This is a genomic window from Stenotrophomonas sp. HMSC10F07 (assembly GCF_001807895.1).
GTDB lineage: Bacteria > Pseudomonadota > Gammaproteobacteria > Xanthomonadales > Xanthomonadaceae > Stenotrophomonas > Stenotrophomonas sepilia.
Genome location: NZ_KV791370.1, coordinates 1 through 51,950, shown reverse-complemented (window position 1 = coordinate 51,950; position 51,950 = coordinate 1). Strand labels below are relative to the sequence as shown.

Here is a 51,950-nt window from a genome sequence, read left to right as displayed (position 1 = left end):
GCAGGTTGGCCAGGTAAGCGCCTGGCTCGGGGCGTAGCACCGGTTCCGGATTGACCGGATCCACGGGATCTACAGGGTCGACCGGCGGGCATTGCGGCAAGCCAGGGTTGGCCTCGCAGGGATCAGGCAGGGTCGGCAGCTGCGAACGCAGGTACCAGTTGCCGTCGGCGCCCGTGCCCTTGTGCAGGAAGTACTCGTACTGACCGCCCACCGCGCGGCCGGAGAGGTTGAACTGGCCGTTGGAGGCGCCACCCACATGGATCAGCTCGATGCCCTTGTCGGTCTGCGCACCGGCGCCGCCGACGTTGTTGACACGCACGTTGGCGCTGCCGCTGGTGTCACCGCCGATGATCAGCTTGTCGGTGGCGGCGTCGTCGCCGGCCAAGACGGTGTTGAAGATGATCATGCCATCGGCGCCGCTGAAGTTGCCAGCCACGTTGAGGGTATGGAAGGCGGAGCCGTCGCCGAGGGCGACCGTGCCGTTGCCGAGGCTGAGCGTGCCGACCGAGGAGTTGCCGGTCAGGTTCCAGGTAGAGGAATCCAGCGCCACGCGGGTGACGTTGCTCATGGTGCCGATGATGCTGGCGCCGTTGGACAGCGCCACATTCACCGTGCTGCCGGCGGCGTTGACAATGTTGCCGTTCATCCGCGAGTTCTCGACATTCAAGTCGATGTCCGCATCGGTTGCGTCAACGCGCAACAGGTTGCCGTCACCGCCGACCAGTTCGGCACCATTACGGAAGTTGAAACGGGCAACGACTGCAGCGTCAGCAGGATCGAATTTTTCCTCGATGTAGATACCAGACCCCGTGCGGCCCTCCACCCGGGAAGCGTCGATGTCTACAGTGACTGCATCACCTGTAACCGGGGTGAAATCATATTGGGCCCAGATGCCGTTGCCATCGCCGATGATCGTGCTTCCGTTACGGGCGACGATCTGCCCGGTGCCCACCAGGAACAGGCCGGTGCCGCTGTACACGCCGGTGGCTGCCTGCGCATGCCCCTCCAGATGCGTTGCATCCAGAACCAGGTCTCCACCCAACTGTACGCTGGCTCCGATTCCGCTGCCCGAAAGCGTGCTGCGCGTGAGGGTAGCGGAGGAACCCGGGAGCGCACTGCCGATCAGTCCCGTCAATGCCAGCGCTCGGCCCGTCGTATTGACCACAGTGGAATCGTTCATCGTTATCGCGCTGTTGCCAAGGCGGATACCAATGGCGCTCGACGCATTGATCGCCGCGCTGTCAAAGGTCACTGTGGAGCCGTCGGAGGCATCAACAGCCTGCGTAGCGCCGCCGGCCGCGACCACAAGGGAGGCATTGTCGAGTGACCAGGACTCAACGGGGTCTCCGGCGTTGACGGTTGCGCTTTCACCCGGGTTGAGGACGCCGGCCTGGCTGGGACCGGCAACGGCAAGGCCGGCGGCAATGGCCAGCGCAAGGGAACGGCGGACAGCGATCTTCATGATGTACTCCTGCTGGAATCAGAACCTCAGGAAAGGGGACCCCGTTCACTTCGTCGGCGTTAATGAAGCGCCGAGATGTTGTGAAGTCCAGGTGACACCCGTGCCTTTTTCCGGCCCGCCCGATGCAAACTGCGCGAGAGATCACACAACGGCAGGAGATGTCGTCACTCGCTTTGCCGCGCCGTTTTGGGCACGGGGACAGTCTGGTGAGGGGGGAAGGATCAATCCATGCAACTAATTGCAGTCTTCACTCGCCATAGGCTGAGTGATTGGAACCGTTCAGCCGCACCGCAACATGCGATGCCAGAACACGGATGCTAGGATCTGACAATCATCTGAATCGATCCAAATGCCGATGCCCATGCTGGACCGTCGCCTCCTGATCGCCTTCGCCGCTACCGCCGTGCTTGCCTCCGGTGCCGCCTTGGCGGCCTCGCCGAAAACCGCTGCCGAGCGCGCCTACGCCGCCGTCGATCCCTTCATCGGCACCGGCGGCGAGGGCCACACCTACCCGGGCGCGACGGTGCCGTTCGGCATGGTCCAGCTCAGCCCGGACACGCGTATCCAGCCGCGTGAAAAGGCCTATGGCTGGGCGGCGGGCTACCGCTACGACGACAGCAGCATCGTCGGCTTCTCGCATACGCATTTTTCCGGCACCGGTCATTCGGACCTGGGTGACGTCCTGCTGATGCCGTTCACTGGCAATCCCGGCCTGGAGCGCGGTGATCCGGAAAAACCGCGCAGCGGCTATGCCTCACGCTTCCGCCACGCTGACGAGAGGGCCGAGCCGGGCTACTACGCGGTCACCCTGGACGACTACAAGTTGCGCGCCGAACTGACCACCAGTGCGCGCGTGGGCGTGCACCGCTATGCCTTCCCCAAGGGCACCGACGCCAAGGTGCTGCTGGACATGCGTACCAGCATGTACGACTACCCGGGCAAGGTGCTGTGGTCGCGGGTGCGGGTGCGCGCCGACGGTACGGTGACCGGCTTCCGCGAGACGCGCGGCTGGGCGCCGGGCCGCCAGCTGTACTTCGCGATGCGTTTCTCGCGCCCGCTGGCCGGACATGAGCTGCACAACACCGAGCAGGACATCGTCTACAAGGGCTTCCCGCCGCCGGGTGAGAAGGATCCCGCGCAGCGTGCGCAGATCGAAGGCCGGCAGCTGGTCGGCACGTTTGCATTCGGCAAGCTGGATGCACCGCTGGTGGTGAAGGTGGCGATCTCGCCGGTCAGTGAAGCCGGCGCCATCGCCAACCTCGACGCGGAAGTGGCCGACTTCGATTTCGACCGCGTGCGTGCACAGGCGAAGCAGGAGTGGGCGCAGGCACTGTCCGTGCTGGACATTGACGCGCCGGAACATGCGCGGCGCAGTGCCTATACCGCGCTGTACCACACGATGCTGGGGCCGACGCTGTTCATGGATGCCGATGGCCAGTACCGCGGTTCGGACAACGCGGTGCACAAGGCCGACGGTTTCACGAACTATTCCACGTTCTCGCTGTGGGACACCTACCGTGCGCTGCACCCGTTGCTGACGCTGGTGCAGCCGGAGAAGCGCAACAGCGACTTCGTCAATTCGATGCTGGCCCACCATGAGCACAGCCCGTACGGCATGCTGCCGGTATGGTCGTTCCACGGCCTGGAGGACTGGTGCATGATCGGCTACCACGCCGTGCCGGTGATCGCCGATGCCTACGTGAAGGGCATCCGTGGCTTCGACGCCGACAAGGCATTGAAGGCGATGGTCGAGACCGCCAATTACGGCCCTTACGACGGCATCGCGCAGTACCGTGAGCTGGGCTATGTGCCGATCGACGAGGAAGGTGAAGCGGCCAGCAAGACGCTGGAGTACGCCTTCGACGACTGGGCCATCGCACGCATGGCGCAGGCCATGGGCAAGGCCGATATCGCGGCGACCTTCGACAAGCGCGCTGGCAACTGGCGCAACGCGTTCGACAAGGACACCGGCTTCATGCGCGCGCGCAAGCGCAATGGCAGCTTCCGCACGCCGTTCGACCCCAGCGCCAGCGGCTACGGCACCGACTATACCGAAGGCAACGCATGGCAGTACTCGTGGTACGTGCCGCAGGACGTCGCCGGCCTGGCGGCAGCGCACGGTGGCAGCGACAAGCTGCTCGCGCGCCTGGACGAGGTATTCAACGCCAAGGTGGATCCATCGATCTTCGAGCACATGGAAGACATCACCGGCCTGATCGGCTGGTACGCGCATGGCAACGAGCCCAGCCACCACGTGGCCTACCTGTATTCGTACGCCGGCCAGCCGTGGCGCACCCAGGCGCGGCTGAAGCAGATCATGGATACCCAGTATGCCGACCGTCCCGATGGCCTGGCTGGCAATGATGACGTCGGCCAGATGTCGGCGTGGTATGTGTTCACTGCGTTGGGGTTCTATCCGGTCGCGCCGGGCTCGGGCGAGTACATTCTTGGCCGTCCATTCCTGCCCAGGACCGCGATGCGTCTGCCGAACGGCAAGACGTTCACCATCGTGGCTGATGGGCTGGATGACAAGCACACGTATGTTGGCAACGTGAGCCTCAACGGCAAGCCGCTGCAGCGCACCTTCCTGCGCCATGACGAGATCCTGGCAGGTGGCGAGCTGCGTTTCACCATGCAGGCCGAGCCGAACAAGGACTGGCCGGGGCAGGGCGCGCAGGCGCCCTATTCGATGAGCCGGTGACGCGCACTCGGTAGGTGCCGACCTTGGTCGGCACGCTTCACGGGTGACCAGGAACCTGTGGAGCCGAGCCCATGCTCGGCTCAGGCATCGTGCCAGGAGCAGCCGAGCATGGGCTCGGCTCTACAAGGGCGGTTCAACAGCGCTCATCGGAACCGCAACCCCACCCGCGCACCGCCGATCGGGGCGGTATCAATCATCAAGGTCGCGCCATGCCGTTGCGCGATCTCGGCCACGATCGCCAGTCCGAGCCCGCAGCCGTCGCCCTCGCTGCTGGCCCGGTAGAAGCGTTCTGTGACGCGCGCGCGTTCGGCTTCGGCGATGCCGGCGCCGTCATCGTCCACCCATACCTGCACGCCGTCGGTTCCCTGCCGAACGCCGAGGGTGATGACTCCGGGCGTGGCGCCGTAGCGCAGCGCGTTGTCCAGCAGGTTGCCCAGCGCCTCGCGCAGCAACTGCGGATCGCCCTGTAGCTGCACGCCGTCGTCGGGTCCGTCGTAACCCAGGTCCACGCCGGCCGCCAACGCACGGTCGGCGTAGCGCTCGACCACGCCCCGCGCCAGCGCGGCCAGGTCCAGCGGCTGCAGCGGCAGTACGCTGCCATGGAGATCTTCCGAACGGCTGAGCATCAGCAGTTGGTTGACCAGGTGCTGCAGCCGCGCCAGCCCGGCCAGCGTGCCGGACAGCGCCAGCTGCTGGGTCTGCGGATCCTGTTGCCGCAATGAACTCTCCAGCTCCACCTGCATCGCCGCCAGCGGCGTGCGCAGCTGGTGCGCGGCGTTGCTGACGAAGCGCCGTTGCGCGACCTGCATGGCGTCCAGTCGCTGAAGCAGGGCGTTGTAGGCCTCCACCGCCGGCCACAGCTCGCGTGGCGCCTCCTGTGCGGGTTCCAGGGGCGCCAGCGGGTCCGGGCGGGGGCTGGCCAAGCGCCGCGCCACCTGGTTGGCATGGCGTGCGGCCGCGCCGGTCCCGGACCAGGCCAGCCACGCGGCCAGCGTGAGGATCGCAGCCTGGAACGGGATGCTGGTCAGCAGCAGCTTGCGCTCCAGCCGGTGGCGCTTGCGCAGCGTCTCGGCTACGCGCAGCCGGATATCGTGGCCCGGTCCGGCACTGACGAGGACTTCGACCATGCGCACCGGCTGCCCGCGCAGGCGCGCATCGTAATAAACCGCGTCGTCGCTTGAGGCGGCGGTGGCCGGGCGCGGCAGCGCTTCGGCCAAGTCGCCATACAAGCGTCCACCCGCAGCATCGACCACTTCGCCATGCACTTCGTCGGCGGTGTCCCAGCTGAACATACGTGACACCGCGGGCGTGATCTCGATCGAGGCATGACCCTCCTGCACCGTCACCAGCTCGGACAGGGACATCGCCGAGTCCAGCAGCCAGCGGTCATAGACCTGACCGGCGTAGAAGCGCGCCAGCGCGAAGGAACCCACAGCGCTACACATCAGCAGCACCAGCAGCGGCAGCCACAGGCGGCGCAGCAGCAGGCTCCGCAGGCTGTGCACGCGCTCAGTCACCGCTGGCCTCCAGGCGATACCCCAGGCCACGCAGCATGCGGATGCCGACGCCGGCACGCGCCTGTTCCAGCTTGCGGCGCAGGCGACTGACATGCACTTCGATCACCGACAGGTTGGCGTCGTGGTCCCAGCTGTACAAAGCGTCGAACAGGCGCTGCTTGGTGACGGTGCGGCCGGGATGCTGCATCAGTGCTTCGACCAGCGACAGCTCGCGGGCGGTCAGTTCGATGCGCTGGCCGTCCACCTGCGCCTCATTGCGGATGCTGTCGAAGCACAGGCGGCCCAATCGCTTCTGCGCCGGTGCGTCACTGCGGCGGCGCGACAGCGCACGCAGGCGCGCTTCCAGCTCGCCCAGTGCGAACGGTTTGGCGAGATAGTCGTCGCCACCCCGGTCGAGGCCGAGGATGCGGTCCTCCACGCCGTCGCGCGCCGTCAGGATCAGCACCGGCAGGATCACACCGTCGTTGCGCAGGCGCGAGAGCAGGTCGAGGCCATCGACGTCGGGCAATGAAAGGTCGAGCACCATCACGTCATATGGCGCGCTGGCCAGTGCAGCGGGTGCATGCAGCCCGCGCGAGAGGTGGTCGCACAGATGACCCGCGCCCTGCAGGGCACGGATCAGTCCATCGGCCAGGGCGGCGTCGTCTTCGATCAACAGGATTCGCATTGCAAGCTTCGTGCAAGGTTGGGGCAAGATTGGCGCAAGTGCGTCACCTTACCGTGACGCGCATGAATTTCTCCCCTTGCCTTGCGGCTGTGTTGGCCGCCCTCCTGTGCGCACCTGCGGCGTCGGCACTTTCCCTGCAGGAGGCGCAGCGCGCCATGGAAGCACACAACCCGGACCTGCGTGTGGCGGCACTGGCGCTGCGTGGCGTGCAGGGCGACGCGCAGACGGCGGCGCTGCGTCCAGCGACCGAGCTGTCGATCGGCACCAGCAAGCTCAGCCCCAGGCACGGCGTCGGCCCCGGACGCTGGCAGGACAAGCGGATGGACAGCACCGTGGGCCTGGGCTGGACCTGGGAACGCGGTGGCAAGCGCGCGTTGCGTATCCGCCAGGCCGATGCGCTGCTGGAGGTGGCCGGACTGGACATGCTCGACACCCGGCGGCGCCAGCAGGTGGCGCTGCACGAAGCCTACTTCGGCCTGAAGCGCGCGCAGGAGCGGGCGCAGATTGCCGAGGCCAACCGCCAGAGCTCGACCGAGCAGATGGCGGCGGCGGCCAAGCAGGTTGCTACCGGGGCGATGGCGCCGGTGGATCGCGCGCGGCTTGCGGTGGACGACCTGGCCGTCGCCGACGCGGCGCGCGAGGCGGCCCTGGATCTGCGCGATGCGCGGCATGCGCTGGGCCTGCTGCTCGGCAGCGACGACAACCACGACCTCACTGCCGATGACCCCTGGCCGGATGCCAACAGCGTGGCCGATGTGCGCGCGTTCGACCCGCAGCAGCGTGCCGATCTGCGCGCAGCGCGTTCGCGCCTGGCCGCGGCCGATGCCGGTGTAGCACTGGCGCGCAGCGAGCGCCATCGCGATGTCCAGCTGGGTGTGGAAGCCGAACGCGAGCCGACCGACATCAGCGGTGTGACCTGGGGCGTGTCGTTGACCATCCCACTCGGTGGCCCATCGCGTGCACGCGGCGCGATGCAGCGTGCCGAGGCCGACCGTGATAGTGCGGCGCTGGAACTGCAGGTGCTGCAGCGCGAAGCGCGCGCCGAACTTGACCTGCTGCAGGCCAGTGCGCAGTCCGCCGCGCAGCGCCGCAGCGACTACGAAGGACTGCAGTCCGACGCCGCGCGCAAGGCGGTGCAGGGCATCGAACTGGCCTACCGGCGCGGCGCCGCCAGCCTGACCGATCTGCTGGATGCGCGCCGCAGCTGGCGCGAATTCGAGGCCGCGTTGATCGAAGCGCGTGCCGACCATGCCATTGCCCTGGCGCGCTGGGAAGCGGCCACATCCGTTGTTGAAGGAGCGTCCCGATGAAGTCCACCGTCGCCCGTCGCCTGCGTGCACAACATACCGTGCTGCCGGCCCTGCTGGCGCTGGCCCTGCTGGGCGGCTGCGGCCGCGAACCGGCGTCATATACCGAGGACGCGCCGCAGGTCAGTGCCGGCCAGATCCAGTTTCCAGCCGGCAGCCGCCAGCTGGACGTGCTGCGCAGCGAGGCGGTGACCGCCGGCGCCAGCGCCAGCCTGCAGCTGCCGGGCCGGGTGGCCTGGGACGAGACACGCTCCAGTGCACTGCGCACGCCGTTGCCGGGTCAGGTGGCGCGCATCGAGGCGCAGCCGGGGCAGAGAGTGAAGGCAGGGCAGGTCATCGCCTGGATCACCTCGCCGGAGTTCGGCCAGGCCCAGGCCGAGGGCGCGCGTGGCCGTGCCGAACTGCAGCAGGCACGCAAGGAGCTGGAGCGCACCCGCGAGCTGCACGCCGCGGGAGTGGCGTCGGGCCGTGAACTGGATGAAGCCGAAGCGAGCTTTGCCGGCAGCCAGGCCGATCATGCGCGCGCGACTGCATTCGCCCGGGCCTATGGCAATGGCCAGCGCGTGGACCAGCGCCTGCCGCTGCGCGCCCCCATCGATGGCGTGCTGGTGGAGCGGCGGATGAACCCGGGCATGTCGGTCAGTCCCGACAGCGAGCAGCCATTGGCAGTGATCGGCGATCCGGACCGCCTGTGGCTGCTGCTGGATGTTCCTGAAAGCCTGGCAGGGCGGTTGAAGGCCGGCATGCAGGTGAGCGTGCCCGGCGCCGATGGACAGCCGCTGCAGGCGACCCTGCAGCACGTGGATGACTTCATCGACAGTGAGCGCCGCGTGGTGCAGGCGCGTGCCGAGCTGGACAACCGCGCACGTGGCTTCAAGGCCGGGCAGTACGTGCGCGCCCAGGTGGCGTTGCCGTCCGAGGGTGGTGTCTCGCTGCCCGACGCCGCGGTGTTGCTGATCGACGGCAAGCAGGTGGTGTTCGTGGAGGAAGGCAAGGGCCGCTTCGTGCGCCACGCGGTGCACGCCGAGGAGCTGGGTGACGGCCGCCTGTGGGTGCGTGAAGGCCTGGCGCCGGGCAGCAGAGTGGTCGTCGAGGGCGGCCTGCTGCTGCAACAGCTGGTGGACAGCGCGCCGGCAGCCGTCAGCACCGGCACCGGGCGCGCCGCCCCATGATCGATCGCCTGATTGCCTATTGCCTGCGCCAACCGCTGATGGTGATGCTGGCGCTGCTGCTGTTCATCGGCGCTGGCATCGCCGCGTTCCGCGTGCTGCCGGTGGAAGCCTTCCCGGATGTGTCCGACACCCAGGTGACGGTGGTGTCGCTGCACCCGGGCCGTGCCGCCGAAGAGGTGGAGCGTGAGGTGACGACGCCGCTGGAAGTGGCGCTGTCCGGCATTCCGCATTCGGTGCGGGTGTTCTCGCATACGCAGTTCGGCCTGTCGATGATCATCCTGACCTTCGACGACAAGGCCGATGACTACTTCGCACGCCAGCAGGTGCTGGAGCGCCTGCAGGGCGTGGAGCTGCCGGAAGGGGTGACCCCGGAGCTGGAGGCGATGAGCTCGGCGGTGGGCGAGATCTACCGCTATGTGCTGAAAGGCCCGCACCTGACCCCGACCCAGCTGCGCACCGTGCAGGAATGGACGATGGAGCGCAGCCTGCGCACCGTTCCTGGAGTGGCCGATGTGATCAGCTTCGGTGGCTTTGCGCGCACCTTCCAGGTCAAACCGGATTTGGACAAGCTGCGTGACCGCGGCATCAGCCTGGGTGAATTCGCCGAGGCGCTGGAGAAGGGCAGCGCGAATGCCGGCGGAGGCTACGTGGAACGCGGCCAGCAGCAGTTCCTGATCCGCGGCGTGGGCCTGATGCGTTCGCCGGCCGACATTGGCAACGTGGTGGTGACGCAGCGCGGTGGCACGCCAATCCTGGTGCGCGACCTTGCCGGTATCGCCGATACCGGCCTGCCCCGGCAGGGCCTGGTCGGCCAGGATGACAATGACGATGCGGTGTTCGGCATGGTGCTGATGCGCAAGGGCGAGAACCCGTCCGACGTGCTCGACGCCCTGCATGCGCGCATCACCGAGATCGAAGCGAAACAGCTACCGGCCGGGGTCAGCATCGAGCCGTTCTACGACCGCTCGTGGCTGGTGTCGACCACGTTGAAGACCGTGTTCCGCAACCTGCTTGAAGGCGCGGTGCTGGTGTTCCTGGTGCTGTGGTTGTTCCTGTACAACGCCCGCGCCGCGCTGATCGTGGCGGCGATGATGCCGCTGGCCCTGCTGTCGACCTTCCTTGGCCTGCATCTGTGGGGCGTACCGGCCAACCTGTTGTCGCTGGGTGCGATGGACTTCGGCATCATCATCGATGGCGCGGTGATCGTGACCGAACACATCGTGTCGCGGCTGTCGAAGCTGCCGCCGAACGCTGACAGGAAGACGCGCTTCTCTACCGTACTCTCGGCAGCCTCCGAAGTGGGGCGCCCGACGTTCTTCTCGATGCTGATCATCATCGCCGCGCACATCCCGATCTTCACCCTGCAGCGCCAGGAGGGCCGAATGTTCGCGCCGATGGCGTACTCGGTGACCTCGGCGTTGATCGGTGCGTTGATCCTCGCACTGACCGTGGTGCCACTGTTCTGCTACTGGTGGCTGCGCCGCGACCGCATGCGCGATGGCAATCCGCTGATGGACCGCCTGACCGGCTGGTACAAGCCGATCCTGGAACGCGCACTTGCCCGTCCGCGCGCGGTGGTGCTGACGGCGGTTGTGCTGCTGGTCGGTACGCTGGCACTGGGCACGCGGCTGGGATCGGAGTTCCTGCCCGAGCTGGACGAAGGCTCGATCTGGCTGACCGCCACGCTCGACCCGAGCACCAGCCTGGCCGAGGCGCAGCAGCAGTCGCGGCGCATCCGCGAGCTGGTCGGCACTTTCCCGCAGGTGTCGACGGTGGTGGCCAAGCTGGGGCGGCCAGAAGACGGCTCCGATGCCAAGGGCGCCAACCAGATCGAGGCGCTGGTGGCGTTGAAGCCTGAGAAGCAATGGCCGAAGGGCGTGGGCAAGCGGCAGCTGGTGAGCGACCTGCAGCGCACGCTGGAGCAGCGCATTCCGGGGCCGGAGTTCTCGATCTCGCAGCCGGTGCGCGACAACATCCTGGAGAGCATCTCGCAGATCAAGGGCCAGGTGGTGATCAAAGTCAGCGGCTCGGATCTGGACGTGCTCAACCAGCAGGCGCAGGCGATCCTGGGGCAGGTGCGTGGCGTGGAGGGCGTAGAGAGTGCCTTCATTGATCGTGACGGCTCATTGCCGCAGCTGCAGATCGAGATCGACCGCGATCGTGCGGCACGCTATGGACTGAATGTGCGCGACATCGACGAGGTGATCGAGACCGCACTGGGCGGGCGCCAGGTTGGTGAACTGTGGGAAGGTGACCGCAGGTTCCCGATCACGCTGCGCCTGGACGACGCCGACCGTGACCTGCAACGGTTGCGCACGGTCCCGGTGGGCATTGGCGATGGCCACACCGTGACGCTGTCCGACGTCGCCGATTTCCGCATGGCCAGTGGCGCGATCAACATCTCGCGTGAGAACGCACAGCGGGTGAAGGCGGTGAGCATCTTCATCGCCGGCCGCGACATGGGCAGCGTGGTGGCCGACATGCGCAAGCGCGTGCACGCCAGCGTGCAGCTGCCGGACGGCTACCGGCTGGAGTGGTCTGGCGAGTTCGAGAACCAGCAGCGTGCGATGAAGCGGCTGGGCTGGGTGATTCCGCTGTCGGTGCTGATCATCTTCGTGCTGCTGTTCGATGCCTTCAAGGACATCAGCAGCGCTGCGCTGATCCTGGCCAACGTGCCACTGGCGATGATCGGCGGCATCCTCGCCCTGTGGCTCACTGGCATCCCGCTGTCAGTGTCGGCGGCGATCGGTTTCATCGCGTTGTTCGGGCAGGCAGTGCTGAACGGGGTGGTGATGCTCAGTCGCTTCGCGCAGCTGCGCGAGCAGGGCATGGACCTGCTGCAGTCGGTGGTACAGGGCTCGCTGCAGCGCCTGCGCACGGTGCTGATGACTGCACTGCTGGCGATGTTCGGCCTGCTGCCGATGGCGACCTCGCATGCGATTGGTGCCGAGACCCAGAAGCCGCTGGCGGTGGTGGTGATCGGCGGCCTGCTGTCGGCGATGCTGTTGACCCTGCTGGTACTGCCCACGCTGTACTACTGGGTACACCGGCGTCGCGAGGCCCATGGCGCCTGACCTGACTGTAGAGCCGAGCCCACGCTCGGCTGCTTCTGGCCTTCGCGCGAAGAGCAGCCGAGCATGGGCTCGGCTCTACCGACTCCCTGCGACACGCGCAGATGCAGCAGGCCAGCAGATGCGGGGCCGGGCAACCGTTGCCCGGCCCCGCCGAACCGATCAGAGGTAGTGAAGGTCGATGCCTATCATGCTGCGCAGACCTTTGGCGTTCTCAAGTTCGTCACCCTCAAGATCAACACCCAGCATCGTCACCCGCATGTTGGCAGAGACCTTTGCGAATCCTGGGTCGCGAGGATCGCCAATGCGCATGTAGTTGCCCGGATCGTCCACCCGGACCACATGGCTGCCGCTTCCTGATGAATGGAGCATTGCGAAATCGACCTGCTTTCCATCAGCGACGCCGTGAGGGATACGGAGTTCGACCATTGCCAGGTGGTCGTCATTCTCGGTGGCGAGGATGAAGCCATCCTTGGGAATTGGATTGTCGATGAGCAGGAGGTCGCGGAACTTCAAACCCACATGGGTCCTGGCAGTGCAGTCGATCGACAGCTGTGCGTTGCGGTGCTCCACAAAGGCCCATTTGCCTTCCGTGGTCGGTTGCGGGGCCAGCTCACCGAAGTCCAGCGCGCCGCCATCCGGTAGGGACAGCGTGCAGGATTCCGGCTGGATCGTCCCCGATACCGACAGCTCGCTTGCCTGTACAAGCGAAGCGGGGACACACGCACTGAGCAGTAGTGCTGCAACTGCCTTGTTCTTCATGAAGGTACTCATTTCGCCTCTTCCTTAAAGGTAGAGCAGTTCCATTACCATCTGACCAACGATATCCACCTCGTTCACTGCATCAAATTCACCTCGTGGCTTCAGGCTTGGCGTGATATTGATGTCGAACGTGGCATGACGGGCGCCAGATAGAGTGGAGCCGCCGGCCAGAACCATGACGTGATCGTGATCCTTGGAGCGGACTTTGTTGTCCAAGGTCATCGCGTTGTTGTCCAGCTTTCTGCGCGCAAATGGATAGGACTTGGCGTCAGCCTGGCCGTTTGTCAGATGCACTTCGTACCATCCGAGACTCTTCGAGCTGTCATTGCTGGGATAGATATGGAAGATGTCATCAAATCCACCATCGACCGTTGCGGTATCTGCAAACTGCAGGCCGAAGCGCGCGGGGAACGCGCAGGTGACAGTGCCCGGCAGCGTGATCGTGGAAAGCTCGGTAGACCGATCGGGTGGGAGCTTGTCCAGATCCTGCTGCGGAATGGTGAACTCATTGCCGTTGACGGACAGCTCGCAGGCACTGGGGTGGATGCTTCCGCTGACTTTCAGCTCGCTGGCATTGACATGCATGGCCGAGCAGCCGGCAAACGCCAATGCCAGCAGCGAGTGCGGGATGAATCGATTTTTCATGGGGAATTTCCCTTGCTGGAGAAGAAGCCCGCCATAGAGTAAGGCGGGCACCTTCGATTACAGGTACTTCAGCTCGATGGTGGCCTTGCCGTCCAGCGACACCTCATTGGTCAGGTCCAGGTGCTCCGTACCCACCACAGCGGCGTCGATCGTCAGGGTCGCGCGGGCGTTGGTAGCCGATGCAGCAGCGAGCGAACCGTCCTGGGCCTGCCAGGCGGTGAGCTGGTTGGGTGCGACCACGGTCGCGGCAGTCCACGTCGCCCCCAGGTCAGCGGACGTCACGAAGCTGGCGTCGCCGGCGTCAGCCGTGCCTCCGTTCAGCGAAATCACGTAGGCGCCGATGTTGCTGCTACCGCTGACACCCAAACCATAGGCTTGCTCTGCATTGGCCCCCATCTTTGCCACGGCAACGGCATCATCCGCGACGGTTCCCGACTGGTCATCCGTCACCAGCAGTGCGAACTGCGACTTCGAGGCGCAGGAAACCAGGACATCGGTGCTCTGGCGGCCGATGTGGGTCGGCTGATTCTCACTGAGCTTGCTGGCATGGAAGTTGCCCAGGTCGAGTTCGGTCTTGGTCAGGCTCAGCTGGCAGGACGGCGGGGTCACCTTGCCGGTCACGTTCAGGGTCACGCTGGCATTGGCGGTTGCGCTTGCGGCCAGGGCCGCAGCGGCCAGTGCAATCATCTTCAACTTCATGGTGATCTGTTCTCTTTGAAATCGATAGGCCGATGCGGGCACTATCGGGGGATGGAATGCCGGCAGAACCGGCAGGCGCCGCATCGCGCCGGGGAGGTGGGTTTGCGGCCGTACTACGGCCGGCATATCGCGGTTCCCTGTTCGAAGAACGCGTCATTCGACGCCGGTGTTTCCAAGGCCAATTCGAGCGTGCAGCGCTGGCCTTCGCCCAGTTGCACCTCAATCGGTACGCCGGGTTCCACGTTCGGGATGAAGATGCGACCGCGCTCGGCGACCGCACTGACGATCTGGCCCGCAGCCAGAACAAGCTTTCCCTTTTCAAGCGGTTGGCCGTGCTCCAGCGTGGCCAGCACGTACACGCGGCGGGTTTCCTGGGTGCGGAACTGCACCTTGGGCACCGCACCCCGCGCGACGTGCAGGGAATACACCGCGTTGTGCACATCCACCTTGGACGGCAGCGTGGTGCCATCCACCTGCACGCGCGTGGCGACATAGGGACGGATGCGCGGAATGGCGGCAAATCCGCGGCGATTGGTCCAGACGCTGCCGGCGTCGGTTTCCAGGCGCACGCCCGGCCGGCGATCCACCTGGGCAATGCCGAAGGTGTCCTGCAGCGGCTGCGGCGAGAAGATCAGGCCGTAGCGGTGCAGCGCCAGGCCGCCACTGGCGGCCAGATTGATATGGGTGTTGCCCTGGCTGTGCGAGGCGCTGCCCGACAGGTGCGCGCGGCGTGTCATCCGCCCGGCACCGACGGAAAAACGGGGGCTGGACTCGCTCTGGCGGATATGTTCGACCGAGGTGCGCCAGGCCAGTTGCGAGTCCAGGCGACCGGACGCGTCCACGGTGAAGGTCTCGGTGCCGCGGCTTTTCCGGGCGCTGCTGCGCACCGAGGTGTTGCCCAGCGGCAACGCCCACGACAGCTGTGCGCTGCGATCGGTGCCCCTTGCTCCACCCTGCGTCGATTGCACCGAGGCGGTGAGCAGGCTGCGGCCAACGCGGTGCGACCAGCCTGCGGACAGGTGGCTGCTGCTCTGGCCATCGAAGCGGCGGCGCGGCGACCAGGATACGTTGAAGCTGCCAAGCCGTGACGTACTGAAAGCCAGGCCGGCGGAGGCCTGCCAGCGCGTGCGCGTGGGCAACCATTCGTCGTCGCGTGGTTGCAATGCCGTGTACAGGTCGGCGTAGTTCGCGCTCTGCCGTAGCATGCCAAAGTAGGCGCTGATGCCGTTCATGCGCGTGTTGGCGCGCATATCCAGCGCATAGCCCACGCCCACGCGGGAGGAGGCGGCAGTGAGCCGGGCACTCAATGCCATCTCCGCATTGCCGCGCGTGATCTGGTCGAGGCCGATGGCCACCGCACGGTACTGCCCGGTCAGCAGGAATCCGGAACTGGCGACAGCATCGGCCTTGGGGAGGCGCCAGGCGGTGCTGGCAGTGACCACGGCCTGTGGACCACCGGGAGCGTGGGCCACCGTATCGCGCAGCTGGCCGGCAGCAAAGGTCTTTCCGGGGCGCGCAAGCGTGGCACGGCTGAAGCTGGAGGCAGGCACCACGAAGGTACGTTCACCATCGTGCTCGTGCACGGTGACGTCCAGGTCGGTGGTGCTGTTGCGCAGCGAGAAACCAGACAGGCTGAAAGGCCCGGGCGGTACCAGCGTGGTATGCAGCAGCACACCCGCCTGGTGGATCTCGATGCGCGCTTCACTGCTGGCGATGCCTTCCACCAGAGCGCCTGCCGACGCCTCGGCCACGGCCAGTGCGGACTCGGGCACCAGCAGCACGCCATTGATCGGAATGCCGGTGAACAGCGGATTGGCCGAGGAGACATGGCCGAGCCGCAACAGCGCGCGTCGGCGCGGCAGGCTGCGTTCGATATAGCTGTCCTGGAACTGCAGCCGCTTGCCGCCTGGGTCGGCGCTCATTGACTGGCGGCTGCGGAACATCCAGCCCGCCGCATTGAAGCCCGTCTCGGTATAGGCCGAGTAGGAGGTGCGCGTGTTCCCGCCCGCGGCGATGGTGCTGGAACTGAGGGTGTAGTTCAGAAGTCCACCGATGCCGCCGCGTTCCACATCGACGGCGTCGACCGGGGAGTCGTCCAGCGCATCTTCGGGCACCACCAGGTGCAGCTGCTGCGTGCCGGGCTCCGGGCGGATCACCGCCTGCGGCCAGGCATCGCGCAGGTCGAACGTGGCCTCGTCGTCCATATGGTCGAAGCTGGCTGGCCAGCGCAGGCGTGCCCTGCGCAGCAACGCCATGTCGGCCAGCAGCTGGCCCTCCTCGCCGAAGCGCGCATGAAGCTGGGCGCCGGTCCTGCCGTTGACCGTCACCGTGACCCGATGCGTGCCTGGCGCAAAGCGCGGCTCATGCCGGAACAGTTCGGCCAGGGCGGGGTCCAGGCCACGCGCAGCCAGCGCCCTGCGATCAAACTCCATCGCCTGGGTACCGGGGTCCGCGCTGGCTACAGGCGCATGCACGAGGCTGGCCAGCGCCGCCACCAGTGTTGTGCGCGGCAGCCGGATCAGGCCAGTCTGGTGTGTGTCCTGCGTTCCCCGCCTGGCACGTGCCAGGGGGCGTGCGGTCATTGCAGGGGCAGGTCGTAGGTGTCGACGGAGAAGCCGTAGACGCTTGCCGGACTGATCCGCAGCGTGGTGTCGGCGGCCGAGGCTTCGGGCAGCGGCAACGACACGGCTTCGTTGGCGAGCAGGTAGGCGCGCTTCAGCTCCGCGGTCTTGCCCGAGGGCAGCAAGGTGACCGAGGGGGCCAGTCGCACCACATAGGGGCTGTCATTGGTGAGCGTCAGCGTGCGGCTGTCGCGCGACCAGGTCAGCAGTTTCCACGGGGCATCATTGCGTGGCAGGCCTTTGGGGTGCAGCAGCAGCGGCAGGTTCTGGCGCACGCCGATACCCACCGTGGCCTTGCCGGTCTCCTGGTTGGGCTGGCCGATACCCTCGAAGGTCACGCGCTTCAGGCGCTGGGTCTTCAGCGGTTCACCCTGCAGGATGAAGCGCACCAGCTGTTGCTGGCCTGCATCCACGCGCGCAATGGGCGGGGTGGCGATCACTACGGTGTCCGGGTCTTCGGGAATGTCCAACACCACGGTGTGCAGCAGCGCGGGGGCCTTGTCGGTATTGGTGACAGTGGTGGTCGTTTCGCCATCGGCCTCATCGAGGATGACGATGGTGGATTTGGGCTGCATGCCATCGGCCAACGCCGGGGCCGCGGCCAACGCACAGGCGGCCACAAGGACAGAGCGGTACAGGTTGGAGCGGACGAGATGCATGACGGACCACCACAGAGTGCTTCCAGCAGGCGGCGGCAACTGTGCCGCCTGCAGAGGGTTCGAAGGATGCCCCCTGACTCGGAGTTGAGGTTGGGGGCAGACTGGATTCTGTGGTGGATGCAGCGGGTGAAACATCGGACGATGACGATAGTTCGCACGCTTGACGCATGTGTCGTCCGCTTGATGATCGGTGCAGACGCGGTGCGGTGCGGACTGTGCTGTCGCTAGACCATCCCTCCGTTGGCGCGCAGCGCCTGGCCGTTGATCCATCCGCCATCCGTGCCAGCCAGGAACCCCACCGCGCCGGCTATGTCTTCCGGCGTACCCAGCCGCTCCAGCGGGTTCATCCTCGCCAGCCGCTCGATCAGTTCCGGCGATTTTCCCTCGAGGAACAAGTCGGTGGCGGTCGGGCCTGGGGCCACTGCATTCACGGTGATGTTGCGCCCGCGAAGCTCCTTGCTGAGGATCGCGCCCATCGTCTCCACCGCTGCCTTGCTGGCCGCGTACACGCTGTAGTTCTCCAGCTTGATGCCAACCACGCTGGTGGACAGGGTGATCAGGCGGCCACCGTCGCGCACCCGTCGCGCGCTCTCGCGCAGCACGTTGAAGGCGCCTTTCAGGTTGATCCCGATCACCCTCTCGAACAGGGCATCGTCGCTGTCGGCCAGCGGCGCCAACTGCAGCACGCCGGCACTGTTCACCACTACGTCGATACCGCCGAAGCGCGCCTCGATGGCATCGAACAGCTGCCGCACCGCCTGAGGATCGGCGACATCCGCCTGCAGCGCGATGGCCTGCGCGCCGGCTGCGCTGAGCTCGGCCGCCAAAGCTTCGGCGTCGTCGCGGCGCCCCGCATAGTTGATCGCGAGCGCGTGGCCATCGGCGGCCAGGCGGCGGGAGATGGCGGCGCCGATGCCACGGGAGCCGCCGGTGACCAGGGCGACAGAGCGGGCGGGGGAGAGGGTCATGGTCGGTTCCAGCGGGCGCGCCGGAGTGGCGCAGGGCCATCTTCGCGATATTGCCTTTTCGGATAATCCTGCATAATCCGTCAACATCATTCGGACAACCGAACAATGGACCGCTTCACGGCCATGCGCGCCTTCGTCCGTATCGTCGAGCGCCGCAGCTTCACCCGGGCCTCCGAGGACTTGGGCCTGCCACGGGCCACGGTGACCGACGCGATCAAGGCACTGGAACAGCGGCTGGGCGTGCGTCTGCTGCACCGGACCACGCGGCGGGTGGTGCCAACGCAGGAAGGCGAAGCCTTCTATGGGCGGTGCCTGCGCCTGATCGCCGACATGGACGATGCCGAGGCCGCGTTCCGTGACGCGCCGCCGCGCGGCCCGTTGCGCATTGAAGTGCATGGCACGCTGGGCCGGCACCTGCTGTTCCCGCACCTGCCGCAATTCCTGCAGCGCTACCCGGAGATCGAACTGGAGGTCAGCGAAGGCGACCGCTATGTCGACCTGCTGCGCGAAGGCGTGGATGCGGCGTTGCGGGTGGGGACGCTGGCCGACAGTGATCTGGCGGCGCGCCGGTTGGCGATGCTGCGCGAGGTGACGGTGGCCGCGCCGGGCTACCTGCAGGCCAAGGGCGTGCCGGCCAGCATCGATGCCCTGCAGGACGGCCACCAGATGGTCGGCTACCGCTCCAGCGCCAGCGGCCAGCTGATTCCGCTGGAGTTCCAGCAGGGCGGGCAGGTGCACTACGTGCCGCTGCCGGCGCGGGTGCGTGTGTCCGGTGCAGACGCCTTCCTTGGTGCCGCGCTGGCAGGCCTGGGCATCATCCAGGCGCCGCGCTACCGGATGGACCCGTACATTGCGCGCCGGCAGCTGGTGGAGCTGCTGCCGGAGGCGCCGCCGACGCCTAGCCCGTTGAGCCTGGTCTACCCGCGCAACCGCACGCCGTCGCCGCGCTTGCGGGTGTTCATCGACTGGGTGGCCGGGGTGTTCGAGCAGACCGGTGTTGCCGGCCAGCGGCCGGCACTACCGAAGCGGCGCTCCTGAAACGCCACGACGGGATAGCTGTGTCGGGGTAGTGCTGGCCGCTGGCCGGCAGCTGCAATGCGGCAGCTGCAATGCGCTTGATGCACCGGTAGTGCCGGCCAGCGGCCGGCACTACCGGGCTGCGGCGCTCGGCAACACCAGCTCGAACACGGTGCCGGTGTCATCGGACGCAACACTCACGCTGCCGCCATGCGCCTGTGCAATCGCGCGGGTGATCGCCAGGCCCAGCCCCGCACCTTCGTGGCGGCCACGCTCGCCGCGGTAGAAACGATCGAACAGGCGCGGCAGCGCTTCGGCGGAAATCGGCGTGCCGACGTTGTGCACGCTGACCCTGCACACGCCATCGGCCTCGGCCAGCCGTACCCGCACTTCGCTACCGGCAGCGGCATGCTTCAACGCGTTGGACAGCAGGTTGGCAATCGCCCGGTGCAGCATCAAGCGGTTGCCTTCCACGCTCGCCACACCTTCGCGGCGCAGGGTCAACTGCCGGTCCTCGGCCAGCAGGTCGTAGAACTCGAGCAGCGAATCCACCACCCCATCCAGCGCCACCGGCTCGCGCGAAGGCAGCGCGCCCGGTGCTTCGGCCTGCGCCAGGTACAGCAGGTCGCCCACGGTCTGTGCCAGCTGCTGCAGTTCCTCGGCACACGACGCCAGCGTCTCGCGGTAGGCCTCGTTGCTGCGCGGGTGCGCCAGCACCACCTGCACCTGGGTGAGCATATTGGTGATGGGCGTACGCAGCTCGTGGGCGAGATCACCGGAGAACTCGGTCAGCCGCGCGAAGTCCTGCTGCAGGCGTGCCAGCATGCCGTTGAGGGTCTGCGCCAGCTGCTCCAGTTCGGCCGGTGCACTGCGCGCGCTCAGGCGGCGCTGCAGCCGGCCAGCGGTGATCTGCCTTGCCTCATCGGCCAGCGTGCGCAGCGGCCGCAGCGTGCGCCGCACCACGTAGCCGCCGAGCAGGCTGCTGGCCACTGCGGCGCCGATGATGGCGATCGCCAGCAGGTGGCGGAAGCGCTCCAGGAAGTCGGCATGGCGGTTGTCATCGATGGCCAGCAGGGTGACCAGCTGGCTGCTGTCGGCCAGCGTCTGGCGCAGGTGCAGGGCGTGCATGCAGCGACCATCGGCGAGGATCCAGTCGTGCCGCCGTGGCGTGGCATCGATGGGCTGGCTGCGTGCATGCTCGCGCAGCAGCGCCGGCGCAGTGGAGAACAGCACGGCTCCGCTCCCATCAACAATGTGGAAGGCGATATCGGGATGGTGGCCGAGCGCCTCTGCTAACCGCGGCCCGCGTGCGGTGGCGGGCCCATTGTCAGCGAGGTCGCGGATCAACGCGATCTTGTTTTCCAGTTCGATGAAGTCCTGGGCAACAAGATCATGGCGGGCGCTGACATAGATCGCCACGCCCAATGCGGCCAGCACCAGCGTGGCCACGATGGCGAGCAGCAGTGTCAGCCGTACCGCAATGGAACGACGCAGGCTCATCCGCTGTGCACTGCACCGTCGTCCGGCGCCTCCAGCACATAGCCCATGCCGCGCACGGTGACGATCAGCTTGGCATCGAAGTCATCGTCGATCTTCGCGCGCAGGCGGCGGATCGCCACGTCGATCACATTGGTGTCGCTGTCGAAGTTCATGTCCCACACCTGTGATGCGATCAGTGAGCGCGGCAGAACTTCGCCCTGGCGACGCGCCAGCAGCTCCAGCAGGATGTATTCCTTCTGGCTGAGGGCGATGCGATGGCCGCCGCGTTCGACCCGGCGGCGCAGGGTATCCACCACCAGGTCGGCGATGACGATGCGCTCGGCCTGCGGCTGTGCCTGGCCGCGACGCAGCAGGGTGCGTACCCGCGCCAGCAGCTCGGCGAAGGCGAACGGCTTGGCCAGGTAGTCGTCGGCACCCAGTTCCAGGCCCTGCACGCGGTCGGCGATGCTGCTGCGCGCAGTCAGGAACAGCACCGGCACCTGCCATCCGGCGGCGCGCAGCCGCGACAGCACGTTCCATCCATCCAGGCCAGGCAGCATCACATCGAGAATGATCAGCTGGTACTCGCCACTGCCGGCCAGATGCAGCCCGTCGATGCCGTTGCAGGCGAGATCGACCACGTAGCCGGCCTCGATCAGGCCCTGGCGCAGGTAGTTGCCGGTCTTGGGTTCGTCTTCGACGATCAGCAGTTTCATGGTGTGCCCATCATCGCAGCTTGGGCACGGGTCGGTGGTGCCGGTTCACGCCAACGGATCCAGCGTGCCGAGGATCGCGACGCAGGCCAGCACCAGTATCGCCAGCAGCGATTCGCAGGCCAGGCTGTAGCGCAGGGAACGCAGCGGCGGCGGTTGCCAGCCGCCATGGATGGAAACCGCCAGTGCCGGCACCAGCCGCCAGCGGTGCAGTGCCGCCAGCCCCAGCATGCCGCCCACCAGGGCCAGCTTGAGCAGCAGCCAGCGCCCGTGTGCGGTACCGGTCAGGGTCTGTACGGAACCGCCGAGATTGATATAGGTATAGGTGCCGGTCATCGCCAGGGTGGCGACGATGACCGTGCCGGGCAGGGCGAAGCTGTGGGCGGCCTGCCACAGTGCATGGGTGCGTTCGCGCAGGGGCAGGCCTTGTGGACGCAGCGCCAGTTGCAGAATGGCGGCGATCGCGCCGACCCAGGCGCCGGCGGCCAGCAGGTGCACGATGCCGGCCAGCAGCCGCAGCGTGCCACCGATCCCATCGCCCGCAGCGGCGTGGCCGTTCCAGGACAGGCTGGCCAACGCCGTGGCAGACAATGCGAGCAGGGCCACGCGGCGCAGGCCCTGCAGCGGCGTGGCGAATGCCAGCAGGGGCAGCATCGCCAGCACCGCCACGGTACGCAGCAGGCCGGCTTTACCCACCGGCGTACCGGTGAGGAACCAGTGCGCCGTTGCAGGGTCGATGTCGGCCGGCGCGATGCCGAGGACAACGGACAACCGGGTGATGGCATCGGTGACCACCAAGGCCAACGCGATCAGGGCGAGCGCCAGCGAGACGCCGCGCGGCAGCCCCGGACGGACGAACAGCATCGGCCCGAACAGCAGCATCAGCACCAGGTACAGCGCCAGCCGCAACGCATACGGCGAGAGCTCGGCCACGTCGGCAGCCTTACTTCACGGTGAAACGGTACGTGCCAGTGATCGGGTGGCTGTCCTGGCCGACCGCGCGCCACTGCAGTGCGTAGCTGCCTGCCGGCAAGGGCTTGGCGAAGCGTGCGCGCAGCGTGTGGCCATCTTCGGAGAGCTCCTGCGCAGTGGTGGGCATGGCCATCTTCATGCGGCCATGGTCCATGCTCAGCTCGATGCGGGTGGCACGCGGCATCACCTTTTCACTGAACTGCAGCTCGATCTGGCTGGCCGGGGCCACGATCGCGTCGGCGGCCGGCGTCGAGCGCACCAGGCTGGGATGGGCCAGCGCCAGCGGCGCAAGCGCGAGGCCGGACAGGAGAAGAACAAGGGCAGTGGAGCGGAGCAGGGGGTGGGTCATGCGTGGGACACCTGTGGAAGACGTGGCCCACAGGGTGGAGGGCAGCGCCTTTCGCCGCCCTGACCCTTGCATTACCGATCTGTAATGTTCCTTCCGGCCGCTGGCCGGCATCACAGCGCTGCCAGCGGCCCCTGCATGCGATGGAAGCTGCCATCGGTGGCGGTGAACCAGGCCAGCGAACGCCCGCCCACGAAATCGTCGACATGCACGACCGTAGCGCCATCGGCTTCCTGCCACGAAATGGCATAGATCCCTTTGCTGATCCGCTGCCACTCGCAGGCGGCTTCGCCCTGCGCACCGGCATAGGCGCCGGAGACGATGGCGTACTGCACGTGGCGGCCATCGGCGCTGTAGACATTGTCGGCGGCCAGGCCGTCATAGCTGACGCGGAAGCGGCGGCCAGCGAACAGGGGAAGGTCAGCCGCGGTGTTCATCGGATCGCCACCGGGTTGATGTTGACCTGGGTCGAGCCGACGTACAGCGGCTGGCCGAGCACGAACAGGAATTCCCAGGCGCTGTCGCGCACCAGCGCACGGCTGTCGATCAACTCCAGGTTGTAGATGCCGCGCTTGGCCAGCATGTACTGGTTGATCGGGAACTCCTCGGCACCGTTCGGGTTCGGGTAGACCTCCGAGGCCCAGGTGTCGCCACCGAAGGCGACGATGCCCTGGTCGGCCAGCCACTTCGCGGCCTCCATGCCGATACCCGGTTCCACTTCCAGGAACTGCTTGTCGTCCTTGCCGATCAGTTCCAGCCAGCCGGTGTTGAACAGCACCACGTCGCCCTTGCGCAGGCTCAGTCCCTGCTTCTTCAGCACGGCCTGGATGTCGGCCACCGTGAACTCGGTGCCGCCGGGCACGATCGCCTTGCCGTAGTACGCGGTCATGTCCAGCACGACGCCGCGGGTGACCATCGGCGGTACCTTCTCGACGCCGAGCTTGCGCACACCGTCCACGGTGACGAAGTCGGCAGCCTTGTTGCCGTTGTAGTAGACGTTGTCGATGCCGATATGGCCGATGCCGTTGAGCTGGGTGCCAACGCCGGTCCAGGCGTTCACCAGTTCATCGTTGAAGGTGAACTTGTTGGGGCCCAGCGACGTGCCGGCCTGCTGGCCGACCTGCACGTTGTACAGGCGGAAGCTGCGGTGGCGGAACGCAGGCAGGTTCTTGTCCACCGGCACCGCCAGCGGATAGGTCTTGCCGGTCCTGACCAGCGATACCGCGTGCTTGACCACGTCGGCGGTCAGCAGGTTGGCCGCGCCGATCTCGTCGTTGGCGCCGTAGGCAGAGGGATACCAGTCCTCGGCGGCAGCCTGGAAGGACAGCGGCAGGGTGGCCAGCGCAAGCGCGGCCAGGGTCTTCATCGTCATGGCAAAGCTCCGGTAACTGTCAGGCCGTCGCGGGGGGGGGCAAGCGGGGCATGCGGCGCGGCGGCACCGGCATGGGCCGGGAAGTGCGGCAGCACGTACTCGGCGATTTCGTGGAAGGTATCGGCCAACGGTCGTTCGTTGCGGCGGAACTGCAGGCCGATGTGGTCGACACCGGCCGCCTGCATGGCGTGCAGTTCGGCCAGCAGGGCGTCGCGGCCGCCGCGCAGGCCGAAGCGCCAGCGCTGCAGGGGGGCATCGGCGTCGGCCACCAGGTCCAGGTGGATGAAGCTGGCATACGGCTTGTTGCCGGCCACGGCGCGCCACGCTGCCACGCGTTGCCCATGGTCCTGTGGCGTGCCCGGATAGGCCAGGCAACCATCCATGTGCCGGCCGATCCAGGCCGGTTGCTGCTGGGCCAAGCCGGCCACGAACAACGGCAGGGCCGGGCCATCCGCGGGCAGCACGTCCAAACCCTGCGGGAGGTGCGCGGCGGCGCCTTCGCGCAGCAGTGCGATCTGCTCGCGGAAGCGGCTGCCCCGCGTGTCGAAGTCGCGGCCGAACAGCGGGTACTCCACCGGGCGGTCGCCACTGGCTACGCCCAGCAGCAGGCGGTCACCGCTGAGCCGCTGCACGCTGCGCGCCGACTTCAGGGTCAGCAATGGCTCACGGATCGGCAGCACCACCGCACCGGTGCCCAACAGGATGTCATTGGTGATGCCGGCCAGGTAGCCGAGGTAACTGAATACCTCGAACACCTGCGCCGCATCGCCGAAGGCCGGGTCGTACACCGGCACGTCGCGTACCCACAGCGCACGGAAGCCGAGGCGGTCGGCCAACCGTGCCAGTTCCGCATGGCGCTGCAGGTCCGGTTCGCCGGGCAGGCGTCGCGCGGCGCGTCGTGCCTGTTCGCCCAGCGGCGTCCAGTCATTGTCCAGCGGTGCCTCGATGCCGATGCTGAAGCCACCGGCCTGCAGACGCGTCAACGCACTGCCCATGGCGAGGCTCCTCAGTCCCAGTCCGGGGCCAGGCCCGGCGGATCGACTTCGCGGCCGTTGTGGTCAAGCGCGGCGATCGCGGCCATGTCATCAGCATCCAGGTGCAGGTCCTGGGCGAGCAGGTTGCTGGCCAGGTTCTCGCGCTTGGTCGAGGACGGGATGACCGAGTAACCCAGTTGCAGTGCCCACGCCAGCGCGACCTGGGCCACGGTGGCCTGGTGCTTGTCGGCGATGGCGGCCAGCACCGGGTCCTTCAGCACCTTGCCGTAGGCCAGGGTCATGTAGGAAGTGACGGTGATGCCCTGGTCCTGCAGGAAGGCGGTCAGTGCCGGGTTCTGCAGGTAGGGGCTCAGTTCGATCTGGTTGGTGGCGATCTCGCCGGCGCCGACCACCTCGATGGCCTGCCGGGTCAGCTCGATGTTGAAGTTGGACACACCGATCTGGCGGGTCAGGCCCAGCGTCTTGGCTTCAGCCAGTGCGGTCATGTATTCGCGCAGCTCAACGCCATTGCCCGGCGCCGGCCAGTGGATCAGCAGCAGGTCGACGTAGTCGGTGCGCAGCTTGGCCAGGCTGTCGCGCAGGCTCGGGATCAGTCTGTCGGCAGCGTAGTTGTCCACCCAGATCTTGGTGGTCAGGAACAACTGGTCGCGTGCTACGCCGGACTCGGCGATGGCCTGGCCGACCTCGGCTTCGTTGCCGTAGATCTGCGCGGTATCGACCGCACGGTAGCCGACTTCCAGGGCATCGCGCACCGAGTCGATGACGGTCTGGCCGGTCAGGCGGAAGGTGCCGACGCCAAAGGAAGGAACGCTCATGATGGACTCCAGGGACTTCGTTGCGAGCCGGCGGCTCGGGACAGGGCGAAGTGTGGGCGCTTTACATTTGTTGATTAAGCCGTGTATACGGGAAACGCTTTTGCGCCGAGGTAAAAAATGAAAACCACCCTGGATGAGCTGAAGGCCTTCGTGGCCGTGGTTGACAGTGGTTCGATCACGGCGGCGGCCGAGGAGCTGGAGCTGACCATCTCGGCCACCAGCCGCACGCTGGCGCGGCTGGAGGACAAGCTGCAGACCACGCTGCTGCGGCGGACCACGCGGCGGCTGGAACTGACCGAGGAAGGCACGGCGTTCCTGGAGTACGCGCGCACGATCCTGGCCACGGTGGACGAGGCCGAGGAACAGATGGCCGCGCGGCGGCTGCAGCCGGTCGGGCGCCTGCGCGTGGATGCGGCCACGCCATTCATGCTGCACGTGATCGTGCCGTTGCTGGAGGGCTTTCGCGAGCGCTACCCGCAGGTGGAGCTGGAGCTGAATTCCAACGAGGGCATCACCGACCTGATCGAAAAGCGCACCGATGTGGCGTTCCGCATCGGCGTGCTGCGCGATTCCACCCTGCATGCGCGACCGATCGGCCACAGCCGCATCCGCGTGGTGGCCAGCCCCGAGTACCTGCGACGGCACGGCACGCCGACGCGCGTGGAGCAGTTGCGCGAGCACGACCTGCTGGGCTTTACCCAGCCCAGTTCGTTGAACGAATGGCCACTACACGATGCCGATGGCGGGCCTTTCGTGATCGAGCCGGCCATCGCTTCATCCAGTGGCGAGACACTGCGGCAGATGGCGGTGGCCGGGTTGGGCATCGCCTGCCTGTCCGACTTCCTGACCCGGCAGGATCGGCGTGATGGCCGCCTGGTGCAGCTGTTCGCCAAGCAGACGCAGGACGTTCGGCAGCCGATCAACGCGGTGTACTACCGCAACACCGCGCTGGCCGCGCGCATCACCTGTTTCGTCGACCACGTGACGCAGACGCTGGGGCAGCGTCCGTTTGACGAATAAGGAGGGGTAGAGCCGGCCGCTGGCCGGCTGCCGGGAGTGCATCAGTAGATCCACGCCATGCGTGGATGGTGTTTTCCGTCCGGCCAGCGGCCGGCACTACCGTTGGCTGTGCTGCATGTTTCAGTAGATCCACGCCATGCGTGGATGGCGTGTTCCAACCGACCCGCAGCCGGTGTTAGCGGTTGTGCAGCGCCCGCCGATTGCCGATGTGTGCTGCCGCCAGCATCATGCCGCCGCACGCGGTGGTGACGCCATGCCAGAGCAGTGATTCCTTCAGCGGCAGGTACAGCGAGGCTGACAGTAGAAGGATTGCGCCGACGCACGCCAGCCGCAGGGGCCGCCCGCGCCCGTGCCGGTGCAGCCCGGCCGAGGTGCTCGCCAAGGCCAGCGACGAGGCCAGCAGCGCGAACAGCCATTCCCAGCGCGACATCACCAGCAGCACGGTCATCGCGCCATGGCCGGGGTGCTGGAACGAACGCAGCGCCATCATCGCTGCCGGCACGAAGGCCAGCAGCAGGGGCAGGGCGATGCAATGGGCGGCGCAGGCCAGGGACAGCCAGGCACCGGCAAGATCGAAGCGGGGGTGCCAGCGTGCCGAAGTTGGCGGCTGGGCCAGGGCCCTTGCGGGCGTCGTGGGGATGTGGTCCATAATGTTACATAGTAACAATTGGAACGTCCCCCATGAAGCTTTCTGCTGCTCTTTTCCTGCTGCTGGCCGCCAGCGCCGCGCAGGCCCACGATATCCGCCAGCACGCACCGCACGTGCACGGCCAGGCCACCGTCGATGTTGCGCTTGACCAGCAGACGCTGGAATTCGCCCTGCAGGCCCCTGGCATCGGTATCCTCGATTTCGAGCGGCCGCCGGCCAATGCGGCCGAGCAGTCCGCGCTGACACGGGCTACGACAGTGCTGAAGGGCGGCAGCTGGGTCGCCCTGCCCACCGCCGCGGGCTGCCGCCTTTCAGGCAACGATGCCAAGGCCGAGGGATTCGATGCGACGGCTGCAGCACCGCCATCAGGTCAGCATCGGCACGCGGGGTTCAGCGCAACGCTGCGGTACCAGTGCGCCAAGCCGGCCGAGTTGCGCGCCATCGTCGTGCGCTTGCCCGTGCTATTCCCGGGCCTGCATGAAGTGATCGTCAACAGCGCCACCGCGCACGGCCAGAACCGCAGCGTGTTGACCGCGGACAATCTGCGCGTGGTGCTGGCGCCGTGAGCATGCGACCGGTGATCGCGCTGGAGGGCGTGCAGTTCGGCTACGGCCCGCGCCTGGTGCTGGATGTGCCGCGGCTGTGGATCGAGCAGGGCAGCAGCGTGCTGCTGCGCGGGATCAGTGGCGGTGGCAAGAGCACGCTGCTGGGCCTGCTGGCGGGCGTGCTGCTGCCCGGCAAGGGCCGCATCGAAGTTGTGGGCCACGGGCTGCAGGCGATGCGTGGTGCTGCGCGGGACCGCTTCCGCGCCGATCACCTTGGCGTGATCTTCCAGCAGTTCAACCTGCTGCCGTTTCTCAGCGTGCGCGACAACATCGCGCTGGGCCTGCGCTTCTCGCGCCTGCGCAGCGCGCGCATCAGCGGCCCGCTGGATGCCGAGATCGCGCGCCTGCTGCAGGCTCTGCAGCTGGACCCGGCGCTGATGCAGCGGCGCGCGGGTACGCTGAGTGTCGGCCAGCAGCAGCGCGTGGCGGCGGCACGCGCCCTGATCGGCCGCCCGGCGTTGCTGCTGGCCGATGAGCCGACTTCGGCGCTCGACCGCGACGCGGCCACCGCGTTCCTGAAGCTGATGTCGGCGCAGTGCCAGGCGGCCGGCACTACGGTGCTGGTGGTCAGCCACGACGACAGCCTGCAGCCGTTGTTCGACCGCACGATTGCCCTGTCCCAGATCAACCAGGCAGGTGCCGGCCATGCTTGAGCTTGCCTGGACCAGCCTGCGCAGCCGCGCGTTGAGCGTGGGCCTGACCGTGCTGGTCATCACCCTCAGCGTGGTGCTGCTGCTGGGCGTCGAACGCGTGCGCACGCAGGCGCACGAAGGCTTCGCCAGCACGGTGTCGGGCACCGATCTGATCGTCGGTGCGCGTTCGGGGCCGGTGAACCTGCTGCTGTACTCGGTGTTCCATATCGGCGACCCGACCAACAACGTGTCCTGGCAGTCCTACCAGGCGCTGTCCGCGTTGCCGCAGGTGAAGTGGGCGGTGCCGCTTTCGCTGGGCGATTCCTGGCGCGGCTACCGCGTGGTCGGTACCAGCGATGGCTATTTCGAGCACTACCGCTACGGCGCCGGGCACGCGCTTGCGTTTGCGAGCGGACGGCCGTTCGATGACCTGTATGACGTGGTGATCGGTGCCGAGGTGGCACAGGCACAGAAGGTTGGTCTCGGTGACCAGATCGTGCTGGCGCATGGCACCGGCGCGGTCACCCTGGCCACGCATGCCGACAAGCCATTCCGTGTCGCCGGCATCCTGCAGCAAACCGGCACGCCGGTCGACTCGTCGCTGCTGGTCTCGTTGGCAGCGATCGAGGCGATCCATGCCGACTGGCGTTCGGGCGTGCAGCTGCGCAGCCAGAGCGTCAGCGCCGAGCAGGCGCGTCATCTGGATCTGACCCCGACCAGCATCACCGCCTTCATGCTCGGCCTGAACTCGCGCATCGCCACGTTTTCGGTGCAGCGCAGGATCAACGAGTATCCGGACGAGGCGATGCTGGCGATCCTGCCCGGCGTCACGCTGCAGCAGTTGTGGCAGTCGCTGGGGATGGCCGAACGGGCGCTGCAGCTGATCAGCGCGATGGTGGTGGCACTCGGCATGGTCTCGCTGGTGGCGCTGCTGGTCTCGACCCTGCAGGAGCGGCGGCGCGAGATGGCGATCCTGCGTGCCACCGGGGCACGGCCGGGTTACATCGCTGCCCTGCTGGTGGTGGAGGCGGTGGCGACCAGCGCGGTGGCCTGCGCGCTGGCGCTGGTGCTTCTGGTGGCCGCCAGCATTGCCGGGCGCGGCTGGGCGCTGGCCAACTTTGGCCTGTCGATCACCCATGTCTGGCCGGACGGCCGCGAGCTGGCCTGGGTGGCAGGCGTGCTGGCGATCAGCGCTGTGGCCGGGCTGGTACCGGCGTTGCTGGCCTACCGGCGCACGCTGGCCGATGGCCTGTCGCCGGGAGGCTGAGCATGCGCTGGATGCTCTCGCTGCCGATGGTGTTGGCCCTGGCCGCCTGCGAGCGGCCGGCGGATACCGGTGTGCAGGCCTTGCCACCCTCGCCGGTTGTCGACCGCGCTGACGCTGCGGATGCGGCAGAGCAGGAACTGGACTGGTTGCAGATGATGCCGAAGGACGAGCTGGCCGCGCTGGAGCGGGGCGAGGGCCCGGAGGTCGAGCACAACGGCAACCGGCGCATGCCGCAGTTCGGTACGTTCCGTACGGTGGATACGGTGCTGCAGCGACCGGTTCGCCTGCCGGGTTACGTGGTACCGCTGGCCAACGCGCAGGACGGGCGGCTGACTGAATTCCTGTTCGTGCCGTACTACGGCGCCTGCATCCACGTGCCACCCCCGCCGCCGAACCAGATCGTGCACGTGGTGCTGCCACGCCCCATCGCGATGCCGGACATGTACTCACCATTCTTCCTGGCCGGCACCCTGCGTGCCGAACGGCTGGATGACGATCTGGCCGGCTCCGCCTACACCATGCGCGATGCACAGCTGAGGCCTTATGAACCGTAGCCCCTTGTTGCTGGTGCTGGGATGCCTGTGGCTGGCGGGCTGCACGTCGCCGGGCGGCGATGCCGTGGTGGTCACGCCGAAGGACACACCGGCTGCAGTCGCTACGGACGCTGCCGCGATCAACCGTTGGGATGCGTTGCGGCCCGATGAAGTCACCTACCAGCGCCCGCCGCCGCAGATCGGCCTGTCACGCGGTGGCATGGATGGCGTGGGCGGACTGATCGACGACACCGGCTCCGGCACGCCGCCGGGGCAGGAGATCGACCATTCCAGCCCGGACCGCGCCAAGCAGTTCGGCTCCTCGCGCGTGGTCGACGCCGTCGACGGTCGCGCGGTCGATCTGGATGGCTACGTGGTGCCGCTCGGCACCAACGATGCAGGATTGGTGGATGAACTGCTGTTCGTACCGTTCTATGGCGCGTGCATCCACGTGCCGCCACCACCACCGAACCAGATCATCCACGTGACCCTGGCCACGCCGATCGCGCTGGGCGATCTGTGGGATCCGTACCGGCTTGCCGGCCGCCTGCAGGTGAAGCGTTTCGACGCGGATATCGCCAGCGCGTCCTACGATGCTGCGGCGGCCACGCTGACGGCGATCCACAACTGATGCCGCGGCGCTGGATCATGGCTGCCGGGGTGCTGCTGGGCGCAGTCGTGCTGCGGGTGTGGTGGCAGCGGCAGCGCGCCCCCATCGCGCCACCGGCGGTCGCGTTTCCGGCGCCTTCTTCCGACGCCAGCCAACGCATCGAACAGCGCCTGGGTGATGACCCCGCGTTTCGCAACGACGTGCTTTTCCTGCTCGCAGCAACATTGCGCGACCGCTGCCAGCCGGCGCAGGCGGGGCTGCTGGCGCGCATGGCCAATCGTGCATCGCTGCCGGTGCTGGCGGCAGTCAGCGCGGTGACCCAGCAGGACCCATCGCTGGACCGGCCGATCTACCAGTACATCCAGCACCGCGCCGATGCGACGCCGTGCGGGCAGCCGCTGCAGATGCCGTTGGCCGGTGGGCGCAGCATGGCCGTGCACATCGAACAGTATGCGCGCACGTTTCCGGACAGCTACTTCGACCCGCAACGCAGCAGCGAACCGCGGGATTTTGGTGGACTGTCGCTGCAGCAGCGCGCCGGCAATGCCTGTAACAGCGTGGTGTATTCGGTGCTGCCGCTCGGTGGCACCGACTGGCGGTGCAGCAGCCTGCGCGCGAATGCCCGTGCGCGCGTGCGCGGCCTGTGCGAGGACGAGCTGCGGCGCCAGCATGGGGGAACTGGCAGGGAACTGGACATGGCCGTGGGGAAGGGCATGCAGGCGGCGGTGGTATCGGCGATTGCCGCGCTGCCGGAAGACTGCCGGTGAGCGTCTACCCGCATTGCCAGGCCACCCCTGGCCCGTTTCAGTAGAGCCAGGCCATGCCTGGCTGGCGGCGCAGTCGAGCAAGCCCGCCTCTACAAAAGCTGAATCGGTGGACTTCGAAGATCATAACTATACAGGACATCCTGTATAGTTATGGCCGTATTCCACCCCCGATCAGGTTCTCCCATGGCTTTGTCCCAGCCCTTGGCCGGTGCGCCGGCCCTGTCGCGTGCCCGTCGCTGGGCACTGTTGTTCACCGTCGCCGCCGGCCTGCTGCTGGTCACGCTCGACAACTCGGTGCTGTACACGGCACTGCCGACGCTGACCGAGGAACTCTCTGCCAGTGCCGGCCAGGCGCTGTGGATCATCAATGCCTATCCACTGGTGATGGCCGGCTTGCTGCTGGGCGCGGGCACGCTGGGCGACCGCATCGGCCACCGCCGCATGTTCCTGATCGGCCTGGTGGTGTTCGGCGTCGCCTCGCTGGCAGCGGCATTCGCCGACTCCGCAGCGCAGCTGATTGCCGCACGTGCGTTCCTGGCGGTCGGCGCGGCCGCAATGATGCCGGCCACGTTGGCGCTGATCGGCCTGAGCTTCCACGAAGAGCGCGAACGCAACATTGCCATCGCCATTTGGGGTTCGGTGGCCATCGTCGGTGCGGCGCTCGGGCCGATCATCGGCGGCTGGCTGCTGCAGCACTTGTGGTGGGGCTCGGTATTCCTGATCAACGTGCCGGTGGTGGTGCTGGCGCTGGTGGCCACGCTGCTGCTGGCGCCGGAAGGCCAGCGCGATACCTCGCGGCCGTGGGACATGGTTTCGTCGCTGCTGGCATTGGCAGCACTGTCCGGCTTGGTGCTGGCGATCAAGTCGCTGATCGCGACGCCGCCGTCGTACGCCCTGGGCGCGGGCGCGCTGCTGTTGGCCGTCATCAGCGGCGCAGCGTTCGCACGCCGCCAGCAGCAGTTGCCGTACCCGCTGCTGGACTTCGCGATCTTCCGCAACCCGGCGTTCCTGGCCGGCACGCTGTCGGCAGTGTTCACCCTGTTCGCCATGGCCGGCCTGCAGCTGGTCACCACCCAGCGCTTCCAGCTGGTGGCAGGTTTCACGCCGCTGCAGGCGGGCCTGCTGGTGTCAGTGGCAGCGCTGGGCAGCCTGCCCAGTGCGCTGCTGGGCGGCAGCATCCTGCACCGGGTGGGCCTGCGCCCTTTGATCTGCGGCGGCCTGGCCGCAGGTGCGCTGGGCGTCGGCGTGGTGGCGTTCGGCTTCCCGCACGGCCTTGGTTGGGTCGTCGCGGGCATGGCGATCATGGGCTTTGGCATGGGTTCGGCCATCTCGGTGGCGTCCACGGCCATCCTCAACAACGTGCCGGCGCATCGTGCGGGCATGGCCTCGTCGGTGGAAGAGGTGTCCTATGAGTTCGGCGGCCTGCTGGCGGTGGCGACGCTGGGCAGCCTGAGCGCCGCGATGTACAGCGCGTTCCTGCCGGTCTCGGCCGATATGCCGGCGCTGGCCCGCGAGGGTTTCACCCAGGCGCTGCATGCCGCGCGCGCGAGCGGGCAGGGCCAGTGGTTCGCATTGGCTGCGGCGGCGTATGACCGTGGCTACCAGATCGTGCTGCTGGTGATCACGGCGGTGCTGGCGCTGGGCGCGACGATCCTGGCGCGCCTGCTGCGCGGCCGCGTCGGCAGCCGCGAGGGCGCGGCCGATCGCGTAAAATGAAGCGATGAGAACCAGCAAGCGCGATCGCATCCTCGACGCCGCCGTCAACGTGATCAATCGTGACGGCGTGCGTGCGGTGACCTTCGAGTCGGTGGCGGCCGAGGCCAAGCTGACCCGTGGCGGCCTGCTCTACCACTTCCCGTCGCGCGAGGCGCTGCTGCGCGGCATCGACGAGCACCTGGTGCAGGCCTGGGAGTCGTCGATGGAAACGCTGCTGGGCAAGCGTGCGGACGAAGCCTCGGCGCTGGAGCGTTACCAGACCTTCGTGCGCGTCTCGGCGCAGAGCGCTACCCGTGCCGAGCTGATGTTCATGCTCGAATCGGCCGACCCGGACGCCGATGAGCGCCCGTGGGGCCCGGCGGTACGCCGCTGGGCGCCGTTGCCGCCGTCGGCCGGGCAGAATGACCCGGCCGCGCTCGACAATTTCGTAGCACGGCTGGCCGCCGACGGCCTGTGGATCTACGAGGCGATGTACGAAGGGCAGCTGGATGAAGGCGTGCGCGCCCAGGTGGCCGAGCGCATCGCCGGGCTGCTGGCGAAGTCTGACGGCACGTCCCGTTGAGCGGCCGGTCGGCGCGCAGACATTGCCCGTGGTAGAGCCGACCGCTGGTCGGCTGCCCTTCGGTCAGGCCATGAAAATGCCGCTTTTGGTAGAGCCGACTGTGGGTCGACTGCTCTCCATTCAGACAGCGAAAACCCCGCGCTTCGCGCGATAGTCGACTCTACCTCTCACCCTTTACCCAGCCTGGGCGGCGCTCGCGGCCAACCAGGCCCTGGGCGACGCCCCCAACCGCTTGCGGAACGCCTTCGACAACGACGCGGTATCGGCAAACCCTACCTCGACCGCTACCTGCTTGACCGCCACGCCGGCCCGCAGCTGCGCGCAGGCCAGGCTCAGCCGCCAGTCCAGCAGATAAGCGGCCGGCGTCGCCTGCATCACCTCCTTGAACACTGCCGCGAATGCGCTGCGCGACATGCCGGCGGTCGCGGCCATCCGGGGCAGCGTCCATTCGTCCTGCGGTGCCTGGTGCATCGCCACCAGCGTGCGTGCCAGCCTCGCGTCGGACAGCCCGCGCATCAGTCCATGACTGACACCCGCTGCATCCGGGTGGTCGACCACCCAGCGCAGGATCTGGATCAGCGCCACCTCGAACAGGCGATTGGTCAGCAGCCGTGAACCGCAGCGCTGGCGATCGGCCTCGGCAAACAGCAGCTGCAGGGTGTCATCCAGTTCGCCGATGGCCGCCAGCGGCACTACCATCACCGGTGGCAGCGACTGCACGATCGGATTGCGCGCACCGCCATCGAAATCCAGCGTGGCGCAGGTGAAATCCGGGCCATCCAGCGGCGCGTTGAAGAACACATGGTGCAGCGGCTGCGGGTACAGCAGCAGGCTGGGTGTGTCGATCTTCAGCCGGGGCAGCGCGATATCGCCGTCGGGATGGCGGACTTCCATTTCACCCTGGCGCAGGATGTGCAGGAACGCACGACCGGGCTGCGGCTCGAAGACATGCTGCCCGCACAGCGGGCCACTGTGGAACAGCGCCGCCTGCACCCGGAAGCGTTCCAGCAGGCAGGAGAGTCGATCTGGCGCAGGGGCGGCGGCGGGCATGCTCATGGATGAATGGACAACATGTGTGGCTGATTGCGCCTGAAGCGTCCAGCGAGTCTACCTAGGATGAGCGGGTCGTCCAATCCCGGGCGCTTTCCCAAGGAGATCCACCATGTCCCGTGTCCCCCTGATCGATGCCGCCAACACCACCGCCGACCGCCAGGCCCTGCTGGGTCAGGTGCACGCTGCCTTCGGCGCCACCCCCGCCATGTTCCGCGCCGTGGCCAACTCGCCAGCCGCCCTGCAGAGCATGTGGGGCTCGTTCGGCGCGCTGGGTGGCGGTCGCCTGTCGCCGCTGCTGGGCGAGCAGATCGCCGTGGCCATTGCCAACCGCAATGCCTGCGAGTATTGCCTGGCTGCACACACCGCGCTGGGCCGCAAGGCTGGTGCCAGCAGCGAGCAGATGGCCGCTGCACAGATCGGTCAGTCCAGTGACCCGGCTACTGCCGCCGCCCTGGATTTCGCGCTGAAAGTGGTCGAGCAGCGTGCGCAGATCGCCGAGGGCGATGTGCAGGCGCTGCGTGCGGCCGGCTTTGACGATGAGCAGATCGTCGAGATCCTCGCCCATGTGGCGCTCAACCTGTTCACCAACTACGTCAACGTGGCGTTCGACGTGCCGGTGGACTTCCCGAAGGTCGCGCTGCGCTGAGTGCGATTTGTCCGGGTGGCCGAGTGCTGCCCGGACCTCGGCATCCAGCTCGGCGGCTAGGCGGGCTGGAAGGTGAATCCACGTTCGCGCAGGCCTTTGATGTAGCCACTCCCGTCGAACGCGTCCTCAATATCCAGTACTGCAAGCGTGGTGGATGCGTCCCCGGTCGCGGCGTCCACCGCATTGAGCCAGGCATCCAGCCGCAATGCGTCCAGCGCGAGCGCAGCGGCGGGCGTGTCCGCCGGCGTGTCGCCACTCGTGTCGTCCCCGTACATGGCAACGGCATCGCCCTGTGCCCAGGCCTGGGCCTGCGCGACGGCGATCCGCGGCAGCTGGCGCAGTCGCTGCACCTGTGCCGCAAACCGGGTGGTGTCATCGAGTACAGCGTGTGCCGGGGCACTGTCGCCATTCAACGGAATGTCGATGGTCAACTCAGCGCGTGGCACATGGTAGCGGCCTCCGGCTGCATGGCTGGTCCGGCGCAGCTCCTTGCAGAACACCTTCGGCGATTCCAGGCCGTGGCGGGCCATGATGGCCTTGCGCAGTACCTTGAGCGCGAAAAAGGGACGCAGGTGTTCCAGCCCGACAGACGCGATTCCGCTGTGCTCCACTGCCGCCTGCCATTCGGCATGGGCCTCGGCGGGGAGAAGATCGCGCAGCGTGCGGCCGTCCGCGATGCGGTGAACGATCGAGGCATCCGCCACCACCCGGCGCAGCCGGGTCAGCGCGCGCAGCCCAGAGCCTTGCCATGCGCCGCTGATGTCGACCTTCGGTCGTGCCAGAAGCGTGTTCGCCGCCGACGCAATGCGTCCCGCGTCGCCCAGCTGCGATGGCATCGCGCCGGGAAGCGCAGCAGGGACAGGGAGGAGCCACAGGCGTGCATCCGCACGCTGCGCGAGCCAGAGTGCAGGACCTTCTGCGCGGATCGTAGGTGCGGGAAGGGTGTCCGTCCTGCCCGCACCGCTGTTCCTGGGCGACACAGATACTGTCCTCACCGTGCGATGGACGGAAACGTCAAGCGACACGGACAGCAGTGAACGGGTTGGGCGGGCAGCCGTCATGGGAATTCCTGCAGGGGAGGGGCCTCGGTTGGTGTAGCCGATGCTGGGCATCACAGCGGATGCCGGCTATCGGACAACGACGACATCGCTGGCCGTGCCTGCGCGCCCCTCGCGTGGGCGCTACCCTTCCGTACCGCTGTCGTTCTCCGTCACCTGCAAGCGCTCGGGATGGGTATACACATTGAACCCGCTCTCCCGCGCGAACCCGACCAGGCACAGGCCGGCACTGCGGGCCAGGTCGATCGCCAGCGCGGTCGGTGCCGACACTGCAGCCAGTATGCTGGCACCGGCGCGCACCGCCTTGCTGACCATTTCGTAGCTGGCTCGGCTGGAAATCACCAGCAGGCCGCCTTCGATGGCGTGTTCGTTGTGGTGCAGCGCACCGATCAGCTTGTCCAGTGCATTGTGGCGTCCGACATCCTCCCGCACCCAGCCGATGCGTCCACTGGCATCGGCCCAGGCCGCGGCGTGGGTGGAGCCGCTTGCCGCATTCATCGGCTGGTGCTGCGTCAGCTTGGCCAGCGCGCGCTGCAGAGCGGCGGGCGAGTAGCTGCGTCGCTCGCGGATCTGCGGCAGTGGGCGCAGCACTTCTTCCAGCTGGCGCGTGCCGCACAGGCCACAGCCACCACGACCGGGCAGCAGGCGTCCATTGGACGGGTCCAGGTCGGCACCGGGTGCCTCCTCAGCCACGGTCATCTGTAATTCGATGCCTTCAAGCTGCGGGCGGATCTCGATCGACAGCAGCTGCGAGGGGGTGTCGATCAGGCCTTCGCTGAGCGAGAAGCCGAGCGCGAAGTCTTCCAGGTCGCACGGTGTGGCCATCATCACCGCAAAGGCGGCGCCGTTGTAGCGCAGCACCACCGGCACTTCTTCGGCCACCACATCGACCTGCTGCTGTTGCCCCTCGTTGCGCCAGCGCTGCAGCGGGCGTTGGGCGGTGCCGGCAGGTGGGGTGTGCGGCGGGATCGAATCAGGCATGCAGCGCGTCCGGACAAGGGAGAAACGCGGGCGGGCCACCGCCTGCGGTTTCGAGGATAGCGCAGTGGTCGCGCGCAGACGCGGCTGTAACCGTTGCCATGGCAGGTTGTGCTGAAAACCGCCTGTACCCTCTGGCGAAGCGGCGTGGGCCGTGCTTGACTGTGCGGCTGGTCGTGCCATTGACTGCGCCGCCGGACCGCGTTGTGCCGATTGTTGCTGCGTTCCTTCCGTAAGGTTCCCGAACATGTCCGAGCAGAAACCGCCGCGTTACAAGCCCTACAACCAGCCTGCCGGAGGCTGGGGTGCCGCCGGTGCCACCGCCAAGGTGCTGCTGCAGCAGAGTGTGATCGGCAAGGGGTCGAAGGCGCTGCTGGCGATGAACCAGCCCGGTGGCTTCAAGTGCCCCAGCTGCGCGTTCCCCGATGCCGACGAACGCAGGAAGCTGGAGTTCTGCGAGAACGGCGCGAAGGCACTGGCCTGGGAAGCCACCCAGTTCCGCGCCGGCCGCGAGTTGTTCGCGCAGCACACCGTGACCGAGCTGATGGCGCAGACCGACTACTGGCTGGAGATGCAGGGCCGGCTGACCGAGCCGATGCGCTACGACGCAGGCACCGACCACTATGTGCCGTGCAGCTGGGACGATGCCTTCGCACTGATCGGCCGCCACCTGCAGGCGCTGGACAGCCCACACCAGGCCGAGTTCTACACCTCCGGGCGCACGCCCAACGAAGCAGCATTCCTGTATTCGATCTTCGTGCGCGAGTTCGGCACCAACAACTTCCCGGACTGCTCGAACATGTGCCACGAGCCGACCAGCCGCGGCCTGCCGCCGGCGATCGGGGTGGGCAAGGGCACCATCGTGCTGCAGGATTTCGAGCACGCCGAAGCGATTTTCGTGATTGGCCAGAACACCGGCACGAATTCGCCCCGGATGATGAGCAACCTGGTCGAAGCGCGCAAACGCGGCATCCCGATCGTGGCGGTCAATCCGATGCCCGAGCGCGCGCTGATCCGCTTTGCCGAGCCGCAGGACGTGGCGCAGATGGCCACGTTCGGTTCAACCGAGATCACCAGCGAGTTCGTGCACATCCGCATCGGCGGCGACCTGGCCCTGATCAAGGGCATGATGAAGGTGATGTTCGAGCGCGAGGCACAGGGCGAGCGCGTGCTCGACCATGGTTTCCTGTCAGAACACACGGTAGGCCTGGAGGCGCTGCGCGAAGACGTGATGGCGCAGGACTGGGACGAGATCGTACAGGTGTCCGGCATTTCGCAGGCGCAGATCCGTCGATGCGCGGAGATCTACATCCGCTCCAACGCGACCGTGATCTGTTACGGCATGGGGCTGACCCAGCACCAGTATGGCTCGCGCCTGCTGCAACAGGTCGCCAACCTGCTGATGCTGCGCGGCAACTTCGGCAAGCCCGGTGCGGGCATCGGGCCGATCCGTGGGCATTCCAATGTGCAGGGCGACCGCACTGTCGGCATCGACGAGAAGCCCAAGCCGGCCTATCTGGACCGCGTGCAGCAGGTGTTCGGCTTCGATCCGCCGCGCGAGCATGGCCATCATGTGGTCGAGTCGATCGAGGCGATGCTGGATGGCAGGGCCAAGGTGTTCATCGGCCTGGGTGGCAACTTCATTCATGCGGTGCCCGATACGCCTCGCGCGTATGAAGCGATGCGTGGGCTGGACCTGACCGTGGGCATCGCCACCAAGCTCAATCGAGGTCATCTGGTTCATGGCCGCGATGCGCTGATCCTGCCGGTAGTGGCGCGCTCGGAGCGCATCGTCACGCCGGCCGGCGAGCAGTTCGTCACCATCGAAGACGCGATGTCCAATGTGACGGCTTCGCGCGGCGTGCTCGAACCGGTCAGCACGGAGGTGCTGCCCGAGGTCGAGATCGTCTGCCGCATGGCGATGGCTGCGCTGCCGCACAGCAAGGTCGACTGGGCGCGCTGCATGCACGACTATGCACCTATTCGCGAACTGATCGCTGCCGTGTACCCGGAGATCTACACCGGCTTCAACGAGCGCATCCAGCAGCCGCACGGTTTCCATCTGGACATTCCGCCGCGCCGCCGCGTGTGGCCCACGCCCAATGGCAAGGCCAACATCCTGGTGATGCCCGGCCTGGACGTGGACGATCCGGTGCATGATCCGGACATGTTGCGGTTGGCCACCGTGCGCTCGCATGATCAGTACAACACCACCATCTACAGCTACAACGATCGCTATCGCGGCGTGTACAACGATCGCATGGTGCTGTTCATGAACATCGAGGACCGGCTGGCGCGCGGTCTGGAGAAGGAGGCGCTGGTCAGCCTGGAGACGATCAGCCGCGATGGCGTGCAGCGGCGCATCGAGGGCCTGACCGTACTGGACTACCCAATGCCGCGCGGCGCGCTGGCCGGTTACTACCCGGAACTGAACCCGTTGTTGCCGCTGGACTACTACGACCGGATCAGCGGCACGCCCGCTGCCAAGTCGATTCCGGTGCGGATGAGTGCAATGGCGGCGGCGATTGCGTGACACGCGCATCGGCTATCATCGGCGGGTGAACCTGCCTGGCCTGCTGCTGCGATGGATGCTGCTTGTCGCCCTGGTGCTGAATGCACCGGCGCTCGCGCTTGCCTCATCTTCGTACAGCGGGTCCGCCAACCAGGATCACTGCGCTGCACCGCACTCGGCCGGCATGGCGGCAGCCGGCTGCTGCGATGATGCGGCCCCGGCGGCCTGCCAGGGTGGTGAGTGTGAATGCCCGCCGGCCTGCCTTGGCATGCTGGCCACGTTGAGCGGAACGCCCGCCTCGCCGTGGCGCGAGGCGCCGGTAGGCGCCGGTTCCCAGCAACGCGCACCGCCACCGATGCCGGACCCATTGCGGCCCCCTATCGCGTGATTCCCTGCAGGCCTCAAGCGCCTGCCGTAGCTGCTCGACCTTTCTCGACTCTGCCTGTGCCTTCGATGCGCGGGCGACGGGCCGCGTTGCCCGCCTCTGCAAAGGAATCACTCCCTATGAACCGTACTCTCTCGCTCGGCCTGCTGCTGGGCACCGTGTTGGCCACGACCGCCTGTGCACGTGCCGCCGAAGAATCTGCCGCCGCACCGGTCGCCAGCGCGGCACCAGTGGCACCGATCCAGGCCAGCCCGGCGAAAGTCGATCCGGCCTTGCCGGTGGCCATCGTGCACAAGACCGCCAGCTGTGGCTGCTGTGGCATCTGGGTCGACCACCTGAAGGCCGCCGGCTTCCAGGTCGATGTGCGCGACACCGATGACATGAATCCGATCAAGGTCCGCCTGGGTGTACCGGTCGGCAAGGCGTCCTGCCATACCGCCGAGATCGGCGGTTATGTGGTCGAGGGCCACATCCCGGCCGAGGACATCAAGCGCCTGCTGGCCGAACGCCCGGCCGCGCGCGGGCTGGTGCTGCCCGGCATGCCGGCCGGTTCGCCGGGCATGGAAATGCCGGACGGCTACGTGCAGCCGTATACCGTCGAGCTGGTGCGCACCGACGGCAGTACCGAGCCGTTCGCCCAGCACGGACAGGGTGGCTGATGGACGGCGGGTGCCGGTCGTTCTGACCGGCACTCTTCGACGCGTCCTGTGTAGAGCCGAGCCCACGCTCGGCTGTGTTTGGCCGGCAAGCCGAGCATGGGCTCGGCTCTACGGGATCAGCGTGCTGCGGCCGTTTCCCTGGCCAACTGTGCGTCGAACTTCTTCTCGGCCGCATCCGCGTAGGCCTTGCAGTTCAGTGCCTTGTCGCTGGCCTTGCTGCCAGCGGCATAGTTCCAGTTGCTGGCGCCCGGATGCGGGGTCAGCAACAGGTCGCAGGGCAGGCCGCGCACCGTAGCGAAGCTGCGCCGGTAGTCCTCGACCAGGTGGGGATAGCCGGCGTTGCCCTGCAGCTGGTAGCCCGGCGCACTCAGGCTGTCGGCGTAGGCGATGCGCACCGGCTTGCCATCGCGGGTATCGGTCCAGGTCCAGGCGGTGCTGCCCGGGGTGTGCCCTGGCATGAAGTGTGCGGTGAACGCGATGCCACCCACCGTGACCACTTCGCCATCCATGATGATGCGGTCGGTGCTGGCCGGCGGAAAGGTGATGCTGTCGCCAAAGTGCAGGTCGTTGCTGCCCCCGCGCGCCAGCAGCACCGCTGATTCGGCGTTGGCTACCACCATCGCACCGGTACGGCGCTTCAGTTCTGCCACCGGGCCCGCATGGTCGGCATGCGCATGGCTGAGCAGGATCAAGCGCAGGTCCTGCGGCGCCACGTCGCGCACCTTCATGTTGCTGATGAGGTGGCTGGCCATCTGCGGCATGCCGCCGTCGAGCAGCACCGCGCCGTCGGCGGTCTGCACCAGTAGCGCGGTCAGGTCCTCCGTGCCGATCTGCCAGGTATGGTCGGCGATCTGCAGCGGCGCCATCGGCTGCAGCCAGGATGGGTCTACGGTGTAGGCCTGCAGCTGTGGCAGCGGTGTGTCGGCGGCAGTGACATCAAAGGCAAGTGTGGCAGTCAGGGCAAGGGTCGTCAGGCAACGGCGCATGGCGGAGAGGGGTCTGGATAGGGTCGGATGAAGCTAGCACGTACCCTGGACGGCCCGTTTCGCGAATAACTCATGGCTGCCATAAGGTCCGCCGCAGCCGATGCCGGGATTGTTCGCTTGCTCTGGACTGTGAATCCATCTCCACGGGCTGTTGCGCACAATCGGCCGGGGCTAGCCTGTTCCCAGGCTCAAGGAGGTGGACCATGCATGTGCTCATGGTGATGCTCGGTGGCGTGCTCCTGCTGGGCGTGTTCCTGCTGTTTGGCCGTCTCTGGAGCGTGGGCACCTCGCAGCTGCCCACGGCGCTGATCGCCTTCATCGCTACCTGGCTGCTGGTGGCCGTGGCCAACATGTGGGTGGGGGTCAGCAAGGCCGGTTACGCGGTACGCGAGGAGTTGCCGATCCTGTTGCTGGTGTTTGCCGCGCCGGCGTTGCTGGCCGGTTTCCTGTACTGGCGCCTGGCGCGCTGAAGGAGTTCCATGCGTACCCGACTGCGCTTGCCCGCGCTGCGCCACCGCGACGGCCACCATGCCCGCGTGACCTACGAAGAACTGTTCTTCGATCTGGTCTACGTATTCGCGGTCACCCAGCTCAGCCACCATCTGCTGCACCACCTGGACCTGGCCGGTGTACTGCAGACGCTGGTGCTGTGGTTCGCGGTCTGGCTCGGCTGGCAGTACGCGTGCTGGGTCAGCAACTGGTTCGACCCGGAGGCGCCGCGCATCCGCGGCCTGCTGTTCGCCACCATGCTGCTGGCGTTGTTGATGTCCTCGTCCATTCCCGAGGCGTTTGCCGATCGTGCGTGGATCTTCGCCGGGGCGTACGCCACGATGCAGGTCGGACGCACCGCGTTCGTGCTGCTGGAGGTCGGCCGCAACCATCCGTTGGCGCCGAACTTCCGCCGCATGCTGGCCTGGGTCAGCGTCTCGGCCTGCTTCTGGCTGGCCGGCGCAGCGGCCGAGGGCAACCTCCGCCTGGCACTGTGGGCGGTGGCGGTGGCCTGCGAATACATCTCGCCGATGTTCGGCTTCGCGTTCCCGGGCATGGGTCGTTCGCACACCCGCGACTGGACGATCGAGGGCGGTCACCTGGCCGAACGTTGCCAGCTGTTCGTCATCGTCGCGCTGGGTGAGACGTTGCTGGCAACCGGGGGCGTGCTCAGCGACGTCGAGCATTGGAGCCTGGAAGTGGTTTCAGCGGTGTTGGCCACCTTCGCTGGCACGATTGCGATGTGGTGGCTGTACTTCGGCATCTCCAGCCGTGATGCCACAGAGGCCATCACCCACGCCGAAGACCCCGGACGGATGGGCGCCAACTTCCATTACGTGCACGCGCTGCTGATCGCCGGCATCATCGCCACCGCGGTGGGCAACGATCTGGTCATGGACCACCCGGCGGCGGCGGTCACCACGGTGTACGCCACCGTGATGGTGGCGGGCCCGCTGATCTATCTGCTGGGCAGTGCCCTGTACAAGCGCGTGGTCTATGGGCACGCGCCGCGCTCGCATCTGCTGGGCGCTGCCGCGCTGCTGGTGCTGTGCCTGGTGTTGCCATGGACGCACCTGCTGGCCGCCGGATGGCTGACCAGCCTGGTGCTGCTGGGCGTGGGCGTGCTGGATGCGCGGCTGACGCGGCGCACCCGGTCGTTGCCGGGCTAGAACCCGCCGCCGGTCTTGAAGCCACCGCCGCCGCTGATACCGCCGCCGCTGTGGAAGCTGCTGCCGCTGGAACTGGAACCGGAACTGGAGCTTGAGCTGGAACTCGAACGCGAGCTTGACCTCGAGCTGGAACTGCTGGAACCGCCCGAAAGCAGGTCGAACAGGCTGCCAGAGGAGCGGGTGGTGCTTTGGCTGCGGGTGGTGCTGAAGAAGGATGCGGCGACGGTGGCCGGCGCGGCGGACCGGTAGCTCGGCGCCTCGTAGGCCTGGCGTTCGATGTCTGCTGCTGCCTGGTAGCTCCTGCGCGCAGCCTGCAGGCTGTCCAACCGCTTCTTCAGCACGGCCATTTCACGGGTGTGCTCAGCCACCATGCCGTCGATCTCGCCCAGGCGCAGGCGACTGCCATGGATGCGTTCGAGCACGGCATCGTCCTCGCCGGAGGCGGTGGCGGCGACGCGGCGGTACAGGTCGTCCATGCTCTTGGCAGACAGCGTGCGCGCCAGGGCGATGAGCAGGGCGCCGCCTTCGGCATCGGTCCAGCTGCGGAAGCCATCGATCTGTGCCTGCTTGGCATCCACGGTCTGCCGATGCAGCTGCTCGGCCAACAGTGCCTGCGCCACTGCGCTCTGTGCCGCCTGCAGTTGCTGGCGCAGCGGGTCGCCACCGGCATGGGCGAGAGCGGCGTCGCGGGCCTGCTGTACCGGCTGGCGGGCCGCCTCGACGTCGGCACGGGCCTGTCCGGCATGTTCCTGCAGATAGGGCGGAAGCTCCACCAGCGTGGCGTACTCGCGGCGGGCACGGTCGAAGCCGCACAGCTCGGCCAACCAGCCATCGACGGTGCGCACCAGCGGCCAACCGCGATAGGCCGTGCTGCCGAAGCCGCGTCGATGCAGGTACATGAAGATCGGGTCGGCCTGGTAGGCGCCGGCCTTGGCGTCATGCTCCGACTGCGCGGAGGCGGCCATCCGCTCCACCGTGTCAGCGCGCGCCACGGCCAGCTGCAGATCGTCCTGCAGGCCCCTGTAGGTGGGTTCCGCTTCCAGCGCGGTGTCCACCTGATCCTGAAGGGCCTGCCAGCGTCCACCGGCGGCGTCGCGCGCGGCAACGGCCTCCCGCGACCGCTGCTGCAGCGACTGCTCGATGTCCAGCAGTGCCTGCAGTTCGTCGGCCAGCACCGCCGCTTTGCGGTCACGGCGCTGCAGATCGGCGCTGGACTGCTGCAGCAGGTCCCGGGCCAGCATCGGCGGCGCATCGGTAGCGGCCTCGGCCTGCAGGCGGGCCAAGGTGTTGAAGTCGTCGCGGACCCCGCCGTGCAGCGCTTCCTGTTCCTTGATCAGTTCCCGGCACTGGTCGCCACGCGCGGCCAGTTGTGCCTGCACCTGGCCGATATCGGCTTCGACATCAGCAATGGCCTCGTTCAGATCTCTCATGTCAGTTCCTTACCCATCACCATTGGGTGATGTAGCCGCCGGTGGTGGGCATGCGGAACCGCGGCGACAGGCTGCCGCGCGGCTTGCTGCCGATCTGGTCGTCTTCGATGATGCCGTTGTCCTGCTTGTCGGCGGCAACGCGGTTGTAGGTGGCCTCGGGCACGCGCACGGCGAACAGCGAGGTCCATTCGTCCTTGCCGGTTTCCTCGTTGCGGATCAGCAGTTCGGTGGCCTTGCCGGCCTCGTCCAGTGCTTCGGTCACCAGGTAGTAATTGCGGCCACCGTTGGCCTTTTCGTTGTAGCGCCAGACGCCGGTGCGTTCATCGTCGCGGTTGACGATGCGGTAGACCAGGGTCTGCGACAGCAGCGCCACCAGCTGGCTGGCCTCGTCCAGGGCCGGCCCGGCTTCGGCCAGCGTCTCGACCCGGATCAGGCGGGCGGCCTGCTCCAGCGCACGCTCGAAGCGCTTGCGGTCTTCGCCTGTGACGCCGGTGGCGAGGCCATCGGCCTTGAGCTGGGCCAGGCGCTCGCTGAGCGCGGCCAGTTTGTCGGCACTGCCGATCAGGTCCTTCAGGGTCACTACCGCCTGACCGGCCGCGGCGATATCGCCCGCGCGCAGTGCGACATCGCCGCCGGTGTAGGCGCGTGCGCGCACCTGCTCGGCATCCGGCGCCAGGCGTGCTGCCTTTGCAGCGGCGTTGGTGGTGTCCAGCAGCTCGCTGGCCTCGATGGCCTGGCCGAGAGTGTTCACCCGCTCGGTCAGCGGCGGCAGGGTGTCCCTGGCATTGGCCAGAAGCTGCGCGGCAGCCAGTCGGTGCTGTTCCACCTGCGCGGCCGCCTGCTCGCCGGTGGCGCTGCCACCGCTGCTGAGCCGGGTGAGCTTGTCTTTGCGTACAAGGGTCGGCAGCGTTGCCATCGCGGCGGGAACGTCGGCAAAGCGCCGCTGTGCTTCGGCCAGCGCGGCCTGTGCGCCTTCGGTCAGTGGCTGCAGGCGCTCGCCGCTGGCGGTGGCGCGTGGCAGCAGTCCCTGCAGGGCCTGTTCCTGTGCGGCCAGCAGGGCGCGCGCTGCGGCAGCCTCCTGTTGCTGTGCGGCCACCTTGTCGTTCAGCACCTGCACGTTCTTCTGCACGTTGCTCTCGTGCACGAACGCGCCGAAGCTGCGCGCCATCACCAGCAGGACACCGAGCATCAGCAGCACCAGGGCTACCATCAGCGCCCATTTCAGCAGCCGGCTGCGGTCGATCCAGCGCCGCGCCAGCCAGGCCTTCCAGCCTCGCGGCGCGGTGTAGAGGTAGCGCTGCTCACGCTGGGCCTGGATGCCGGCCTCGAGGATCTCGTCGGAGACCTCGATGCCCTGCGAGCGGTACAACTCAAGCAGGCGCTGCTTCAGCGTCGCCTTGTCATGGCCGCTGTCGGCCAGCGCCTTCATTTCGGCATTGCGGTAGCGCAGCTGGTCGACCACATCCATGGTCAGCAGCGCATCCTGCAGCTCGGCAGGGGCCATCCTCGCACTCACCTCAGCGCGACTCCGGGCTCGGCGGTGCCTGCAGCAGGGCAGCGAAACGCTGCTTGCCCTGTTCGACATACTCGGCGATCTCCGCGGAATCGCGCGTGGCCTGTCCACGCAGCTGCTCGATCTCCTGCAGCGAGGTCTCCTGGAAGCGCACCACCGCATCGACCAGCTTGCGCACCGAATCGACGCCGATGGTGGCGCCGTAGCCGGCCTTCAGACCCTCGTGCAGCACGTCGTCGCCAATGTTGGCCACCGCTTCCAGGCCCTTGGAGGTGCCCTCGGTCATCGCATTGAGCGCCTGCGTGGACTCATGCAGGCCCATCTGCGTGGTGAATGCCAGGTTCAAGGCGGTGAAACTGGTCTCATTGGTGGAGAAGAACACCACCGAGCGCTCGTTGACGCGGCGCTTGACCTCATGCGACTGGTGCACGCGCAGCATGATCGCCTCGGAGGTGGCGTAGTTCACCTGCAGGTTCTCGGCCAGGTCCTTGGCCAGCTGGTAGCGCGACTCCTCGGCCTGGTTGTTGCGCAGGGCCTCGTCGCGGGCCATGACCAGGCGGCCGGTGTCGGCGGCATCGGCGGACGGGTCGGCCGATTCCACGCGCTGCTGCGCCTGCTTCAGCGCCTCGCGCGCATCGGCCAGCGCCTGCTCCTGCAGCTTCAACAGCTCATGGGCCTGGATCTCGGCATCCTTGATCGACAGGCGGAAGTCGCCGTACATCTCCAGCACCCGCGACTCGCGCTGCAGCTGCTCGGCCGAATCGCGGCTGACGTCCAGGAACGTACGGCGGATCTTCTCGAACCGACTCGGGATGTCGCCGCGGGTGACCTTCATCCACAGGTTCTGCAGGCGCTCGCCCATGTCGATCCTGCCGTCACGCACCTGCTCGACCATGGCGCTGGCGTCATCACGGATGCTGTCGAAGGCGCGGATGATCTCGGTATAGCGGTCGGACACCTTGGCCGAGCTGATTTCATCACGCATCACGGCATTGAAATGGCCGGACTGCTGCAGCACGCGGGCAATGGCCACCACGCGGCCCTGGTCGAGGGTGGACAGCTGCGAGACCAGCGCGATGGCCGGTGCGTTGTTGTCCTGGGGGGCGGCCAGGCCCAGGCTGCGCAGCGTGGCCATGGCGCGGTCGAGGTACTTGATCGGCGCGGTGGCGGCCGGCGTGGCAAGGAGGGTGTTCTCGGGCATTTCGACGGCTCCGGTCAGGGCAAGCGATGAGGAACCTGCCATGCGGAACGGGCAGGTTGCTGCGAAACGAAGGGGAGGGGAAGCAGCAGCCGTGCGGTGCACGGCAGGCGGGCCCGGTCAAGGGACGACGGCCCGGCAAGGGCGAGGGTGGTGTCCTGTTCACGCATGGCGCATTCCCTGCAGATCGCCCCCCTGGCGATTCCTCACCCATTGTAGCGGTGGTGATGGGCAGGTGAAGCCCCACCGATGGCAGGGTGGAGTAGCGTTGGCGCACGCTCATCCGTTCCGGCAAGCGAGGGGGCCGTGCAGAACGTACCGCAGTGGTTGATATGGGCTGGACTGTCTGCCGCCTTCGCGGCGATGACCGCGCTGTTCGCCAAAGTCGGCGTCAAGGGCGTCGACTCGGACCTGGCCATGGCCATCCGCACCCTGGTGGTGGCAGCGGTAGTCCTGCCGCTGGTGGTGGTCACCGGCAAATGGTCCAACCCGTTGCTGCTGCCGGGGCGCACCCAGCTGTTCCTGGTGCTGTCGGCGCTGGCCACCGGTGCGTCGTGGCTGTTCTACTTCCGCGCATTGCAGAGCGGTGAGCTGGCCAAGGTGGCGGTGGTGGACAAGTTCAGCGTGGTACTGGTGATCGTGCTGGCCTATCTTCTGCTGGGCGAGCGGCCCAGCCTGCGGGAGTGGAGCGGCATCGGCCTGGTGCTGACCGGGGTGATCGTGCTGGCCACGAAGAAGTAGCCGCGTTCAACCGACCAGAGGGGAGAGCAGGATGCAGGGTGAAGCACACGGTACGTTTGAAGTGGATCTGCGGGCGATCGGTGGCAATGACGGCCCGATCGCGGTGATGTCGATCAACAAGACCTTTGCCGGCGACCTGCACGGCAGCAGCGTCGGCCAGATGCTGGCCTTCCGCACGCCGGTGCAGGGCTCGGCCGGCTACGTGGCGATGGAGCGGGTGACGGCCACGCTGGCCGGGCGACACGGCGCGTTCACCCTGCAGCACAATGGGTTGATGACCCGTGGCACGCCGCAGCTGAGCGTGGTGGTGGTGCCTGATTCCGGCAGTGACGGCTTGCTGGGCCTGGTCGGCACGCTGGAGATCACCATCAGCGAAGGTCGCCATGACTACCGGCTCCTGTACAGCCTGCCGGAAGAGCGCTAGCGCAGTTCCGCTGCCATCGCCGCGAGCCGGGCGACGGTGTTGAGATTGCGTGCCGTGCCCTGTGCCGAACCGGGAATACGCAAGCGCGAGTCGGCCATGCCGGCACCGTAGTGGATGAAGATCTCGCGCGTGCCGAGTGCGAGCTGTTCGTCGCGCCGGCCGGTCACGCCGTCCAGCGGATCGGCAGGCAGGCTGCCGTCGAGGAACAGCGCGACCACACGGTTGCCGGCGGCCTGCGCAAACGGGTTGCGTGCCACCACGCCGGCGATCTCGTTGGCCGAGCGCACCAGCACGCCCAGCGGCTTGCCGGCGTACGCCTGCAGCCGTTGGGCGAGGGCCTCCCGTACGGTGGATTCATCAAGCCCGCTGCGGAACACCACATTGCCGCTGGCGATGTAGGTGCGGACATCGGTGAAGCCTGCGTCCTCGCACATCGCCACCAGTTCGCGCATCGGCAGCTTGCCGGTGCCGCCGACGTTGACCGCGCGCAGCAGCGCGACGTGGACGTTCATGGCGTACCCGCCTGCAGGCGGTCGTACATGCGCACCAGGTCAACCAGGGTGCGTGCGCCCATCTTGCGCATCACCTGCGCACGGCGCACCTTCACCGTGATCTCGCTGACGCCCAGATCGCCGGCGATCTGCTTGTTGAGGCGGCCGCGCACCACGCCATCGACCACCTCGCGCTCGCCGGCATTGAGGGTGTCCCAGCGCAGCTGCAGCGCGCCGAGTGCCTCGCCCTCGCGGCGGCGCTGGCGGTCGATCTCGATGCCCTTGTGGATGGCATCGAGCAGTTCCTGGTCACGGAAGGGCTTGGTGAGGAATTCGATGGCGCCGTCCTTGATCGCGTTGACGCCCATCGCGATGTCGCCGTGGCCGGTGATGAACACCACCGGCAGCTGCAGGCCGTGGCTGCTCATCGTGCGATGGAATTCAAGACCGCTCTGGCCGGGCATGCGCACGTCCAGCACGAGGCATGCCGGTGCGTCTTCCAGCGCGTGTTCGAGGAAGGCCTGGGTGGAGGCGAAGGCCCGCACCTGCAGGCCCATCGAGGCCAGCAGGTCTTCCAGTGCCGCGCGCACCGACGGATCGTCGTCGACCACATAGACGATGGGTGCCGGATCGGGGTTGGCGGCAGTGGGCTTACGCATGGTGGGCGTCCGTGGCAATGGGCAGGTCGAACACGAAGCAGGCACCGCCGCCTGCGGGTCGTTCGGCACGGATCTGGCCGTCGTTGGCTTCGATCATAGAGCGGCTCAGGCTGAGACCCAGCCCCAACCCGTGCGACTTGGTGGTCCAGAAGGCATCGAACACACGCTCGGGATGGTCGGCGGGCAGGCCGACGCCGCGGTCACGCACACTGAGACTGACCCGCTGGCCGTCACGCCGGGTCAGCAGTGACAGGCGCCGGTCGGCGGCGGGCACGGCTTCCATCGCGTCCACCGCATTGAGGATCAGGTTGCCGATCACCTGCTGCACCTGCACGCGGTCGGCCTGCACCGGTGGCAGTTCGGCGTCCAGCAGCAGCGCCACGGCCACGCCATGCCGGTCCAGCTCGCTGCGCGACAGCGCCAGCATTTCCTCCACCGCCTGGTTCAGATCGAAGGCGCGTCGCTGCGGTGCCGCGCCCTGGGTGAGGCCGCGGATGCGGGCAATCACGTCGCCTGCCCGGTGTGCATCGGCCAGGATGCGGGCCACGGTCTGCCGGGCCTTGTCCACGTTCGGTGGGTCCTGCGCGAGCCAACGCTGGCAGGCTTCGGCGCTGCTGGCGATGGCCGCCAGCGGCTGGTTCACTTCATGCGCGATGGAGGTGGTGAGCTCGCCCACGGTGGAAGCGCGCGCCACGCGCAGCAGGCGGCCCTGTGCTTCCTGCACGGCGGCCTTGGCCGCTTCCATGTTCAGCGCGAGGTAGGTGGTGATGCCGATCACCAGCATGCCGATCACCGAGTTGACCAGGCCGATGCGATAGGTGCCGAAGCGGGTCAGGAAGAAGCTCAGCCCGGTCAGCGCGATGCAGGTAATGGCCAGGGTGATCAACCCGCGTGCGCCCATCACGCGCGATGCGGCCAGGATGACCGCCGCGTAGAAGCAGGCAGCGGCAACCGCGTAATCGGTGACGGTGTCGATCAGGAAGATCGCCGCCATCACGACGATCAGGGCCAGCAGCACCAGTGGGCGGCGGGGCGACAGCGATGGCATCGGGACGGCTCCCTGGCGTGGGCGGAAAGGATAGCAAAGCCGCCATCGGCAGATGCCGATCTTGGTCGGCAGGCTCTAGTGCCGTGGGTGCCGACCGTTGGTCGGCACAAGCCAGAACGATGCCCGGTAGTGCCGGCCGCTGGCCGGCAACTGCACGGTGTTGCCGGAGCTCATGAGGTTGCCGGCCAGC

49 protein-coding genes are annotated in these 51,950 nt (G+C 67.2%); 21 read left to right on the top strand and 28 right to left on the bottom strand.

Going from position 1 to position 51,950, the window contains the following annotated elements:
- Window positions 1-1,462, bottom strand: a 1,462-nt coding sequence (locus tag HMPREF3114_RS08880; protein ID WP_141750799.1) for an autotransporter outer membrane beta-barrel domain-containing protein, incomplete at its 3' end; no start/stop codon positions are given.
- 349 nt (window positions 1,463-1,811) lie between these two features.
- Between HMPREF3114_RS08880 and HMPREF3114_RS08875 the strand changes: the two genes are divergently transcribed.
- Window positions 1,812-4,163, top strand: coding sequence for a GH92 family glycosyl hydrolase (locus tag HMPREF3114_RS08875; RefSeq protein WP_053500934.1), 2,352 nt, complete (start codon window positions 1,812-1,814; stop codon window positions 4,161-4,163).
- 143 nt (window positions 4,164-4,306) lie between these two features.
- Here the strand turns inward: HMPREF3114_RS08875 and HMPREF3114_RS08870 are convergent, their stop codons facing one another.
- Window positions 4,307-5,680, bottom strand: coding sequence for a sensor histidine kinase (locus HMPREF3114_RS08870; RefSeq protein ID WP_070489615.1), 1,374 nt, complete (start codon window positions 5,678-5,680; stop codon window positions 4,307-4,309).
- Window positions 5,673-6,347: a response regulator gene (locus HMPREF3114_RS08865; RefSeq protein ID WP_053500938.1), complete on the bottom strand. Its 675-nt coding sequence runs from the start codon at window positions 6,345-6,347 to the stop codon at window positions 5,673-5,675. Before HMPREF3114_RS08865 ends, HMPREF3114_RS08870 begins: the two co-directional genes overlap by 8 nt.
- Before the next feature lie 62 nt (window positions 6,348-6,409).
- Between HMPREF3114_RS08865 and HMPREF3114_RS08860 the strand changes: the two genes are divergently transcribed.
- From HMPREF3114_RS08860 to HMPREF3114_RS08850, 3 genes are read left to right on the top strand one after another with little or no spacing between them, the layout of a single operon-like run.
- Window positions 6,410-7,657, top strand: a complete 1,248-nt coding sequence (locus HMPREF3114_RS08860; protein ID WP_053500941.1) for a TolC family protein — start codon at window positions 6,410-6,412, stop codon at window positions 7,655-7,657.
- Window positions 7,654-8,826, top strand: coding sequence for an efflux RND transporter periplasmic adaptor subunit (locus tag HMPREF3114_RS08855; protein WP_053500943.1), 1,173 nt, complete (start codon window positions 7,654-7,656; stop codon window positions 8,824-8,826). The genes HMPREF3114_RS08860 and HMPREF3114_RS08855 overlap by 4 nt, the downstream gene beginning before the upstream one ends.
- Entirely contained in the window at window positions 8,823-11,900 is a 3,078-nt protein-coding gene (locus tag HMPREF3114_RS08850) for an efflux RND transporter permease subunit (protein WP_070489613.1), read from the top strand. The genes HMPREF3114_RS08855 and HMPREF3114_RS08850 overlap by 4 nt, the downstream gene beginning before the upstream one ends.
- A gap of 159 nt (window positions 11,901-12,059) precedes the next feature.
- Here the strand turns inward: HMPREF3114_RS08850 and HMPREF3114_RS08845 are convergent, their stop codons facing one another.
- The 6 genes from HMPREF3114_RS08845 to HMPREF3114_RS08820 all read right to left on the bottom strand — a co-directional run bounded on the left by HMPREF3114_RS08845 (window position 12,060) and on the right by HMPREF3114_RS08820 (window position 18,251).
- The gene (locus tag HMPREF3114_RS08845; protein WP_053498842.1) at window positions 12,060-12,671 is read right to left on the bottom strand and encodes a DUF1120 domain-containing protein; all 612 of its coding nucleotides are present in this window, start codon (window positions 12,669-12,671) and stop codon (window positions 12,060-12,062) included.
- A gap of 12 nt (window positions 12,672-12,683) precedes the next feature.
- Window positions 12,684-13,304: a hypothetical protein gene (locus HMPREF3114_RS08840; protein WP_053498843.1), complete on the bottom strand. Its 621-nt coding sequence runs from the start codon at window positions 13,302-13,304 to the stop codon at window positions 12,684-12,686.
- A 57-nt stretch (window positions 13,305-13,361) separates the two neighbouring features.
- Window positions 13,362-14,129, bottom strand: a complete 768-nt coding sequence (locus HMPREF3114_RS08835; RefSeq protein ID WP_080375089.1) for a DUF1120 domain-containing protein — start codon at window positions 14,127-14,129, stop codon at window positions 13,362-13,364.
- Window positions 14,117-16,585 carry a fimbria/pilus outer membrane usher protein gene (locus tag HMPREF3114_RS08830; protein WP_053498845.1) on the bottom strand — a complete coding sequence of 823 codons (2,469 nt, stop codon included), beginning with the start codon at window positions 16,583-16,585 and terminating at the stop codon, window positions 14,117-14,119. Before HMPREF3114_RS08830 ends, HMPREF3114_RS08835 begins: the two co-directional genes overlap by 13 nt.
- Window positions 16,582-17,283 (bottom strand): fimbria/pilus chaperone family protein, encoded by a 702-nt coding sequence (locus HMPREF3114_RS08825; RefSeq protein ID WP_053498847.1) that lies wholly within the window; start codon window positions 17,281-17,283, stop codon window positions 16,582-16,584. The genes HMPREF3114_RS08830 and HMPREF3114_RS08825 overlap by 4 nt, the downstream gene beginning before the upstream one ends.
- A 224-nt stretch (window positions 17,284-17,507) precedes the next feature.
- Window positions 17,508-18,251: an SDR family oxidoreductase gene (locus HMPREF3114_RS08820; RefSeq protein ID WP_053498848.1), complete on the bottom strand. Its 744-nt coding sequence runs from the start codon at window positions 18,249-18,251 to the stop codon at window positions 17,508-17,510.
- 105 nt (window positions 18,252-18,356) lie between these two features.
- On the opposite strand from HMPREF3114_RS08820, the gene HMPREF3114_RS08815 reads away from it, so the two are divergent.
- Window positions 18,357-19,289, top strand: coding sequence for a LysR family transcriptional regulator (locus HMPREF3114_RS08815; protein WP_053498849.1), 933 nt, complete (start codon window positions 18,357-18,359; stop codon window positions 19,287-19,289).
- 111 nt (window positions 19,290-19,400) lie between these two features.
- Here the strand turns inward: HMPREF3114_RS08815 and HMPREF3114_RS08810 are convergent, their stop codons facing one another.
- From HMPREF3114_RS08810 to dkgB, 8 genes are all read right to left on the bottom strand, one after another.
- Window positions 19,401-20,768: a heavy metal sensor histidine kinase gene (locus HMPREF3114_RS08810; RefSeq protein ID WP_053498850.1), complete on the bottom strand. Its 1,368-nt coding sequence runs from the start codon at window positions 20,766-20,768 to the stop codon at window positions 19,401-19,403.
- Entirely contained in the window at window positions 20,765-21,463 is a 699-nt protein-coding gene (locus tag HMPREF3114_RS08805; protein WP_053498851.1) for a heavy metal response regulator transcription factor, read from the bottom strand. Before HMPREF3114_RS08805 ends, HMPREF3114_RS08810 begins: the two co-directional genes overlap by 4 nt.
- 45 nt (window positions 21,464-21,508) lie before the next feature.
- On the bottom strand, window positions 21,509-22,393 hold the full coding sequence (gene copD, locus HMPREF3114_RS08800; protein WP_053498854.1) for a copper homeostasis membrane protein CopD: 885 nt from the start codon (window positions 22,391-22,393) through the stop codon (window positions 21,509-21,511).
- Between the two features lie 10 nt (window positions 22,394-22,403).
- Window positions 22,404-22,781 carry a copper homeostasis periplasmic binding protein CopC gene (gene copC / locus HMPREF3114_RS08795; protein WP_053498857.1) on the bottom strand — a complete coding sequence of 126 codons (378 nt, stop codon included), beginning with the start codon at window positions 22,779-22,781 and terminating at the stop codon, window positions 22,404-22,406.
- A gap of 110 nt (window positions 22,782-22,891) precedes the next feature.
- On the bottom strand, window positions 22,892-23,215 hold the full coding sequence (locus HMPREF3114_RS08790; RefSeq protein ID WP_053498859.1) for a MoaF-related domain-containing protein: 324 nt from the start codon (window positions 23,213-23,215) through the stop codon (window positions 22,892-22,894).
- Complete coding sequence (locus HMPREF3114_RS08785) at window positions 23,212-24,150, bottom strand: cyclase family protein (RefSeq protein ID WP_141750798.1); 939 nt, start codon at window positions 24,148-24,150, stop codon at window positions 23,212-23,214. Before HMPREF3114_RS08785 ends, HMPREF3114_RS08790 begins: the two co-directional genes overlap by 4 nt.
- The gene (locus HMPREF3114_RS08780; protein WP_070489612.1) at window positions 24,147-25,145 is read right to left on the bottom strand and encodes a TIGR03571 family LLM class oxidoreductase; all 999 of its coding nucleotides are present in this window, start codon (window positions 25,143-25,145) and stop codon (window positions 24,147-24,149) included. The genes HMPREF3114_RS08785 and HMPREF3114_RS08780 overlap by 4 nt, the downstream gene beginning before the upstream one ends.
- A gap of 11 nt (window positions 25,146-25,156) precedes the next feature.
- Entirely contained in the window at window positions 25,157-25,960 is an 804-nt protein-coding gene (gene dkgB / locus HMPREF3114_RS08775; protein ID WP_053498863.1) for a 2,5-didehydrogluconate reductase DkgB, read from the bottom strand.
- A 117-nt stretch (window positions 25,961-26,077) separates the two neighbouring features.
- Between dkgB and HMPREF3114_RS08770 the strand changes: the two genes are divergently transcribed.
- Entirely contained in the window at window positions 26,078-26,980 is a 903-nt protein-coding gene (locus HMPREF3114_RS08770) for a LysR family transcriptional regulator (protein ID WP_053498865.1), read from the top strand.
- Between the two features lie 175 nt (window positions 26,981-27,155).
- Here the strand turns inward: HMPREF3114_RS08770 and HMPREF3114_RS08765 are convergent, their stop codons facing one another.
- On the bottom strand, window positions 27,156-27,629 hold the full coding sequence (locus HMPREF3114_RS08765) for a MerC domain-containing protein (protein ID WP_053498867.1): 474 nt from the start codon (window positions 27,627-27,629) through the stop codon (window positions 27,156-27,158).
- 32 nt (window positions 27,630-27,661) lie between these two features.
- On the opposite strand from HMPREF3114_RS08765, the gene HMPREF3114_RS08760 reads away from it, so the two are divergent.
- From HMPREF3114_RS08760 to HMPREF3114_RS08725, 8 genes are all read left to right on the top strand, one after another.
- Window positions 27,662-28,195, top strand: a complete 534-nt coding sequence (locus HMPREF3114_RS08760; protein ID WP_053498869.1) for a ZrgA family zinc uptake protein — start codon at window positions 27,662-27,664, stop codon at window positions 28,193-28,195.
- Complete coding sequence (locus HMPREF3114_RS08755; protein WP_053498871.1) at window positions 28,192-28,887, top strand: ATP-binding cassette domain-containing protein; 696 nt, start codon at window positions 28,192-28,194, stop codon at window positions 28,885-28,887. Before HMPREF3114_RS08760 ends, HMPREF3114_RS08755 begins: the two co-directional genes overlap by 4 nt.
- Window positions 28,880-30,133 carry an ABC transporter permease gene (locus tag HMPREF3114_RS08750; RefSeq protein WP_053498873.1) on the top strand — a complete coding sequence of 418 codons (1,254 nt, stop codon included), beginning with the start codon at window positions 28,880-28,882 and terminating at the stop codon, window positions 30,131-30,133. The genes HMPREF3114_RS08755 and HMPREF3114_RS08750 overlap by 8 nt, the downstream gene beginning before the upstream one ends.
- 2 nt (window positions 30,134-30,135) lie before the next feature.
- Window positions 30,136-30,687, top strand: a complete 552-nt coding sequence (locus HMPREF3114_RS08745; protein WP_053498874.1) for a DUF3299 domain-containing protein — start codon at window positions 30,136-30,138, stop codon at window positions 30,685-30,687.
- Window positions 30,677-31,297 (top strand): DUF3299 domain-containing protein, encoded by a 621-nt coding sequence (locus HMPREF3114_RS08740; protein ID WP_053498876.1) that lies wholly within the window; start codon window positions 30,677-30,679, stop codon window positions 31,295-31,297. The genes HMPREF3114_RS08745 and HMPREF3114_RS08740 overlap by 11 nt, the downstream gene beginning before the upstream one ends.
- Entirely contained in the window at window positions 31,297-32,043 is a 747-nt protein-coding gene (locus tag HMPREF3114_RS08735; protein WP_053498877.1) for a hypothetical protein, read from the top strand. Before HMPREF3114_RS08740 ends, HMPREF3114_RS08735 begins: the two co-directional genes overlap by 1 nt.
- A gap of 183 nt (window positions 32,044-32,226) precedes the next feature.
- Window positions 32,227-33,759, top strand: a complete 1,533-nt coding sequence (locus tag HMPREF3114_RS08730; RefSeq protein ID WP_070489610.1) for an MFS transporter — start codon at window positions 32,227-32,229, stop codon at window positions 33,757-33,759.
- Between the two features lie 4 nt (window positions 33,760-33,763).
- Entirely contained in the window at window positions 33,764-34,321 is a 558-nt protein-coding gene (locus HMPREF3114_RS08725; protein ID WP_070489608.1) for a TetR/AcrR family transcriptional regulator, read from the top strand.
- Window positions 34,322-34,495: 174 nt separating this feature from the next.
- On the opposite strand, the gene HMPREF3114_RS08720 is transcribed toward HMPREF3114_RS08725, so the two are convergent.
- The gene (locus HMPREF3114_RS08720) at window positions 34,496-35,377 is read right to left on the bottom strand and encodes an AraC family transcriptional regulator (protein ID WP_070489606.1); all 882 of its coding nucleotides are present in this window, start codon (window positions 35,375-35,377) and stop codon (window positions 34,496-34,498) included.
- Between the two features lie 106 nt (window positions 35,378-35,483).
- Here HMPREF3114_RS08720 and HMPREF3114_RS08715 point away from each other — a divergent pair, with 106 nt between their 5' ends.
- Entirely contained in the window at window positions 35,484-36,020 is a 537-nt protein-coding gene (locus HMPREF3114_RS08715; protein WP_053498885.1) for a carboxymuconolactone decarboxylase family protein, read from the top strand.
- Between the two features lie 56 nt (window positions 36,021-36,076).
- Here HMPREF3114_RS08715 and HMPREF3114_RS08710 read toward each other — a convergent pair whose 3' ends face one another.
- Both HMPREF3114_RS08710 and fdhD read right to left on the bottom strand, forming a co-directional pair.
- Window positions 36,077-36,856, bottom strand: a complete 780-nt coding sequence (locus tag HMPREF3114_RS08710) for a TraB/GumN family protein (RefSeq protein WP_070489603.1) — start codon at window positions 36,854-36,856, stop codon at window positions 36,077-36,079.
- 345 nt (window positions 36,857-37,201) lie between these two features.
- Window positions 37,202-38,059: a formate dehydrogenase accessory sulfurtransferase FdhD gene (gene fdhD, locus HMPREF3114_RS08705; RefSeq protein ID WP_070489599.1), complete on the bottom strand. Its 858-nt coding sequence runs from the start codon at window positions 38,057-38,059 to the stop codon at window positions 37,202-37,204.
- Window positions 38,060-38,303: 244 nt separating this feature from the next.
- Here fdhD and HMPREF3114_RS08700 point away from each other — a divergent pair, with 244 nt between their 5' ends.
- Together HMPREF3114_RS08700 and HMPREF3114_RS08690 are read left to right on the top strand one after the other, a co-directional pair.
- Window positions 38,304-40,589, top strand: coding sequence for an FdhF/YdeP family oxidoreductase (locus HMPREF3114_RS08700; RefSeq protein ID WP_070489597.1), 2,286 nt, complete (start codon window positions 38,304-38,306; stop codon window positions 40,587-40,589).
- Window positions 40,590-41,072: 483 nt separating this feature from the next.
- Window positions 41,073-41,612, top strand: coding sequence for a DUF411 domain-containing protein (locus tag HMPREF3114_RS08690; RefSeq protein WP_083297588.1), 540 nt, complete (start codon window positions 41,073-41,075; stop codon window positions 41,610-41,612).
- A 116-nt stretch (window positions 41,613-41,728) separates the two neighbouring features.
- Here the strand turns inward: HMPREF3114_RS08690 and blaL1 are convergent, their stop codons facing one another.
- Window positions 41,729-42,598, bottom strand: coding sequence for a L1 family subclass B3 metallo-beta-lactamase (blaL1, locus tag HMPREF3114_RS08685; RefSeq protein WP_070489595.1), 870 nt, complete (start codon window positions 42,596-42,598; stop codon window positions 41,729-41,731).
- Between the two features lie 203 nt (window positions 42,599-42,801).
- Between blaL1 and HMPREF3114_RS08680 the strand changes: the two genes are divergently transcribed.
- On the top strand, window positions 42,802-43,068 hold the full coding sequence (locus tag HMPREF3114_RS08680) for a hypothetical protein (protein WP_005416705.1): 267 nt from the start codon (window positions 42,802-42,804) through the stop codon (window positions 43,066-43,068).
- 9 nt (window positions 43,069-43,077) lie between these two features.
- Window positions 43,078-44,256: a low temperature requirement protein A gene (locus tag HMPREF3114_RS08675; protein WP_053498890.1), complete on the top strand. Its 1,179-nt coding sequence runs from the start codon at window positions 43,078-43,080 to the stop codon at window positions 44,254-44,256.
- Here HMPREF3114_RS08675 and HMPREF3114_RS08670 read toward each other — a convergent pair.
- The 3 genes from HMPREF3114_RS08670 to HMPREF3114_RS08660 are packed head-to-tail and all read right to left on the bottom strand — an operon-like array spanning window position 44,253 to window position 48,400.
- On the bottom strand, window positions 44,253-45,686 hold the full coding sequence (locus HMPREF3114_RS08670; RefSeq protein WP_070489593.1) for a hypothetical protein: 1,434 nt from the start codon (window positions 45,684-45,686) through the stop codon (window positions 44,253-44,255). The genes HMPREF3114_RS08675 and HMPREF3114_RS08670 overlap by 4 nt on opposite strands.
- A gap of 16 nt (window positions 45,687-45,702) precedes the next feature.
- Window positions 45,703-47,190, bottom strand: coding sequence for a DUF6384 family protein (locus HMPREF3114_RS08665; RefSeq protein ID WP_070489591.1), 1,488 nt, complete (start codon window positions 47,188-47,190; stop codon window positions 45,703-45,705).
- Between the two features lie 13 nt (window positions 47,191-47,203).
- Window positions 47,204-48,400 carry a cell surface protein gene (locus tag HMPREF3114_RS08660; RefSeq protein WP_070489590.1) on the bottom strand — a complete coding sequence of 399 codons (1,197 nt, stop codon included), beginning with the start codon at window positions 48,398-48,400 and terminating at the stop codon, window positions 47,204-47,206.
- A gap of 303 nt (window positions 48,401-48,703) precedes the next feature.
- Between HMPREF3114_RS08660 and HMPREF3114_RS08655 the strand changes: the two genes are divergently transcribed.
- Both HMPREF3114_RS08655 and HMPREF3114_RS08650 read left to right on the top strand, forming a co-directional pair.
- The gene (locus HMPREF3114_RS08655; protein ID WP_070489588.1) at window positions 48,704-49,138 is read left to right on the top strand and encodes an EamA family transporter; all 435 of its coding nucleotides are present in this window, start codon (window positions 48,704-48,706) and stop codon (window positions 49,136-49,138) included.
- Between the two features lie 31 nt (window positions 49,139-49,169).
- The gene (locus HMPREF3114_RS08650) at window positions 49,170-49,562 is read left to right on the top strand and encodes a DUF3224 domain-containing protein (RefSeq protein ID WP_065177726.1); all 393 of its coding nucleotides are present in this window, start codon (window positions 49,170-49,172) and stop codon (window positions 49,560-49,562) included.
- On the opposite strand, the gene HMPREF3114_RS08645 is transcribed toward HMPREF3114_RS08650, so the two are convergent.
- Genes HMPREF3114_RS08645 through HMPREF3114_RS08635 form a run of 3 tightly spaced genes read right to left on the bottom strand, consistent with a single transcriptional unit; the run spans window position 49,559 to window position 51,760 of the window.
- Window positions 49,559-50,074 (bottom strand): DUF1697 domain-containing protein, encoded by a 516-nt coding sequence (locus tag HMPREF3114_RS08645; protein ID WP_070489586.1) that lies wholly within the window; start codon window positions 50,072-50,074, stop codon window positions 49,559-49,561. The genes HMPREF3114_RS08650 and HMPREF3114_RS08645 overlap by 4 nt on opposite strands.
- The gene (locus HMPREF3114_RS08640) at window positions 50,071-50,712 is read right to left on the bottom strand and encodes a response regulator transcription factor (protein ID WP_070489584.1); all 642 of its coding nucleotides are present in this window, start codon (window positions 50,710-50,712) and stop codon (window positions 50,071-50,073) included. Before HMPREF3114_RS08640 ends, HMPREF3114_RS08645 begins: the two co-directional genes overlap by 4 nt.
- Window positions 50,705-51,760, bottom strand: a complete 1,056-nt coding sequence (locus HMPREF3114_RS08635; RefSeq protein ID WP_070489582.1) for a sensor histidine kinase — start codon at window positions 51,758-51,760, stop codon at window positions 50,705-50,707. The genes HMPREF3114_RS08640 and HMPREF3114_RS08635 overlap by 8 nt, the downstream gene beginning before the upstream one ends.
- Window positions 51,761-51,950: the final 190 nt, after the last annotated feature.

Excerpts from the sequence above, each read along its gene's own strand:
- HMPREF3114_RS08875 (WP_053500934.1), top strand. The coding sequence starts at position 1,812 with ATGCCGATGCCCATGCTGGACCGTCGCCTCCTGATCGCCTTCGCCGCT.
- HMPREF3114_RS08865 (WP_053500938.1), bottom strand. The coding sequence starts at position 6,347 with ATGCGAATCCTGTTGATCGAAGACGACGCCGCCCTGGCCGATGGACTG.
- HMPREF3114_RS08860 (WP_053500941.1), top strand. The coding sequence starts at position 6,410 with ATGAATTTCTCCCCTTGCCTTGCGGCTGTGTTGGCCGCCCTCCTGTGC.
- HMPREF3114_RS08855 (WP_053500943.1), top strand. The coding sequence starts at position 7,654 with ATGAAGTCCACCGTCGCCCGTCGCCTGCGTGCACAACATACCGTGCTG.
- HMPREF3114_RS08850 (WP_070489613.1), top strand. The coding sequence starts at position 8,823 with ATGATCGATCGCCTGATTGCCTATTGCCTGCGCCAACCGCTGATGGTG.
- HMPREF3114_RS08845 (WP_053498842.1), bottom strand. The coding sequence starts at position 12,671 with ATGAGTACCTTCATGAAGAACAAGGCAGTTGCAGCACTACTGCTCAGT.
- HMPREF3114_RS08840 (WP_053498843.1), bottom strand. The coding sequence starts at position 13,304 with ATGAAAAATCGATTCATCCCGCACTCGCTGCTGGCATTGGCGTTTGCC.
- HMPREF3114_RS08835 (WP_080375089.1), bottom strand. The coding sequence starts at position 14,129 with ATGCCGGCCGTAGTACGGCCGCAAACCCACCTCCCCGGCGCGATGCGG.
- HMPREF3114_RS08830 (WP_053498845.1), bottom strand. The coding sequence starts at position 16,585 with ATGACCGCACGCCCCCTGGCACGTGCCAGGCGGGGAACGCAGGACACA.
- HMPREF3114_RS08825 (WP_053498847.1), bottom strand. The coding sequence starts at position 17,283 with ATGCATCTCGTCCGCTCCAACCTGTACCGCTCTGTCCTTGTGGCCGCC.
- HMPREF3114_RS08820 (WP_053498848.1), bottom strand. The coding sequence starts at position 18,251 with ATGACCCTCTCCCCCGCCCGCTCTGTCGCCCTGGTCACCGGCGGCTCC.
- HMPREF3114_RS08815 (WP_053498849.1), top strand. The coding sequence starts at position 18,357 with ATGGACCGCTTCACGGCCATGCGCGCCTTCGTCCGTATCGTCGAGCGC.
- HMPREF3114_RS08810 (WP_053498850.1), bottom strand. The coding sequence starts at position 20,768 with ATGAGCCTGCGTCGTTCCATTGCGGTACGGCTGACACTGCTGCTCGCC.
- HMPREF3114_RS08805 (WP_053498851.1), bottom strand. The coding sequence starts at position 21,463 with ATGAAACTGCTGATCGTCGAAGACGAACCCAAGACCGGCAACTACCTG.
- copC (WP_053498857.1), bottom strand. The coding sequence starts at position 22,781 with ATGACCCACCCCCTGCTCCGCTCCACTGCCCTTGTTCTTCTCCTGTCC.
- HMPREF3114_RS08790 (WP_053498859.1), bottom strand. The coding sequence starts at position 23,215 with ATGAACACCGCGGCTGACCTTCCCCTGTTCGCTGGCCGCCGCTTCCGC.
- HMPREF3114_RS08785 (WP_141750798.1), bottom strand. The coding sequence starts at position 24,150 with ATGACGATGAAGACCCTGGCCGCGCTTGCGCTGGCCACCCTGCCGCTG.
- HMPREF3114_RS08780 (WP_070489612.1), bottom strand. The coding sequence starts at position 25,145 with ATGGGCAGTGCGTTGACGCGTCTGCAGGCCGGTGGCTTCAGCATCGGC.
- dkgB (WP_053498863.1), bottom strand. The coding sequence starts at position 25,960 with ATGAGCGTTCCTTCCTTTGGCGTCGGCACCTTCCGCCTGACCGGCCAG.
- HMPREF3114_RS08770 (WP_053498865.1), top strand. The coding sequence starts at position 26,078 with ATGAAAACCACCCTGGATGAGCTGAAGGCCTTCGTGGCCGTGGTTGAC.
- HMPREF3114_RS08765 (WP_053498867.1), bottom strand. The coding sequence starts at position 27,629 with ATGGACCACATCCCCACGACGCCCGCAAGGGCCCTGGCCCAGCCGCCA.
- HMPREF3114_RS08760 (WP_053498869.1), top strand. The coding sequence starts at position 27,662 with ATGAAGCTTTCTGCTGCTCTTTTCCTGCTGCTGGCCGCCAGCGCCGCG.
- HMPREF3114_RS08750 (WP_053498873.1), top strand. The coding sequence starts at position 28,880 with ATGCTTGAGCTTGCCTGGACCAGCCTGCGCAGCCGCGCGTTGAGCGTG.
- HMPREF3114_RS08745 (WP_053498874.1), top strand. The coding sequence starts at position 30,136 with ATGCGCTGGATGCTCTCGCTGCCGATGGTGTTGGCCCTGGCCGCCTGC.
- HMPREF3114_RS08740 (WP_053498876.1), top strand. The coding sequence starts at position 30,677 with ATGAACCGTAGCCCCTTGTTGCTGGTGCTGGGATGCCTGTGGCTGGCG.
- HMPREF3114_RS08735 (WP_053498877.1), top strand. The coding sequence starts at position 31,297 with ATGCCGCGGCGCTGGATCATGGCTGCCGGGGTGCTGCTGGGCGCAGTC.
- HMPREF3114_RS08730 (WP_070489610.1), top strand. The coding sequence starts at position 32,227 with ATGGCTTTGTCCCAGCCCTTGGCCGGTGCGCCGGCCCTGTCGCGTGCC.
- HMPREF3114_RS08725 (WP_070489608.1), top strand. The coding sequence starts at position 33,764 with ATGAGAACCAGCAAGCGCGATCGCATCCTCGACGCCGCCGTCAACGTG.
- HMPREF3114_RS08720 (WP_070489606.1), bottom strand. The coding sequence starts at position 35,377 with ATGAGCATGCCCGCCGCCGCCCCTGCGCCAGATCGACTCTCCTGCCTG.
- HMPREF3114_RS08715 (WP_053498885.1), top strand. The coding sequence starts at position 35,484 with ATGTCCCGTGTCCCCCTGATCGATGCCGCCAACACCACCGCCGACCGC.
- HMPREF3114_RS08710 (WP_070489603.1), bottom strand. The coding sequence starts at position 36,856 with ATGCCATCGCAGCTGGGCGACGCGGGACGCATTGCGTCGGCGGCGAAC.
- fdhD (WP_070489599.1), bottom strand. The coding sequence starts at position 38,059 with ATGCCTGATTCGATCCCGCCGCACACCCCACCTGCCGGCACCGCCCAA.
- HMPREF3114_RS08700 (WP_070489597.1), top strand. The coding sequence starts at position 38,304 with ATGTCCGAGCAGAAACCGCCGCGTTACAAGCCCTACAACCAGCCTGCC.
- HMPREF3114_RS08690 (WP_083297588.1), top strand. The coding sequence starts at position 41,073 with ATGAACCGTACTCTCTCGCTCGGCCTGCTGCTGGGCACCGTGTTGGCC.
- blaL1 (WP_070489595.1), bottom strand. The coding sequence starts at position 42,598 with ATGCGCCGTTGCCTGACGACCCTTGCCCTGACTGCCACACTTGCCTTT.
- HMPREF3114_RS08680 (WP_005416705.1), top strand. The coding sequence starts at position 42,802 with ATGCATGTGCTCATGGTGATGCTCGGTGGCGTGCTCCTGCTGGGCGTG.
- HMPREF3114_RS08675 (WP_053498890.1), top strand. The coding sequence starts at position 43,078 with ATGCGTACCCGACTGCGCTTGCCCGCGCTGCGCCACCGCGACGGCCAC.
- HMPREF3114_RS08670 (WP_070489593.1), bottom strand. The coding sequence starts at position 45,686 with ATGAGAGATCTGAACGAGGCCATTGCTGATGTCGAAGCCGATATCGGC.
- HMPREF3114_RS08665 (WP_070489591.1), bottom strand. The coding sequence starts at position 47,190 with ATGGCCCCTGCCGAGCTGCAGGATGCGCTGCTGACCATGGATGTGGTC.
- HMPREF3114_RS08660 (WP_070489590.1), bottom strand. The coding sequence starts at position 48,400 with ATGCCCGAGAACACCCTCCTTGCCACGCCGGCCGCCACCGCGCCGATC.
- HMPREF3114_RS08650 (WP_065177726.1), top strand. The coding sequence starts at position 49,170 with ATGCAGGGTGAAGCACACGGTACGTTTGAAGTGGATCTGCGGGCGATC.
- HMPREF3114_RS08645 (WP_070489586.1), bottom strand. The coding sequence starts at position 50,074 with ATGAACGTCCACGTCGCGCTGCTGCGCGCGGTCAACGTCGGCGGCACC.
- HMPREF3114_RS08640 (WP_070489584.1), bottom strand. The coding sequence starts at position 50,712 with ATGCGTAAGCCCACTGCCGCCAACCCCGATCCGGCACCCATCGTCTAT.
- HMPREF3114_RS08635 (WP_070489582.1), bottom strand. The coding sequence starts at position 51,760 with ATGCCATCGCTGTCGCCCCGCCGCCCACTGGTGCTGCTGGCCCTGATC.